We start from the raw sequence: 57671 nt of genomic DNA on the forward strand, positions 1-57671 counted from the left end.
GCAGGCTAAGCCCCCCGTAGGTTTTACGGTGAAGCGCGACGGGGCGTTGACTGAATTCGCGGGCGTGAGTTGCGCGACCGCCCCGAAGTTTTGGAAGTGGCGTGAGTTCAACTGGCCCGAGTACGTCGCGCCGGTGGACGCCCACGCCGAGGAATCCGAATGGAAAGAACTCACCGTGTTCGCCTCGGTGTGCGGCGTGGCGGGCTTAGCTGGGTTTGCCACGAAAGAGCTTGGAGTTGGGCCGGACTGGCTGCCAACGGCGTTGTACGCGGTCGGGCTGATTGCGGGCGGTTGGGATGCGGTGGTCGACTCGTGGGAGAATATTAAAAAAGCTAAGGTCGACATTCATTTTCTCATGCTGGCGGTGGCGGTGGGCGCGGTGGCTATCGGGGCTTGGGGCGAGGCCGTGCTGCTCCTGTTTTTGTTTTCCGCTTCTGGGGCGATGGAGGCCTACGCGCTGGACCGCACTCATCGTGAAGTGAGCGCCTTGCTCAAATCGGCCCCCAAGCGGGCGACCCTGCTTGTGCCGGGTGGTGGCGAACGCGAAGTGCCGGTCGAGGAGGTCTGTATCGGTGATCGACTGCTGGTGCGCCCAGGCGAGGCGTTTCCGGCCGACGGCAACGTGCTCAAGGGTAAAAGTGCGAGCGACGAATCGGCGCTCACCGGTGAGGCCGTGCCGGTCGAAAAAGGCGTGGGCGATCCGGTCTTCAGCGGCACGCTCAACTTGTGGGGAGCGGTGGAGATTCAGGTGGTTCGCCTGCCCTCGGAGAGTACGCTGCAAAAAATTATCCGGCTGATCCAGACCGCGCAAAAACTGCGTGCGCCGAGCGAGCGGTTTACCGATAAGTTCGGCGGTGGTTACACGATTGGAGTTTTGGGTGTGTGCGCGGTGATGTTTTTGGTGTGGTGGCTGGGCTTTAACCTGCCGCCCTTTGCCAACGTGGAGGGGACGCGCTCGGCGTTTTATCGGGCGATGACGCTGCTGGTGGTGATGAGCCCGTGCGCCTTGGTGTTGTCGATTCCCTCGGCCATTCTCGCGGCCATTGCGTGGGGCGCGCGGCATGGTGTGCTGTTTCGAGGCGGTGCGGCCATTGAGAGCTTGGCCACCATCAACGTGGTCGCGATGGACAAGACTGGCACGCTCACAACTGGTGAATTGGCCGTGGTGGGTTACGAAAGTTTTCCTGCCGGCCGGGAGGTTGAAATCATGGAGTTGGCCTTCGCTTTGGAGTCCAATTCGCAGCACCCGCTGGCGCGCGCCATTGTGCGTGACGCCAAGGCGCGTGGCGTGCGCGAGCTGGGGCTGGAGGAGTTTCAGTCGATCACGGGACAGGGCGTGCGCGGCAGTTTTGCTGGCAGCCAAGTATTGCTTGGGCGGCGCGAGTTGTTGGAAAAAGGCCCGCTGGCCGATTGGTTGAAAAAACTCCCGGCCGCGCCCGCTGATTTGGCTGAGGTTTGGGTGGTGGGTAAGGACGTGATCGGCCGCGTGCTGTTGCGCGATCAGATTCGTGCCGAGTCGAAGGCGGTTTTAAGCCAACTTAAAGCCGCTGGTATTCACACGGTGATGTTGACCGGCGACCGTCGGCAGGCGGCGGAGGCGGTGGCGCACGAACTCGGTCTTGACGAGGTACGCGCCGGACTCAGTCCTGAGCAAAAAGTGGAAGCAATCCAGGCGCTGCGTGCCGGTGGGCGCAAGGTCGCGATGGTGGGTGACGGGGTGAACGACGCGCCCTCGCTGGCCGCCGCCGATGTGAGTGTTGCGATGGGCGCGCGCGGCAGCGACGCGGCGCTCGAGCAGGCCGAAGTCATCTTGATGCATGACCGCATTGAGAACTTTTTGGCCGCGCTCAAGCTCAGCAAGCGGGCCACGCGGATCATTAAGCAGAATCTGGCCATTTCGCTCGGTGTGGTGGTGATCATGGCGGTCGCCTCGACCCTCGGATTTGTACCGTTGGCGGTGGGTGTTGCCGCACACGAGGGCAGCACGGTGGTGGTGTGCTTGAATTCGCTCCGGCTGCTGTTTGGCGAAAATAAGTAGAAAGCATTAACATTGAATTTATCGGATCGCGTTCTGAGGTAGTGCACGGTGCTTCAGCCCGCAGCTTTGAAATGGAATTACCCCTGCAATCGCCGATGCGAGCTGAAGCACTGCGCTACTTTTGATCCGACAACTCGTTCAGGCAAATGCCGCGCGTTTGACTAAGTCCCGATCCACACCAAATCCCCAGCGCGCACCTCTTCGTAGAGCGCGATGATGTCCAGGTTGTTCATGAGCACGCAGCCTGCGCTTTGCGGGGTGCCGAGGCGGTCTTCGTGGTTGGTCCCATGGATGTAAACGTAGCGATCATAGGTGTCGACCTCGCCGCCTTGGTTCACGCCCGGCTCAAGCCCGCGCAGCCAGAGAATCCGGCTCGTGATCAGGTTGGGGTGGGTCGCGGAATCACTCAGCTCGTTAAAATGGTAGCCGGTGGGCACGCGGCTTTTAAAAACGATGCCGGGTGGTTGGCCTGAGCCGATGCGTTCGGCGATGGCGTGCAGGCCGCACGGGGTGCCGAGTGAGTTTTTGACGTTCGAGGGCGGGCGCTTCGACGTGGAGATAACGTAGCTGCGCGCCAGTTCTCCGTGGCGGAAAAACTGCATCGTCTGGTGTTCGATGCTTACAACAAGGCAGCGGTCTGCGGGCTTGATGCCGAGGCGGGTGCATGTTTCTGTGGCCGATTCCAAAAAGGATTTCATCGTGAATACGAGTAACAACTACGTCATCGGTATCGTCGGCGCCACGGGTGCCGTCGGTCAAGAGCTCGTGCGCTTGCTGCATGAGCGTAACTTCCCCATGAGCTCGCTGCGGCTGTTCGCCTCGGCTCGCTCGGCGGGAAAAGTCGTGGAGCGTTTCGGTAAGAAGTGGACCATCGAAGAGGCCAAACTAGGCGCTTTCGCCGGAGTTGACCTGGCGTTCTTCGCCGCCGGTGGCTCCGTCACCCGCGCGCTCGCGGCCGATGCCGTGAAGTCGGGCTGCGTCGTCATCGACAAGAGCTCGGCCCTGCGCATGGAGCCCGGCGTTCCGTTGGTGATCCCCGAGATCAACCCCGAGAAACTGCGCAACCACGGCGGCATCATCGCCAATCCCAACTGCTCCACCGCCGTCATGCTGATGGGCCTTTGGCCGCTGCACCAGGCCTTCGGCGTTAAGCGCATCATCGTCTCCACCTACCAATCGGTTTCTGGCACCGGTGCAGAAGCCGTGCGTGAGCTCGCCGACCAGATCCAGGCCCACTCGGCCGGCCAGCCGCTCACGCACGCGGTTTACCCGTACCAGATCGCCTTTAATTGTATCCCCCACATCGATTCATTCGGTGCGAACGGTTACACGGGCGAGGAGACCAAGATGGCTGACGAGTCGCGCAAAATCATGGGCCTGCCCAACCTGAAGGTTTCCGCCACCACGGTGCGCGTGCCAGTGGTGCGCGCCCATTCGGTCTCGGTGAGCGCCGAGTTTGAGCGTCCGGTCGATTTAGCCACGGCGCGCGCCGCCATTGCCGCGTTTCCCGGGGCTGAATTGGTCGATGATACGGCCAATAAAAAATATCCCACCCCGCTCGATTTCGCCGAGAAGGTGAAGTGCGGTGTTGGTCGCCTGCGCATCGACACGGCCTGGGACAACGGGCTCTCCTTCTGGGTGAGCGGCGACAACCTATGGAAGGGCGCCGCACTGAACGCGGTGCAGAATGCCGAGTTGATGATCCGCGAGGGTCTGCTCCAACCCAAGGCCGTGCGCGCCTGATTTTGGCCGCTGGCGGAGAGCGCTCGGGACTGTCCCGAACGCTCCCCGCGCACTGTTTTAAGGGGCGCGGTGACAAACCTGTTTGTATCCACGAATAAATCCTTGTCAGCCGCCTATTCCGCCCGCTTATCTCTGAACTTTGGTTCGGACGCTTAGCTCAGTTGGTTAGAGCACCTCGCTTACACCGAGGGTGTCGGGGGTTCAAGTCCCTCAGCGTCCACCAGAAAATTTTCTCCTCACTTCATCACCCGCAATGCGACACACGATCTCTGTCCTCGTTGAGAACAAGTTCGGCGTTCTAGCCCGCGTGTCCGGCATGTTTTCCGGTCGCGGCTTCAACATCGACTCGCTTAACGTTGCCCCTACCCACGACGCCTCGCTGTCGCGAATCACCGCCGTGCTCATGGGCGACGACGCCGCGCTCGATCTTTGCATCAAGCAGCTGCGCAAGTTGGTCAACGTCGTCGAGGTCATTGATTTCACCGAGGGTCAGGCGGTCGTTCGCGAACTCGTGCTGATTAAGGTCAAGGCCGACTCCCGCACGCGCTCGGAGATCATGCAGATCAGTGACATTTTCCGCACCAAGATCGTCAACGTGGCACAAGATTCGGTCATCATCGAAATGACCGGCGATGACGGCAAGGTCAGCGCCTTCCTCAAGTTGGTCGAACCTTTCGGCATCCTTGAACTGGCCCGCACCGGCGTGCTGGCCCAGATGCGTTAAGACCGCTGCGCGGAAATTCCAAAACCCAAGTAGCCAAATCCCAGTAGGATTGCCTCAGCGATTCACCCGGATCCCACTTTCAGTTAAACACCTCAAAATCGTTTTCCCACACCATGCCCGCTAAAGTATACACCGACAAAGACGCCGATCTCGGCCTCTTCAAAGACAAGACCATTGCTGTGCTCGGCTACGGCTCCCAAGGCCACGCGCACGCCCTGAACCTGAAGGACTCCGGCGTTAAGGTCATCATCGGCCTTTACGAGGGTTCCAAGTCCAAGCCCGTTGCTGAAAAGCACGGCTTCACGGTCGTTTCGACCGCCGAGGCTGTTAAGCAGGCCGACATCATCCTGGTCGGTCTTCCCGACATGAAGCAGGCTGACGTCTACACCAAGGACATCGCCCCCAACCTGAAGAAGGGCAAAACCCTGATCTTCTCGCACGGCCTCGCGATCCACTTCGGTTTGATCACCGTTCCCGCCGACATCGACGTGATCCTGGTCGCCCCCAAGGGCCCCGGCCACATGGTCCGCCGCCTCTATGTTGAAGGCAAAGGTATGCCCGCCCTCATTGGCGTGTTCCAAGACAAGTCCAAGAAGGCCAAGAAGAACGCCCTCGCCTGGGCCAAGGGCATCGGCTCGACCCGCGCTGGCGTCCTCGAGACCACCTTCAAAGAAGAGACCGAGACCGACCTCTTCGGTGAACAGGCCGTGCTGTGCGGTGGCGCTTCCGCCCTCGTTCAGGCCGGTTTTGAAACCCTCGTCGAGGCTGGTTACCAGCCCGAGATGGCCTACTTCGAGTGCTTGCACGAGCTGAAGCTCATCTGCGACCTCATGTACGAAAAGGGCATCTCCGGTATGCGCTTCTCCATCTCCGAGACCGCCAAGTATGGCGACATCACCCGTGGTCCCCGCGTGATCAACGCGAACACGAAGAAGGAAATGAAGAAGATCCTCACCGAGATCCAAAACGGTAAGTTCGTTAAGCAGTGGGTCGCCGAGTACAAGGGCGGCCTCAAGAACTACAACGCCCTCCTCAAGGCCGGCGAAAAACACCAAATCGAGAAGACCGGTGAGCGTCTCCGCAGCCTGATGCCTTGGATGCCCAAGCGCGACATCAGCGGCGTTGCCGGTTCCTACGCCAACTAAGCGTTTAACCGTCTGTTTTGCGAAGGCCGAGGGCACTTGTTGTCCCCGGCCTTTTTTCTGATAACCCCGCAGGCATATCCGCTCCTTTCCGTCCTCCGTCCTCCGTTCTCTGCCCGCTGCCCGCTGAACTCTGACTTCTGCTCTCCAATCCCCGTGTCCTCACCCGTCCTCCGACTCGCCACCCGTAAGAGCCCGCTTGCCCTCGCTCAATCCGCGCAGGTTGCCGCGCACCTGCGCGCTACGCTCGGCGTCGAAGTCGAGTTGTTGAAAATCGTCACCACCGGCGACCAACGCATCGAGTGGTCCCTCGAAAAACAGGGCGGCAAGGGGCTTTTCACCAAGGAACTCGAAGAGACCTTGCTGCGCGGTGACGCAGATCTCGCCGTGCATAGCTGCAAAGACTTGCCGGGCGAAATTCCCGCCGGTCTGGCGGTCGCCGGTTACATGCCGCGCGAAGATCCGCGCGACATGCTGGTGCTGCGCGAGGGCATTGAGTCACCGGCGACCATCGCCACCAGCAGTCCGCGCCGCCGACTCCAGTTGGCGATGATGTTTCCCGACGCCACGTTCACGGAAATCCGAGGCAATGTGGATACGCGTCTGCGTAAGATCGCCCAGGACGGCGTGGCCGACGCCACCGTGCTGGCTACGGCCGGGTTACGCCGCCTAGGTATTGGTGGCTGGGTTGGGGCTGAGTTCCATGCGCTGGCCTGTGAGCACATGGTGCCCGCCGTGGGGCAGGCCGCCATCGCGATCCAAACCCGCTCGGCCGATGCGGCGCGTTTCGCCGCCGTACTGGATCACCGCACCTCGCGCGCCGTCACCTTGGAACGCGCTTTTCAGGCCGCCTTGGGCGGTGGTTGCCAAACGGCTTTCGCGGCCCATGTCACCGCCGATACCCTCTGGTTTTATCACCACGAAATCGGGTTGAGGAGTCTTCCGCTCAGCGATGCCGAGATCGACAATCCGGTCGAGACGGCGCGGGTTATTTTAAAACATTTCGGATTTCAGATTTAGTTACACAGAGGGCACAAGAGGAGGCACCGAGAGCACAGAGCTTCAGTCCTGCCTTTCTCCGTGACCTCTGTGATACCTCTCGTGCCCTCTGTGTAATTCCTCTCTCCATGTCCTCCTCCACAGGTATTGTTCATCTCGTCGGTGCCGGTCCCGGCGATCTCGGTTTGGTCACGTTCCGCGCCAAGGAGTTGATCTCCCAGGCCGATGTTTTGGTGTACGACTACCTCGTGCACCCCGAGTTGGTGAAGTGGTGCCGCCCTGAGTGTGAGGTTGTTTATGTGGGCAAAAAAGCGGGTTGCCACACCGTTCCCCAAGAGGAAATCGAGACGCTGCTCGTCACGCACGCTCAAGCCGGCAAGAAGGTCGTGCGGCTCAAGGGCGGCGACCCGTACATCTTTGGCCGCGGTGGCGAGGAAGCCCGCGCCCTGGCCAAAGCCGGAATTCCCTTCGAGGTCGTACCGGGTGTGACCGCTGCCATCGCCGCCGGCGCCTACGCAGGCATTCCTTTAACCTATCGCAACCAAAGCACCGCGCTGGTCCTGCTCACCGGCCACGAGGACCCCACCAAGTCCGAAACCCAGGTGAACTGGCGCAGCTACGGCGCGTTAAAAAACACCACGCTCGCCATCTACATGGGCATGGGGCGACTCGAGTTTATCCTCGCCGAATTGCAGGCCGGCGGGCTCTCCGCTGAAACCCCCGCAGCCGTTGTGCAATGGGCCTCGTTGGGCCGCCAGCGCAGCGTCACCGGCACCGTTGCCACACTGGCTGGCTTGGTGGCGCAATCCGGCCTGAGTGCGCCCTCCATTATTTTTGTCGGCGAAGTCGTGCGCGATCATGAGTCGATCGACTGGTTCGAGCACCTGCCGCTCTTCGGGCGCCGCGTTGCGATCACCCGCACGCGCGACCAGAACAGCGAACTGCGCGACAAACTCGAAACCCTCGGCGCCGAGGTGCTCGAACTTCCGCTCATCCACATCAGCAAGGACGTGGACCGCCAGGGCTTCGTGGAAATTTTAACCGAACTCGGTGGCTACGATTGGATCGTGTTCACCAGCGCCAATGGCGTGCGTTTCTTCTTTGAGGACTTCCTTAAGGGTTTCCGCGACATCCGTGCGCTCGGCATGTTGCGCTTTGCCTGCGTGGGCAAGGCGACCGCCCTCGAAATCGAGCGTTACCACATCAAGGTCGAGTGCATGCCCGACACCTCAACGGGTTCGTCTTTGGCCGATGCGTTAATCGCCACCGAAAGTTTGGACAGCGCCAAGGTGATCGTGGTGACGGGCAACCTGAACCGCGACGTGCTGGTGCGTAAACTCGAGGCCGCCGGAGCCATCGTGGATAGCATGCTGCTTTATAAGACCGAGAAAACCGATCTGACCAGCGACCCGATTGCCGACGATTTCCGTGAAAAGGGGGCCGATGCGATCCTCTTCGCGAGCTCATCGGCCGTGCAGTCCTTCAGTGAGCAATCCGCCGCGCTAGCCTTGTCCCCCGAAGCCAAACTGCCGCTGATCGGCAGCATTGGGCCGCAAACCAGTGAGACGATGAAGAAGGTCGGTATGACAATCGCCTTTGAGTCCAAGAAGCCGAGTCTCGACGCGCTGATCGACGGCCTGATTAAAAACCTGAAGGCGGTAAAGCGGAGCTGAGTCGGTAGCCCGCTAATTCCATTCGCGTTCAATGAGTGCTTAATTAACCGGGTTCCTGGCGGGAGTGGATACCGTTGGGAAAACACCCTGAGCTCACGCTCAAGGCCACGAGGAGTGTGTTCGCGATGCCTGTGGCCTTGAGCGTGGGCTCAAGGATGCCCGGAAATCTCAAATTGAGCGCTAATTTGCAGAAGCGGCTTATCCCGCTGGCAGTGGCCTTAGGCCAGTCCGCAGGCTTTGCGGGCGCGGCCTAACACCTGGCTGGACGTCGCCCTGGCCCGGTCGGCACCGTCTTTCAGCACGGCGTGGACGTGGTCGAGGTTGCCCGCGAGCTCGGCCCGCTTGGTCCGATAGGGCGCAAAAAACGTCCAGTAATGTTCGAAGAGCGCCTTCTTCAGGTCGCCATAACCCAGGCCGCCTTCGCGCAGGTGGCGTTCCGTGTCCGCCGCGACTTCCGCCGGAGCGAGTAACTTGAGCAGTTGGATCGCGATGTTTTTATCGGCGTCGGGCTTGGGCTCGGCCGGGGTGCGGCTGTCCATCACGATGCCCATGATCTTTTTTCGAAGCGCCTTCTCGTCGCCGAAAATAGGCAGGGTGTTGTCGTAGCTTTTGCTCATCTTCTGGCCATCCAGCCCCGGCACCAGCGCCGTCTCGTCGCGAATCTCCGACTCCGGCACGACAAAGGTGTCGCCGTAGGTGTGGTTAAACTTGATGGCGATGTCGCGGGTCATTTCGACGTGTTGCTTTTGGTCGCGGCCCACGGGCACCAGGTTGGAGTCGTAAAGGAGGATGTCGGCCGCCATCAGCACCGGGTAGGCAAACAGGCCGAAGTTTGGGGAAATGCCTTTGGCGGTCTTGTCCTTGTAGCTGTGCGCGCGCTCCAAGAGTCCCATCGGGGTGAGCGTGCCGAGGATCCACATCAGCTCGCAGACCTCGGGTACGTCGCTTTGGCGAAACAGCACGCTTTTCTGCGGATCGAGACCGCAGGCCAGCCAGTCGAGCGCGACATCCAGCGAGTTCTGGCGACGCTGGGCGGCGTCGGTGAGCGAGGTCATCGAGTGGTAATCGGCGATGAAATAGGTGCAGTCCCCGCGCGACTGCAGCTCAACGGCGGGTTTGATCGCGCCAAAATAGTTGCCGATGTGAAGCTGCCCGGAGGGCTGGATGCCGGTGAGAATACGCATGAGTGGTCTGGAAATTAATCGTTGGGGTTCGTCCTTTGCTTACTCGGTCGCGACTGGATCAAGTGCCGAGGGAGCGGGCGATGGCGAAGGCTCGCGGCAATGAGAACGAGTAGTAGTAAGAGAACGAGAATGATTTTTGAGGGGTCAATCCCGGCGCGGGAATTGCGTCACGGCGCCGCGAATGCGGGCGATGGTGGCCTCAGGCAGGTAGCCGCCGAAGGAGGTGGTTGGCATGACCAAGGCGCGTTTGCCGAGGAGGGTTCCGGGGTTGAGGACCGCGTTGCAGCCCACCTCGGCACCATCGCCCAGAATCGCCCCAAACTTCCGCAGTCCGGTTTCGAAGACGCCGGTGGGAAGGCGCACGGAGATGGGTTTTTGGTCGAGGCGAAGGTTGGACAAAATCACGCCGGCACCAAGGTGGGCGCGGTTGCCCAAAATCGAATCGCCTACGTAGCTGAAGTGGGGCACCTGCACGCCGTCGAGCAGCAGGCAGTTCTTAAATTCACAGGAGTTACCGAGCACGCAGCCTTCGCCCACAATCACGTTGCCGCGGATGTAGGCACCGGGGCGGATCTCGGTTTTAGCACCAATCCAAGCCGGCCCGATGATCGTGGCGTAGGCGGGCAGTTTCACCGACGGGTCGATCCACACCGCGCCTTCAATGTGAACCCCTGGCGGCAGCGTACGGGCAGCTGCGGGAGGCGGAAGTTGGCCAAGGGCGGCGGAGATTTGTTTTAACCAGTCCCACGGAGCGGCGTCGGCGCGGAACTGTGCGGCAAAGGGGGCGAGCGACGGCGGTAGGGCGAAGAAGTCGGCGGCGAGCATGATTTGCCCAGTGGAAACAAAAAAAACGCGAGTGTCATCACCCAAGGCGGCGTGGGAGAGGATTCTCGTCACGGGGAGTGCGAACGCGCGATCGTCTTGCGCGAACGCGGCCACCTTGAGCGCAAACAAGTTTTAGCCGGCGAGGGCGTCGTGGATCAGGCCGGCGATCGCGGGCGGCAGGTCAAGGCCGAGCGCGGCTTGCTGGCCGGCCGGGCTGAGTTTTCGCCAGGTTTTTTGCAGGATATCGATGAACTTTTCGCGCGGATAATCCGCGTTTTTGGCGGCAAAATCCGCGATTTCGTTTTCCAAAAACACGAGCACGGCGGCGTCTTCGAGCACTTGCGTGCCGGGGTTGGTTTTCAGGCCGGACTTGGAGATCCAGGTGGCGGCGTCGGCGGCTTCGTCGGCGGGCACGCCTGCGGAGAGCAGTATGGCCCGGGCGCGTTCGGCTTGTTTCGTGTAGAGGGAGCGCCGCCACGACAGGTATCCCACTTTGCCCTCGGGAAACGTGGCGCGTGGGGTGAGCCAGCGTTCGAGGTGTTGGCAGCGAGCGGCGAGTCGAAGTATCAGTGTGGCGGCGACGTCGAGGCGGTTAACCCAGGCTTCTACGCGGTCGGCGTAGATCAGTTCAGCGGCGTGACCCTCGGGCGTGCGGGCCGGGTCGGCGGCGTGCGCGGAATCGATCAAGGAGCGGGCGAGGGCGTAGGGTTGGTCGTTCATGGGGCTTCGGGTTCGCTGGCAAGGATGCGGCTGCGCACGGCGGTTATCCAATCGGTGAGGGCTTTGACTTGTTCGGGGGTGAGCCGAGCGTCGGGGTGGGCGAGTGTGTAGGACGGCAGGGGCATCTCGCCCTCGGCGACGGCATCGGCTGCGGCTTCAAGTTTGGCGTCGGCGCGTTTGGCGGGGTAGTCGAAGAAGGTGGAAAAATTGAGGTTCTGTTTCCCGTTTTTGACGTGGGAGGCCATCCACAAACTGAGCGGTTGGATTTCGGCGTACCAGGGGTAACGGGTGGTGTTGGAATGGCAGTCGTAGCAGGCGTTGCGCAGGATTTTCTGCACTTCGGGCGGGGCCGGGTGAATGGCCAGGATGTCACGCGGGTCGGGCCCTGCGGCGATGTTTTTTTTGGTGCGGATGAACTGAATCGTCACAAAAAAAATGAGGAGGCCGAGCAGGGTTTGGCTAAACGTGCGCATGGTGGGAGTGCGCAGGGTTAAACGCGGATCCAGCGCTGGTCAAAGCCTGTGCGATCGACCGGCCAAGTTTGCCAGTTCGGCGGTGCCAGGCGCAGCTGTGCGGTGGCGGCCAGCAGGTTGTGGGAAACCACCGCGAGGTCGTCGGCGCACCAGAAGTCCTGCGAGGCATCGGTCGCGCTCGCAGGATCGGACTGCGCGGCGGTTTGCGCGGCGAGTGAGAGGACTACGCCGCTCATCGGCGGTATCAAGCCCCCGAGGGTCACCAGCACGCCCTGGAGGCGCGAAAGTACGCCCTTGCCGCCCACGGAGTGTTCGGTGACGAAGCAGGCGACTGGTTTGCCCAGCCAGAGCGCGGTGCCCTCGGCGGGCGTGGCTTCTTCCAAAAAGCGTTGGAGGTGGCTGCTCCACGAATCCCAGTGTGTGCCGGTACCGATCACCACTGCATCGGCGGCAGCAAGCGCCTCGCAACAGGCCGCGAAGCCCGGCTCCGTGGCGAGGGTGTGGCGGGCGACCCTGGCATGGGGTGCGAGCAGGGCGGCCATGTGGTCGAGGGCGGCGGCGGTGTTGCCGAAGTCGCCAGCGAGCGAGGCGTTGAGCAGAAGGATCTGCGGGCGGCGGAGGCTTTCGGGGGCGTTCATGGGGCCCAACATGGAATAAAAACCCATCGGTGGAACAGGTTAAATCGCCACGGCGTCCAGTCTCTGGCGGAAGCACGTTGTGGGGCACTGGCACATGACGTTGGCCTGCACAGGTCGGTTAATAAACCCCCAACCCAAAGTGTCACCTAATGGGTGACACTTTGGGTTGGGGCGGGTAGAGGCGGAAACTCGTTAGGTGCCGGGGGTTGTGTCGTCGCTGATCGCAGTCGCCGATCCTGTGATTGAATGCTGGCGCGGTGAACGGGAAATGCTCACGGTTCTGCGCATGGCGTGGCGTATTGAGGAATCTTTAATTCGAGGCGAACTAGTGCTTACTTGCAATAATAAGTGATATTGTATCCGCTTTGTAGATGGGACGAAAAGCCGTGCGAATCACTTGTAGCGAGGGGGATCAGCAATCCCTAGAAAAACGGGCAACCAGCCGGATTGAGTCGAGGCAGCGAGTTGAGCGCGCCCGGATGATCCTTGGGTGCGTGAGTGGCGAGCAGGTGCAAGAGGTGGCGCGCCGCTGCAACACCAGGCCGAACACCGTAATAAAGTGGAGGGATCGCTTTGTGCTGCTTGGCATGAAGGGGCTGGATGATGCGGCACGGCCGGGCGCGAAGCGCACCTACGGTGAGGACTTTCGAGATCGGGTGCTGGCTTTATTGGAAGGGCCACCCCCTCCGGGGCAGGCGCGCTGGGATGGTCCAGCGGTGGCCCGTGTGCTCGGCGGCTCGGTGCACGCGGTCTGGCGAGTGCTGCGCAAGGAGGGCATTTGCCTGCAGCGCCAGCGCTCGTGGTGCGTGAGCACTGACAAGCAGTTCGCAGCCAAGGCAGCCGATATCGTCGGGCTCTACCTGAGCCCACCGGAAAAGGCATTGGTGATAAGTGTGGATGAAAAGCCTGGCATCCAAGCCCTAGAGCGCGCCACCGGTTACGTGGAGACCGACAATGGTAAAATCGTCCAGGGACTCAAAAGCACCTACAAGCGCCACGGTACACTCAACTTGTTCGCTGCCCTTGATGTGGCCACGGGCTTGATCAAGACGCAGAAAACCACCCTTAAGCGCCGGGAGGAGTTCCTGCTGTTCATGGACCAAGTGGTGGCGGATCACCCGCCCGAGAGAGAACTCCACGTGATTTTGGATAATTATTGCACCCACAAAAAGTGCGACGCTTGGCTCGCTCGGCACCCCAATGTCCACTTCCACTTTACCCCAACCTCGGCGAGTTGGCTCAATCAAGTTGAAATCTGGTTCGGCATACTAACAAGGAAGGCGCTACGGGGCGCGAACTTCAGAAGCGTCGCCGAACTTAGTCAGGCCATTGACGCTTTCGTCGCCGCCTACCTGCCCAATGCCAAGCCGTTCAAGTGGCGCAAGCGCGAGGTCAAGGGAAGCCAACTCAGAAATACTATCATTAATCTACGCAATTAAGCACTAGACAACCGTATCCGCGGCCGTGTGACCGGGCGGCTGTGGTTCACCGGTCGCGAGGAACCCGTTACCCTTGAGCTCATGGGTAATGCCTGGCGAGACCTAGCTGGGCATGTCCTTCGCTTCACCAATCCGGAGCCCAAGGCGGGCGATTTGGGCAACTTTGCCTGCCTTCAGCGCGGCGTCACCGGCGACATCACCGCCTCGCGCAAGGTCAAGGTGCCGGACTGCTCCATGGACGAGCTGATGGTCTATTTTGAGGCGCGGAAGCCCTTTCCGTGGCATTGGGGCAACAGCCTTTACTTGGAATGGCACAGCGCGACTAACGGCCGGGTGGTCATCGAGTCGGCGAGTTATACGTTGGAACTCGACTCGGAGTGCACGTGGTCGATGGACGAATCCAGCGAGCAGGAACAGCGCACGGCCAACGGCCAGGCGATGATCGCGTTTATGGAGAAGTTGACCGGGGCGACAGCGGCCGGGGCGCACGAGGACGACGACGCGCCCACCAGCAAATCCGAGGCGAGCGCCGATGCGAACGCCGCCCGCATGGACCGGCTGCTGGATCGGGTCACGGGCCGCATGCAGCGCGAAGCACTGGCCCCCACCGAGTTTGCCCGGGTGATGGAGGAGGAGCGCAAGCGGATGCGGCGCGAGCGCGGCGAGCCCGAGCCCACGCCGCTCACCCCCGACGAGAAGGCCATTCAGAGCCGCTGGATCGACACAATGAATACAGCGGCCCAAGAGGTGATCGCCGCAGCGCAGGCCGACGAAGCCAATCAGCCGGACGGCGATGATGCCAATGGGCGGCCCCCCCACTGGCATCCGCTCGTTGAACGGTGTTATGCTCTTGTCCACCGGCTCATCGACGAACCCGAGCAGCGCGGCTGGTTAACCGATGCGGATGGGCGCGAGCACCCGTTGCGGGAGTTAATCGAGGGCGTGATTAGTTCCGCCGGCAAGTTGGCCGGGGCCTTGGGCTCAACGTTGGACGAATTACCCTGGCCGCCGGAATCACTTTTGGCCGGCGCGGTTTTAGTGCGGCTGAAGAAGGCCCGCGGGCATCTGCGCGATGCTCTTGGCGGTCTGGAGGCGACAGCAGCGCAGAAGCTGGCCGATTCCGCCTGGTGCGTCGAAGTGGGGACGGAAACGGCTGCGATTTTATCCGAGGTGGAACGGCTAATTACCGAAGTGCGGGCGGTCTTGGAAGAAGGCGAAGGCGATTGATCTGGCACGGGACGGGCGGCCCAAGAAGGTCGTTCTCCCGTCGCAAGGAAAGCATTAGGCGCGGAGTTGCTGGCCGCGCACCAAGTCCTGAAACAGCCCTTCGGTGGCCACCAGTTCGTCGTAGGTGCCGGATTGGATAAGTGCTCCGCCAGAGAGTACGAAAATGCGGTCGCAGTGTTTCACGGTTGAGAGCCGGTGGGCGATGAACACCGCCGTGCGGTCGCCCAGATTGTGTTCCAGCGCCTGCGAGATGAGCTGCTCGCTCAACGTGTCGAGCGCGCTGGTGGCCTCGTCGAAAATGAAGCACTCAGGCTCGGCGAGCAGCGCGCGGGCGATGGCCAGGCGCTGGCGTTGCCCACCCGAAAGCATCGAGCCGCCTTCGCCGACGCGGGCGTCGAGTCCGCCGGGCAACGCGGCGATGAACTCCCACGCGTTGGACTTTTCGCAGGCCAGGCGGATGGCCTCGTCGGTCGCATCGGGGCGGGCCACGCGGAGGTTGTCGCGCAGCGTGGTGTTGAAGATGAACGGGTCTTGCGGGACGACGCCGAAGTGGCGGCGCAGCGCCGAACCGGCCACGGTTTTGAGGTCGATCTCGCCGATGCGAATGGCGCCGGCTTGCGGATCGTAGAGACGCAGGAGGAGCTGGGTGATGGTGGTTTTACCCGCGCCGGAGGGACCGACAAAAGCTACACGCTCGCCCGGGCGCAGGGTCAGCGAAAGGTCGCGCAGGATCGGCTGTGCCGGATCGTAGCCGAAGGTGACGTGATCAAGAACGATGTCGGCGCGGGCGGGCAGGCTTCGGGTGGCGTGGTCGGGGTCGGGCGTGGTGCTGGCGGTGTCGAGCACGTTGCCGATACGCGTCAGGGCGGCGGCGGCTCCCGCCCACAGTGTGAAGGCAGTGAACAATTGCTGCAGCGGTCCCATCAGGCCGAGGTAGGCGGCCAGGCATGCCGCGACGATCCCTAGGTCGATGTGGCCGGATAGGTAGCGCCAGGTGCAGGCGGCCATGAGGCCGGCGTAGCAAACGTAGGAAAGCGCCTCCTGCTTCATCCATTCCTGGTGGGAGAGGATGTCGCGCTCGTAGGTTTTGCGCCCGATGACGTCGGCCTGCTGCTCGAAGTTGTGCACCACCTGGGTCTCCATCGCGTAGAGTTTCACCGCCTTGTTGCCGCGCAACAGATCGGCGACTTGCCCGCTGATGTTACCTTCCAGCGCCTGAAACTCCTTTTGGATCAGCTCTACGCTTCGGCGGGAGCGGAGCATCATGTACACGCTCAACGAGGCGGCGGTCATCAGCACGGCGGCGAGGGCGCCGTCCCATTGCCAGAACAAGGCGATGGTGAGCAGCACGAAGACGATGGCACTGGGCAGCGCCATGGTGGCGTGCTGCGCAAACTGCATGATCGCATTTAGCGGCGAGCCGAACAGGTAGCTAAACAGTTCGCCCGAGGAGTGGGTGCCATGGAAGCGCAGGCAGAGCTGGTTGACGTGGCGGAAAAATTTGGCGCGCAGGGCGAAGATGATGTTTTCCCGGGCGCGGGTGAACAACCGGTAGCCGAAGTGCCAGAACGCCATGCGGGCGATGCCGGTGAGCACGAGGTAACCGGCCGCCAGCCAGGCGAGTCGTTTCCATCGTTCCGCAGTGGCCAGATCTTTGACGTCGAGCACGTAGAAAAACAGCCATTTGGGGAAAATGTTCTGGGTGGCGACCGCGCCCCCGCTCAGGCCGACGAACAGCGAGGCCCAGAGTAACTGCCCGCGGTTTTTTAAAATCAGCGGCCAGAGGTGGCGGCGAAAGGGGGACGAGGTGGATGCGGACTCTGGGAGGCTCATGGCGGCTTGCGGCAGCCAACGTGAAAAACGCCGACTCGTCCATCCTGGATTTGGGCGAGTGACGAAGGGCGCTTAGTTAAGGGGCGTTATCGTCCGTCCTGATGAGATCGCCCCTTCAGGGCTTGTGCACTTCACCCAATGATTCCTAGGGCGTTGCCCTAGGCTGTGGTAGAGAGCCCCGTTGGGGCGGTCGTGCCTAACTAAGTGCCATTCTGGCCTCGGCCCAGGATTCGCCTCAGCCCAGGATCCGCCGCAGGCTGTCCAGGTCCATCACCGTCGCCAGGCTCTCCTCCTGCACCACCGCGGCCGCCAACTCGGACTTTTCCCGCTGCAGCGCGCGGATTTTTTCCTCCACGGTGTTTTTGGCGATCAGGCGGTACGCCATCACCGTGCTCTTTTGGCCAATACGGTGCGTGCGGTCGATCGCCTGCGCTTCCACCGCCGGATTCCACCACGGATCGTAGAGGATAACGTAGCTGGCCGCCGTGAGGTTCAGGCCGGAACCGGCCGCTTTCAGCGACAAGAGGAATACCGGAGGGCCGTCGGCTGCTTGGAATTTGTCCACCAAGGCCTGGCGGTTTTCGGTTTGGCCGGTGAGCAACAGGTGGCCGATGCCGCGCTCGGCCAACTCGGCACGGATGAGCTCCAGCATGCTCACGAACTGGGAGAAAACCAGAACCCGGTGGCCCTCGGCCACCAGCGGCTCAACGGTGTCGAGCAGCGCGTCCAATTTGGCGCTGCTCGGCCGGGCGGGCGCATCCTCGTCGGTCGTGTCGATCACCGCGTTGGCGTCTTCCGAACCGGCGGTGGTTGCGGCGGAATTGGCGTCGAGCGCTCTGGCGGCCGCAGCCGCTTTTTTGGAGGGGCGACCACGTTTTTTGGCGGCGACTTGTTCGACCGGATCGACCGCGTTGTGGCCGATGAGGCGAGGGTCGCAGCAGATCTGGCGCAGGCGCAGGAGCGACTGGAGGATGTTGAAGCGCTGGGCGTCGAACTGGCGGTTGTCGCCGACTTTGAGCAGGAGTTGGCGGGCGCGTTTGAGTTCCGCCTCGTAGAGCGCGCGTTGGGCTCCTTCGAGTTCGCAGCCGATTTCCTCCTCGATGCGTGCAGGCAGGTCGCGGGCCACCTGGCCTTTGGTGCGGCGCAGCAGGAAGGGGCGCACGCGCGTGGCCAGGCGGGAGCGCGCGCCTTCGGGGTCTTCCTTGTCGTTGTAGAGGCGCTGGAAACTGGCCTGCGAGCCGAGCAAACCGGGTTGGGCAAAGGCCACCAAGCTCCACAGGTCGAGCAGGCGGTTTTCGATCGGCGTGCCGGTGAGCACCAGGCGGTGGCGGGCTGGCAAATCACGCGCGGCACGGGCGGTGGCGCTGCCGGGATTTTTGATGTTTTGGCCCTCGTCGAGCACGACGGCATCCCACGACATGGCGGACAACTCGGGCGCGCGCAGGCGCAGTTGCACGTAGTTAATCACCAGGATTTGCGCGGTATCCGGTAAATCGATGCCGGGCACCGAGCGCGCGGTGGTGAGCGTGGGGGCGAAGCGGCCGGCCTCGACCGCCCAGTTGGGCACCACGGATTTGGGCGCGACCACGAGGGCGCGGAACGGGCGCCCTTCGGCGGCGGCGCGGTCAGCCAGCCAGAGCAGCCAGGCCAGGGTTTGCAGGGTTTTGCCCAAACCCATGTCGTCGGCCAAAACCCCTCCCAGCCCTTGCGAGGCGAGGTGGGCGAGGAAGTGGTAACCTTCTAATTGATACGGGCGCAGCTCGGCGCGTAGTCCGGCGGGCAGCGCGGGTGGCGGTAGGGCGCGCAGGGCGGCCGAGCGGTCGCGCAGGCGGGCGGCCAATTCCTCGTCGTCCACCGGGGCGTCGGCCAATTGCAGGGCGTGGTAGCGGTGGGTGGTGCGGCGGCCGGAGAGCACTTCGGCGTCGGCGGTCAGGCCGAGGCGATCGAGCGCGGCGCGTTCTTCCGGGCTGATGACTTCCTCGACCGAGAGGCGTTGCCAGCCGCGTTGGGGAAGTTTGACCCAGCCACCGCGGGCTTTGACCAGCAGTTCAATCTCGGCGGGGGTTAGCGTGGTGTCTTCGGGCTGAAGTTGGACGGCGAGGTCGAACCAGTCCTGACCGGAGTCTTCGGCAGGCGTGAGGTTGACCGACAGGCGGGCACGCATGGGTTTACCGAGCAGGCCTTGAAGGTCGTGGGAAACTTCGATGGCGGTGCCGGGGGGCAAGGTTGCGTGCCAGGCGACAAAATCATCGGGGAAGCTGCGGGTGGCGTTGCGACTCCACGCCGAATTCCAGTCGGAGTACTGCAGACCGAAAGCGCCGAAGCGGGCGCCGACGGCATTGGCGGCTGATAGCTCAAAGGTGTAATGCGGATCGTTGGGACCGGACGCGGGAGGAGCGCCGTTTTTGGCCCAATGCCAGCCGCCGTAGCCGCTCCATTCCTGCGTGCACAGGGGATCGGTCGAGTTGGCGAATAGTTGGGCGTTAAAAATGGCAGTATGAGCCGAGCCTTGGCCGGCGGAAGCGTCGGTGAGCCAGCAGCGCAGTAGGGGGCGCAGGGCGATGGTGCGGAACTTGGCGGCGATTTCGCTCGGCAGGGTCATGCCGGTGCTGCGAAGTGCGCTGGCCAGACCGGGGTCGGAGAGCGCCGCAACCGGCAGGCGATTGGGTAGTCGGGGCGGGCCGCGCCAGACGCGGCGGTCGAGCAGGTAGAGGGGTTCGCGCTCGGCAAGGAACGGACGCAGGTCGGCTGGCACCGGAGTGCCATCGGGTTTGACTAAAGTCACTTGGAGGCGGGCGGGATCGGCGGGATCGGTGACCGCATTGTGGCGTAGCGGTTCGTCTTCGATTCGGAATGGAGAACCATCAGCCATCACCACAGTCGGCAGCGCGGGTGGGTGGGCGAGGATGCGGGCGAACAGGTCGCAGGCCAAAACACGTTGATAACGCAGATCGTGGGAACGGTTTTCAAGCCTCAGGAGCAGGCCTAGCGCACGGGCGGGAGGGGGGAGCGCTTCGAAAGCGGCCAGCCCGGCATCCGTGAGTTGGCCGAGCCATTTTTGGGTGGGGGCTTTCCAGCCTTTACCGATTTGGGCCTGTAGCTCTAGCCGTGCTTTGCCGTCGGGTTGCAGCAACACCCGCAGGTCGGCCGGCATTTCAAAGGCGGACTCGTCGCCTGCTTGATTCTGGGTGTAACGCTCGATGGCCGCCGGTGCGAGGAGTGCGTTGCGCCAATGAGCGAGCTCTTGTTGCACCAAGCGGGACTCGGCCGCGGCGCGCACCGCCGAGGTGTCGGTCATGACCTGGAGTACCTCAGGGATGGCTTGGTTGGAGCGCTGGTAGTCGTAGGCTAGGTATTGCCAAAGTTCCCACGGATCGGAGGGCGGCTGAGAGGGCGGCCACCAGCCATTAAAAGCGGGTTCCCATTCGCTCGGGGCGGCCTCGCGGCTGACCACGAATTCGCGCGCGCGAATGTTCGCCGGCATGATGCGCCCGTGGGCCTGCAGATCGCTAAACAGTGCTGCGAGCCGGCCCAGCAACCGGCCTTCATCGGAGTTGATCTCCCGGTCGAGTTTTTCGGCCAGCTTAGCCGACCATTCTTGGCGGAAGGACGGTTTGTCGGCCAAGGCCGAGGCCTCGGCTTTGGTTTTTCCGGTGATGCGCGTGATGGTGACTTGGCCGGTGGTGGGGCGCACGATTTGGCGGTTCAGCCAGGTGCGGCCCAGCGCGTAGGCGTGTTTGCAGTCCACCTCCATGGAGCAGGTGCATTCGGAGAACCAGCGTTGTCCGTCCCAACTCAGGGTCGAGGTGTAGGGCTCACGTTCGGTTCCCTGCACCGAACCGGTGACGACGCAGTCGTCTTCCCACAGATCGGTGACGCGCCGCCCACGGGCATAGGATTCACCGCGTTTGGTCGTGGTGATGTCGAGGCCGGCAAGGTAGCGGGTGAGCGCGCCAAGGGCGGCCGGTGATTTGGGATCGAGCGAGGGAGCGGACAAGGCGGGCGGGAGTCAGGAGTCAGGTGCGGAGCGAGAGGACGGCGGAGCGAGCTGCGGTTTTTAGTAAACCTGCTCTTCCAACAAGGCGAACAGCTCGGCCTCGGTGATGCGTTTTTGCTGCATCGAATCGCGCTCGCGCAGGGTGAAGGTGTCGCCTTCTTTTTCGATCGTGTCGAAGTCGATGGTCACGCACCAGGGCGTGCCGATCTCGTCCTGGCGGCGGTAGCGCCGGCCGACCGCGCCGGCCTCGTCGTAGAAGCACGGATACTTGCGCTTGAGCTTGGTGTAGAGGGCCTGGGCGCGGGCGACCAGAGCCTCCTTGTTTTTGAGCAAGGGCAGCACGGCGACCTTGACCGGGGCCAGGCGCGGGCTGAGGCGCAGCACGGTGCGCGTCTCGGTGTTGCCCTTCTCATCGGTGACCTGCTCCTCGGCGTAGCCGGAGGCGAGCACGGCCAGGAAGATGCGGTCGAGGCCGACCGCCGGCTCGATCACGTGGGGGACAAACTTTTTCTTGGTGGCCTCGTCGAAGATCTCCTGCGGTTTGCCGGAGGCGGTGGCGTGTTGGGTGAGGTCGTAGTTACCGCGCGCGGCGATGCCCCACAGCTCCTGCACGCCGAAGGGAAACTTGAACATGATGTCCGTCGTGCCCTTGGAGTAGAACGCCAGCTTCTCCTTGAGGTGGTCGAACTCGGAAATGTGCGAGTCGGGCAGGCCGATGCTCTTCAGCCAGTCTTTGCACCAGTTGATCCAGTAACGGTGCCACTTCGCCCAATCGTCGTCCTCGTGGATGAAGAATTCCATCTCCATCTGTTCGAACTCGCGCGAGCGGAAGATGAAGTTGCGCGGGGTGATCTCGTTGCGGAACGACTTGCCGGTTTGGGCGATGCCGAAGGGCAACTTGACGCGGCCGGTGTCCACCACGTTTTTGAAATCGACGAACATGCCCTGGGCGGTTTCGGGGCGCAGGTAGGCGACCGACGAGGCATCGGTCATCGCGCCGACGTTCGTCTGGAACATCATGTTAAAGGCGCGCGGCGGGGTCAGGTCGGGGTTGCCGGTGGCGGGCGAGGGGATTTGCGTGATCTCCTCGGGTTTGGCCTCGGTGAAGTCGCGCGGCTGGACGGCGGCGAGGGTGCCCTGGACGGCCTTCTTGCGCTTCATGAGCTCGGCGGCGGCTTGCAGCTCGCCGGTCGTGTCGGCGCTCTCAAGCGCAGAGACGTAGCCGATGGTTTGGGCGACGCCGTCGGCACCGGTGATGACCACCGGGGCGAAGAAAAGTTGGTCGGCGCGGTAGCGGTTTTTGGAGACCTTGCAGTCAACCAGCGGGTCGCTGAAGCCGGCGACGTGGCCCGAGGCTTCCCAGACTTTGGGATGCATGATGATGGAGGTCTCGATGCCGACGACGTCGTCGCGGCGGCGAACCATGTCATTCCACCAGCAGTCGCGGATGTTTTTCTTCAATTCGACGCCGAGAGGGCCGTAGTCGAAGAAGCCGTTAAGCCCGCCGTAGATTTCGGAGGAGGGGAAGACGAAGCCGCGGCGTTTCGCGAGTGAAACGATGGCTTCCATGAGATTTGCAGGCTCGGTGGTGGACGGCGTGGACATAGGAGTCGGCGGATATAGCGCAGGCGCACTCCAGCGGTCAATGGTGGTGTGCGTTGTCAGTAAAGATAGCGGCAAGTTAGGCGTCCGCCCCCAACTCTCCCAGCGGGTGTGCCGATCCCATAGTGTCACCTATTAGGTGACACTTGCGCTGGACACTTAAGGCATCGCGACTACCTGTGATCTTCCTTCCTATGAAAAAATTACTCCTTCCCCTGTTTGCTTGTTTTGCCCTGGTTTCCGCTGTGTTCGCTGCTGACGCGGCTGCTCCGGCCAAGATCGCCGATATCTCGCTGGCTGACCTCAAAACCGCTATCGCTGCGGGCAAGGTCTCCGTCATCGATGTCAACGGCTCTGCCTCCTACGCCGCCGGGCACATCCCCGGCGCCATCGATTTCGCGGTTAATAAGGATAAGCTCGCCTCCGTGTTGCCCGAGGACAAATCCGCCTTGGTCGTCGCGTACTGCGGCAGCTCAAAATGCGGTGCTTACAAGAAAGCTGCCAACGCGGCCGTTAAGTTGGGTTACACCAACGTGAAGCACTTCTCGGGCGGCATCTCGGGTTGGAAAAGCGCTGGCGAGCCCACCGAGGCCGCTAAGTAATAGCCGCTCGTCTTTAAGATAGCGCAGACTTCCAGTCTGCTTTCGTTCTGACCAACGGACCGGAGCAGGCAGGGAAGTCTGCGCTACGTTCGGCAGGCTCCAGCCCCCGCCTCAGGCCGCATTACGTTGGGGGCTTTGTTCTGCGGCGGGAACTGACTCCACCACCGGATCATCGCCCCACAACTCAACGTCCATAGCCGCAGCTGCCGTGGCCACAGCCGCTGGTTTAGCATTCCCCGGTGTGGGCACGCTCGTGGGCACCGGTGCAGTCTCCAACGGCACCGGATCGTCTCCCCAAAGATCGATTTCGCCCACCGTCGTCGCCGCAGCGACCGGCCCAGCCCCGGCACTGCCTGCCACAGGCGGCAGATCGTCAAAGCCAAATAGGTCAACGTCGCCGCTCGCCCCGTCGATTGCACCCGAAGCACCTCCCGCAGCAACGCCACTCGCTGCACCCGCTGTCGCCACTGTGGCCGCTGCAGCGCCCAGAACCGCCGCCCCCGTGCCCAGGGCGCGATTATGCACGTCCACTTGGGATTGCATGGTGTAACCCTTTAAAAAGCGGTCCATCAGCCCCGTGGTGTCGGTGGTCACACCTTCGGCGTCAGCCGTGGTGGCTGCCCTGGTTTGGAGCGCGACTACCCGCGCATGCAGCGCTTCGATTTGTTTCACCGTCGAACTCGAGAAGTCCGAATGCCCCACAGCCGTGTTGATTTGGGCGTCCAGCAGGGGCAGTTGTTCACCAATTTGCAGCAGGATATCGATAGTGCGGTCCCGGTAACTGTGCAGCCGGTCCTCATCCGCAGTCGTTTCGAGGATCAACTGGGCAAAAAAGCTTTCGGTTTGCGCGCGGACTTGGCCGAAGGAGTCGATCAGATCGCCCAGTCCGTTGGTGATTTTATCGATCTCGGTGGCGAGCTGTTCGCTGAGCCGGCAGGTGGTGATGGAAACCTCGGTGGCGCGGGCTGAAACCACTTCGAGTCCGGTGCCTTGGGCGACGTGGGCGGATTGCACCTCGGCGTTCAGGCCGATGAGGTGAATGTCCAGCGTGAGGTCGCGCATAAAAACGGTGAACTGCGTGCTCATCCCGCGGATCGGTTCGATCGCGCGGTGGGTTTCCGTCACCAGGTCATTGCTGGCGCGAATGAGTTTCCCGACGTTTTCGAGCGCCTCGATCAGGTTTTGAATTCCCCCGTCGATGGAGATGTCATCGGCTTGCGCTTCCTGCTTCATGCCGAAGTCCTGGTTAAGCGAGGTCATGAACTGGACGATACGGCCTAAGCCGCCACCGACTTGTCTGCCGGCTTCAGACAGCTCGCGAGTCATGACTTCGAGTTGGGCAGTGACCAAGCCGCTGGCTTGTTCAATGAAGCGCAGGGTGCGGCCGCCGCCCGTGCGATCGGAAGGCATGGTGTCGTGGGCAACGCCTATCTCGTGCAGGATGGTGTGCAGGTGTTGCAGCTTTTGGTTAAGCATGTCCTGGGCTTGCAGGGACATCACCACGATGCCGGTCTCGCGTTTAACCTGAGGCACGATCGATTCGACGTGGAGGTCGCGAGCTTGGTTTTTGGCGTAGTCGGCTTTGACGGAGCCGATCGATTGTTCGAGTTGGGTGCGTAGCGAGGTGAGTTGCTGGCGCGTGGCTACCTGGCGCTGGAGTAAGCGGGCACTGGCGTCTTCCAGCCGTAGTCCGATGCTGGCAATGATGGTGAACTTTTCCTGAAAGCCCGTCTCAACGCGTTCGCAGATGCGGCTGATCTCGGTGTTGAGCGCAAGGAAGATGCTTTGTTGTTCGGGTGGCAGCGTGGCGGACTCCACACGGAATAGCACCTGCACGTATTTGAGCGGCGTGAGCGCTTCAGTGAGGTTTTGCTGGGCCGGGAGACTGGCACGGATTTGCTGGCCGGTCGCGGTCAGGCGTTCGATCAAGTCCACGACTTGGCGGTCGCTGGCTTCGGCAAACTCAATGCCGGACCAGATGTGCGCGGCGGCTTGTTCGATGATCGCGGTGCCACCGTCAGGACCCTCCGAGAGAGCGACCAGGCGGTGACTTTGGTCGACGAGTTTACGCTCGATATCCATGGTGGTCTCAAGGATTGAGCCGATCTCCAAAAAGCCCGTTTCCACGGCCTTCATCGCTTGATTCAGCTCGGCAGTGGCGGCGGTGACTTCGGCGAACGGGCCGACCAATTGGGTGCGGCGACGGGTGCCGGGGTGGAGATTGCGCAAACGGGTGGCCAAACGCGGCCAAAAAGCGGGAATTCTCATTGGGCGCCGAAAGGTTGATAAACGGTTGCCCGGCCCAGGCCGACGGATTGCCAGCCGGCGTCGAGGTTGAGGGTGGTCTCGGCCGAGCCCAGCAGCAGCGAGCCTTGCGGCTGAAGGGTGGCGCGGATGTTGCGCAGAATCCCTTGTTTGGTCGGGACGTCGAAATAGATCATGACGTTGCGCATCAGCACCACGTCGAACAGCGGCAGGCGCGGCCAGGGCTCGATCAGGTTCATGGGGCGGAAATCCACCATGCGGCGCAGCTCGGCGTTGGCGGTCCAGACCTTACCGGCCTGGGTGAAGTATTTTTTGATCAACGCAGGGCTGAGGCCGCGGTTGATTTCGAACTCGTTGTAAGCACCGGCGCGGGCTTGGACGAGTACGGTGGAGCACAGGTCGGTGCCGATGATCTGGATCGTCCAGTCGGCGAGTTGAGGGAAACTCTCCCGGATCATCATGGCGAGGCTGTAGGCCTCTTGGCCGGTGGAACTGGCGGCGGACCAGAAAGAGAGGCTGCGCTGGGCGGCACGCTGGGCGATGAGCTTGGGGATGATGGATTCGCGCAGGGCGTCAAAGGGCGCGATGTCGCGGAAAAAGAACGTCTCGTTGGTGGTGAGCGCATCGAGGACTTTATTGTGGAGCGGATTACTCGGCGGAGTTTTACGCAGCAGGTTAATGAACTCCGGGACGCTGCTGCAGGCGTTGCTGGAGGCCAGCGAGCTCAGGCGCGACTCGACGAAATAGTCCTTGCCCGGCTCGATGATGATCGCGGCGGAGCGTCGGGCAAAGTTGGTTACAAATTCGAAATCGGCGGTGAGGAGGGCCACGGGAAGTTGGGGTGAGGTGGGGTGGACGGGCGTGCGGAGGCGGGCGGAGGCGTGCGGGCGTTAAGGACGCGAGGCGGGCAGGAGGCGCAGGAGGGCGCCGGCGATTTCTTGCAACGGCAGGATTTGGTGGGCGAGGCCGGCTTCGGCGACATAACCGGGCATGCCCCAGACCACGCTGGTGGCCTCGTCTTGGTCGAGAATAGTGGCGCCGCGTTCACGCAGCACTGTGCAGCCATGCAGCCCGTCTTGACCCATGCCGGTCATGATCAAGGCAAGCGTGGCCCCGCCATAGACGTTTGACACGCTGCGGAACAGGACGTCGACGGCGGGTCGGCAGGAGTTTTCCGGCGGGCCGTCGTGCAGGTGCAGGCGCACCAGGGTCCCTTCGCGGCGGACCTCCATATGGCGACCGCCGGGGGCGATGTACACATGCCCGGCCTCGACCAACTGGCCCTCTTGGCCCTCGTGAAACTTGAGCGGTGAACCCTTGCCGAGCCGTTCGGCTAGCATTTGGGTGAAAAGGGGCGGCATGTGCTGGACGATCACCACCGGCACGGGCAGCGGCCGGGTGATGTCCTTGAACACGGCGGCCAAGGCGTTGGGCCCGCCCGTCGAGCAACCGATGCAAAGGACGGCCGGCGGAGTGGACTTGGCGGGTGCGGGGCTGGTTTTCAGTGCCGGACGAGCGACTGAAGAAGCCGGTAAAAATCCGGTGGATCCAGTGGAGTTGCTCGCAGGTGCGCCGACTGCGGGATGAGGCGGCGGGATGTGGCGGCAGTGCGTTTTGATCTTGGGGATGAGCTCGTTTTTGAGCCGCTCCAAGCCCTCGGCGATGTTGCCTACGTTGGACGGTTTGGTGACGTAGTCGGTGGCGCCTGCGTCGAGTGCCTCAAAGGTGGATTCGGCCCCCTTAAGCGTCAGCGTGCTGAACATGATGACCGGCAGCTTGGGGTAGGTTTTGCGCAGCTCGCGCACGGTTTGCAGGCCGTCCATCTCGGGCATCTCGATATCGAGGGTGATGATGTCGGGGTTAACCTGGGGGATTTTTTGTAGCGCAATTTTGCCGTTGGCGGCGGTGCCTACGACCTCCAGTTGGGCGTCACTGCCCAGCGCTTCCGAGATCATTTTACGCATGACAACGGCATCATCGACAACCAGAACACGGATTCGGGGCATGGGTGAAATAGGGTATGCGCAACGGCGCGGTTACAGAGAGAAATAGAGCAGGCTCACCAGGGGTTAATCGGTCGTGTTGAACAAAACTTAAATGCGCTAAGCAAAATCCCTAGTTTGGGGGGGGCTTTGGCACCCGAGGTGGTGAACCTTATTGCGGCGCTGACTGGTAGGAGAAAGGCGTTCCGCCGGGCGCCTGCTGGTGCCGCTGGGTGGGCGGAGGGCGGAACGGCGTCGGGCGAGAGAACGAGTAGGAGTAAGAGAGCGAGAACGATTGGCGGAGGGACGACCTCCGTGTCGTCCGTGTCGAAAATGTCCATCCGCAGCGACCCCTGCGCACGTGGGCCAGCGCGTCGGAAAGCGGGGGCGCAGGGGCGGTCGGGTGCCGATTATTTGGCTTGGCGACGGTGCGTGGCAACGGGGTGCCCGCTGAACGGCGCGACAACTGGCGCAATTACGGGGGCAGGCAGGTTCGGCGCGCGAAACAGCGGCTTGCCCCAAAGTACGTCAAAGGCGGCAGTCGATTCAATCGATACTGCGGGACGGGCGGGGAGGGTGTGGGCTTGCTGGATCATGGTCGTTTTGGGGTTGGGTTAACCCTTATATCGGAACCGTCCGCCTGAAAATTGAGCGCAAAATGGAAGTTTGCTCAAAAAATAACGAAAAAAGCCCGTCCGCAGGGCGGACGGGTAATCAGGTGAATCATGAACTGGGTTTGGGGGCGGGGTAGCCGCACCCCTCCTGGCTGGGGCGAACTCACGCTACCCGAACTAATTCCGCCCCGGAGGCGAAACTCAGGGGCTGTTTCTTGGGAATGGTCAGGGTTAGGATTCCCTGGTGGAATTCGGCCTGGAGCGCCGCGTAGTCCAGTCCGCGGCCCAGCCGCAGGCTGAGCTGGTAGTCGTGCTGCACGCCTTCGAGGTTGAGCGAGCCAAAGTTGACCCGAACGAAGTGGTGCTTGCGGGCGTTGATCAGCAGGTCGACGCCGTTGGAGGTGATTTCGATCCCAGCAGACTCCACCCCCGGCACGTACACGACGATCCCGAAGTCGGACTCACGCTCTTGGCAGTCGTAGTGCGGCTTGCGGACCGTCACGGTGGAACCCGAGGCGGTGGAGGTGCGGCGACTGACGGTGGAGAGCGGTAGAGTTAACGTATTCATGGCGGCGCGGGCGAGTGAGGTGAGGAGTGGTGTGGATTATTTTAGGTGTGACCGGACGGGAGGGCATAGTGCCCAGAAAAATCGGGTCATTCGCGACGTAGTTTAGCGGATGCCTCCTAGGTTGGTATGGGGTCCTTGCCCACCTGACGCTGGGCTCGATGGCGCGGGCAGGGCGGTGAGGTGGGTGCGGGTGGTTGGTTTCATGGGTGAAGTTTTTTTTCTGGCGTTAACCGATAATGCACATGGCGTGCCAACCCGGGCGCGCCGTGCGCGAGAGAGATTGTCTCGCCCCGCAGGCCTTGGGCGGCGAAGCAATGGGGGACAAAATGAAGGGACTCATTCATGTGCTCACGGGGCCGACAGCCGTAGGGAAAACCGAGTTGGCGTTGCGCTGGGCCGAGGCCAACGACGCCGAGATCGTGTCGTGCGATGCCCTGTTGTTTTACCACGGCATGGACATCGGCACGGCAAAGCCCACGGCGAGCGAGCGCGCTCGCGTGCCTCATCACCTCATCGACCTGTGTCCGGTGCACCAAGGCATGGATATCACCCATTATGTGGCGCAGGCGCAGGCGGCGGTGGCGGCGATCGCCGGGCGCGGGCGGCGGGTTTTGGTGGCGGGCGGCAGCGGGTTTTATTTGAAAAGCTTTTTTTGCCCGGTCGCCGATAATGTGGCGGTGCCGGCGGCGTTGCGCGCTGAGATCGCAGCCGAGTTGGCAACGGCGGGGCTGGCCGCGCTGGTCGCAGAGTTGCGCCGCTTGAATCCGGGGGGCCTGGGTGCGCTGGATGTGGACAACTCGCGCCGGGTGACGCGGGCGTTGGAGCGGTGCAGGGCTTCGGGGAAAAACCTCGCCGTGCTGGCGGCGGAGTTTGCGCAGATGCCGGGGCCTTTCGCCGACTGGGAGGTGCGTTGCACCCGGCTGGAACGGGCTCCGGCCGAGCTTGAGGAACGGATCGCGCGGCGAGTGGATATGATGCTGGCCGAGGGTTTAATCGATGAGGTGCAACGGCTGCGCGCGGCGGGGCTGGAGCAGAACCTGAGCGCGTCGCGTGCGATTGGTTATCGGGAGACGCTTGCCTGGCTTGCGGCGGATAACTCCAGCAAGGCGGCTGGCTGTTTAGCCGGGCTGGCGGCGGAAATTTGCCAAAACACGCGAGCCTTGGTGAAAAAGCAGCGCACGTGGTTCCGCAACCAGTTGCCTGCTCATCGCGAGCTGGCCGCGGATGCGGCGACGGTGGAGGAGTTGTTCTGATTGTAAGTCGGCGGCGGGTTATGCCTATTCGCATTCAAGGTGAGCTTAACGAAATCGGTTCGTGGGGGAGCGGATACCTTTGGGCAAACACCTTGAGCTCACGCTCAAGGCCTGGAGTTTGGCCCCTGACTAGTCGAACGCAGATCAGCCGAATCCTTGAGCTCACGCTCAAGGCCACACTCTTCGCGAACACACTCCTTGTGGCCTTGAGTGTGAGCTCAAGGATTCGGCGCACCGCAGCCAGAAAAAACACCTCGTGCTCACGCACGAAGCCACACCGAGCCAAAGCCACCCAGGCAAAGGCACACTCCAGGCCGCACCCGCCCGAACGTGGCCTTGAGCGTGAGCTCAAGGTCTGGAGTTTGGCCGTTTAACTCGTGCCAAGAACCACACAGGTGCGGCGCATCATGTATGGCGATCTGAGCTGATCACTCCGGAGAGTTTCGCAGACTTCGCAACAGCCACCCGCACGTCAACGAACGCATCGAAACCCATGCCGTTGCTACCTGCGGTACGCTTCTACCTTAGCTGGGGGGACGGATCTCAACTCGTTTTGGGGCCAAACTCCAGACCTTGAGCTCACGCTCAAGGCCACGAGGAGTGTGTTCGCGAGGAGTGATACCATTTCGCGTTCAAAGATATACAAACAAACCGTTTTAACCACTAATGGACGCTAATAGCCGCTAATAAAAACACAACGGTGTCCAAGTTTTAGATCTATGGGTTGGCATAGAGCAGTTTAAGTTGCGGCAGCAGAGCTGAAATAGGGCAAGAAGAGAACCAATGTGAGCGCAACCAGCGGAGAAGTTTCACACTGCGCTGAAGCGGTCGCAATACGGTTGTGAGTAAGGAGCAAAGAAGCCGGTCATTTTTTTTGGCGGTCGCGATTTGGTCGTCTAATCGTTTTTGTTGCCGACGGAGGCCCGCCTCATTTTTGATTTGATAATCTCGTTCTAATTTTTGCTCAAACAGGACCAGTAGGTTATGGGTTAGGCAAAGAAAATGGGCCTGTATTTGCTTGGCGGTTGAGCTCGACGCCCACGCCTTGGATTCCTCCAGCTTGTTTTTAAATTGATCGAAAACCTTTTCAATCTCCCAGCGTTTTTTATAAAGCCAGGCGAGAAGCCCTGGCGGTAAGTCAAAAACGCTGGTGATGAACTCATACACCTCACCACTGACTGGATCGCGGTATCGTATTAAGCGCACACGCACCTGATGGGCGGCGATGACTATTTCATCCGCTATGACGCCATGATTAATGGGATCAGCACGATCAAACAACTTCGAAGCGAAGGGCTCAAACAGGAGATTTTCTTTGGTGCGTGAAAGAAAATAGACGCCGGCAGTTTGCTTCCAGTTATGCCAGAGAGGAAAATCAAGGCCTGCGCGATCCCAGATCCAAAGAACTTTCTTGCCGGTCGGCTCCCCCATACGCAAAGCATTAGAGCCGAGTCGCTTGATCACGCTCATATCGTGTTCTTTTTTGCCCTCAGTGAGTGCAAGATGTTGCATGGCATGAGTTCGAATATTAAGGGCATATAAATGTCCTACCGGCCAACGGCGTTCATCAATTTTCTGATCGTGCGAAGCCGCCCCATGCCAATGACCGTCGCCGGCATAGAGGGCATAATTATCAACGGCAGCGGGCAGTTCGGTAAAGTTTTCGAGCAGGGCGGTGGCCTGCACCGAAACATCCATTAATAAAGCCAACCTGCGTTCGCTTTTCAGTACTTCAAAGAAGTGCCCCGTAGCGGGACAAGACTCGAACAAGGAACCGACTTGTTGAAGAAAACCGCGACCGCTTCGAGGATCCGATAGAGCTCTGGTAATACCAAGCCGAAGGAATGCATCGTCAGTCAATTCCGGGCATTGACGCGCGTACCTAGAAGCGGACGCGAGTCCGGTAAGCGGCCCGAAAAATACTTCGTTTAAAGCGAGGGGATGAAGTGTAGCCATGAGGCCCAAAAAAATTTTTACATGTGCCTCGTAAAGCCTTATATTGAAGTATTTTAAGGCCAATTAACACCCGCCGCAACACACGTAATTGGCATGGCTCGACCCCCAGTCCGTGCTGGTTCGCGACGGCCCCAAAGGGGCGCTTCCGAGCGCTGTGTGACGCCCCCCTGCACAGAAAATACTTCAAAACTTGGACACCGTTGTAAAAACAATGATTTTTCCGCTTCTGTATTAGTGTATCTTATTGGTAATTAGAGCCTGTCCCAAATTTCCGGATTTTTAAAAAGTGCGCAGAGGTCCATTGGGATTGCGGGCGAACGAGGTGGCACGAATCACCCCAGCGACGTTAAACGGCGGCCCGAATCGATTTTTCCCGCCCCCAAGCGCGGTAGTAAGGTACGGCAAAGCCGGGGCGAGCCCCAGGGTTATTCACATTTTTGCCGGAAAATTGAATTAAGCGGCCAGCGGAAGTGTTATTTCCTCGGCAAGGATTCGTGACACCAGCCAGAGGTTGTGACCGAGTACACTCCAACCCACCGAACGGTAGCGGTTGGCAAACCCTTTACAGCGCAAGCGTCCGCCGAGGCGTTGTTTGAGGATCGCAATGCGCGCTTCGGTCGCCGAACGGCGCCGCTGCAATTGGGCGAAGCGTTTTTCGCTCAAACGCTCCTTGAGCGCGTGCGGATCACGCGGGCATACCGCATCGTAAACGTCTTGTTGCTTGAGCATTGCGGAAGTTTTTTTGGTGGCGAAGCCGCGGTCGGTGCCGACCGCGCTAATCGGCGCACTCAGGTCAAAGCGGTTCTGCCGCGCCAGGCTTTCCTCGAGTTGGCACCATTCTGCCGGAGCCGCGCCCTGGTAGAGTTGCCAGTCGGTGATTAAACCGGAGAGCGCCTCGCTCAACAGCAACGAGTTGCCAAACTCGACTTGGCTCCCTGCTTTGCCGCGAACCAGTACGTTCACATCAAGTTCATGCACGCTGAGGATCTTTTGGTCGTTGGGCACCGGGCGTCCGCCGATGATGCGCTCGTGGGCCTGCTTGATGACGGCGGGCAGTTGGCCGAGCATAGCGTCGATGCGGGTGGTTATCCGCTTGGTTTGGCGTTGGCTGTAATGGGTTTGGCTATACTTCTGCGCCAACAGGTCGCGGTGGCGGCGGGCATGTTCTCCGATCGTGCGTAACAGCGTCTTCATCTTGCGCAGGATCTGTTTACGCGCGCGCTTGGCGTCGTTGCGGCGGCCTGCGTGGGTCATTGACATGCACAACTTGTTCATCTGCTTGGCAAAGCACTCCGGCTCTTCAGGCATACGGTGGAGCAGTCCAGCGCGGCGGATTAAAATCATGGCCTTGAGCAAAGTCTTGGACACATCACGCAACAGCACCCAGTCCACCGGGAAGTGGATGTTGGTCTCCAAGCACGTGCCGTCGATGAGGCAAACATCCATGTCCAGCGGCGCGCTCAACCCGAGTTCAGTGGCGCGATCCTTCTCGCCGCACATCTCCACCAACACTTGCCCCATCCAGCGCACCTGTTCGGCGGTGAAAAACTTCGAGGCCCGCTCCAGCACACTTTTGGACGCCCCCTTGATTCCCTCAAGCGTGCGAACACCGCAAAAATCCGCCAGTAAATCACTTGAGGCAATGCTACGGGAAAGCTCGCGAAAGGATATGTTGCCCAAATGCACCCGCAACACTTCAAAGCGTAACGCTTTGAGCGCAAACTCCATACGCTGGCGTAGTTGTGCGACACTGGCTTGGCCTGCCCCCGCCTTGGCAAAGTCCATCGCCATCGTCTCCAAGTGGCTGCCACGCAACAACGCGTCGAGTCCTTCCAATTGCTGGCGAAACTCGGCGTAATCTTTATTGGCACCGACTGGCGTTAGCGCCGGACGCAACCAGCGTTGCAGGGCAATGGCCGAGGTGGCGGATACGGGTTTTGACTTCATGGCCGATTATAGCGGCTTTTTTTTGACCAAAACCAGGGAATTACCCCTCTTTAGGCATCATTAAACTTATGCTAATAGTTCACTGCTAGGTTTTTATGCTTTCGGGACAGGCTCTAATTATTGGTTAAGAACTTGGAGTGTTTTAAGGTTAGATGGTGGATCGCTACTGACGTGATCACGGTGGTGGTCGGGTTTTAATGCGTTTGAATGCAAAATGGTATGAGTTCGCGAGGAGTGTGTTCGAGAAGCGTGTGGCCTTGAGCGTGAGCTCAAGGATGCCGTAACGCTAACATTGACCGCGAATGGGTATTACGAATCTCGGTGCAGGCCGTGTTACCGCGTTCCCTGCGGCCAACGCAGGGATTCAACCGCTCTGTTTTGAAAATAAAAAAGCCCCGGCTTTTGGCCGGGGCTTTTTTTGGGCTGATGGCCTACTGGCAGGCTTCGCATTCGCCGCCGTTACGCATCGCTTCGATGCTGCAGGCGTTCTTTTGCTCGGCGGTGAAGACCGGCTTCTGAGCTGAGAGCTGTGAGCTATTAGCTTTAAGCTCCGCACCCGAGTGGCTGCCGCCGATGTCGCCGCTGTTTTGGCCGCCCAGCGAGCCTTCGCTCACTGCGCCGCGCATTTCCTTTTTCACGCCCACGGTGGCTTTCTCGATGTTCGAGGCACCGAGCGTGCGCAGGTAATACGTCGTCTTCAGGCCCACGTGCCAGGCTTGTCGATACATGTGGCTCAAGGTCTTTAGGTCGGGCGTCTTCAGCCAGAGGTTAACCGACTGAGCTTGGTCGATCCACTTCTGGCGGCGGGCTGCGGCCTCCAGCACCCACTTGAAGTCGATGTCGAAGGCGGTCAGGTACTTGGTTTTCAGGTCGGCTGGGATAGCCTCGATGTCCTTCAGGTCGCCGTCGAAATACTTCAGGTTATCGATCATCTCCTGGTTCCAGAGTCCGCGGGACTTTAGGTCCTTTACGAGGAACGGATTGAGGACGATGAATTCGCCGGAGAGGTTCGATTTAACAAAAAGGTTTTTGTAAGTCGGCTCGATGCACGGGCTGGTCGCGGTGATGTTGGAGATCGTCGCGGTGGGGGCGATGGCCAGCACGTTGCTGTTACGCATGCCGTGTTTGGCGATCTTGGCGCGCAGGGGCGCCCAATCCATCCGGCCGCCACGGGGAACCTCGACGGTGACGCCGCGCTCTTTTTCCAGCAGATCGATCGTGTCTTGGGGCAACAGGCCGCGGTCCCACTTAGATCCCTTGTAACTGCTATAAGTACCGCGTTCGGCTGCGAGGTCGGAGCTGGCTTCGTAGGCGTAGTAGGCGATGGCCTCCATGGCCTCGTCGTTGAACTCGACGGCCTCGGGCGAGGCGAAGGCATGGCCGCGCAGGTATAGCGCGTGGGCCAGGCCCATCACGCCGAGACCGATCGGGCGGTGGCGACGATTGGAAACCTCGGCCGCCTTGGTCGGGTAGAAGTTGATGTCGATGACGTTGTCCAGGGCGCGCACCGCGGTCTGGATCGTCTCTCGCAGCTTCTTGTGGTCGATCTGGCCGTCGGGCAGCAGGTGGTTTTCGAGGATGACCGAGCCGAGATTGCACACGGCGGTCTCGTCGTTGCTGGTGTTGAGCGTGATCTCGGTGCAGAGATTCGACGAGTGGATGACGCCGACGTGGTCTTGGGGCGAACGGATGTTGCAAGCGTCTTTGAAGGTGATCCACGGGTGGCCGGTTTCGAAGAGCATCGAGAGCATCTTTTTCCAGAGATCGAGGGCTTCGATCTTCTGGCTGTAGATTTTGCCCTCGTCGGCGAGCTGCTCGTAACGCACGTAGGCGTCCTCGAACTTCTTGCCGTAGAGCTCGTGCAGGTCGGGAACCTCGTTGGCGCGGAACAGCGTCCAGTGCGAGCGGGCCTCCATGCGCTTCATGAACAGGTCGGGAATCCAGTTCGCCGTGTTCATGTCGTGGGTACGGCGGCGGTCGTCGCCGGTGTTCTTGCGCAACTCGAGGAACTCAAAGATGTCGTTGTGCCAGGATTCCAAATACGCGCAGCCGGAGCCCTTGCGTTTGCCGCCCTGGTTGACGGCGACGAGCTGGTCGTTGTGGAGCTTCAGGAATGGGATCACGCCCTGGGATTCGCCGTTGGTGCCGCCGATGTGGGCGCCGGTGCCGCGCACCGCAGTCCAGGAGCCGCCAAGGCCGCCGGCCCACTTGGAGAGCTGGGCGTTTTCGGCGATGCCGCGGTACATGATGCCCTCCAGGCTGTCGTCCACGTAGTAGAGGTAGCAGGACGAGAGCTGCGAGTGCAGCGTGCCGGAGTTGAACAACGTGGGCGTGCTGCTGCAGAAGCGGCGGTTTTTGTAGAGCTCGTAAAGGCCTACAACCTTGGCTTCGCGGTCGCCGGGCTCGTCGATGAACAGGCCCATGGCCACGCGCAGCCAGAAGAACTGGGGCGTCTCGATGCGGCGGGAGGTTTTGCCCGTTTTGTCGATGATCAGGTAACGGTCGTAGATGGTCTGGATGCCGAGGAAGTCGAATTCGAGGTCGGCGGTGGGATCGAGAGCGGCACCGAGTTTGTCCAAGTTGAAGGCGAGCAGCTTGGGGTTGAGGCGTTTGATGCTGATGCCGTATTCGAGGTATTTTTTAAACGCAGCGACATGGAAGGCGCGCAGTTTAACAATGCCGTCTTTAAGAATGTCCCAGCCGAGGACCTCTTCGTAAATGTAGGTGAGCTGGATGCGGCCGGAGAACTTGGCAAAATCGGCGTCCTTTTCGATCAGCGTTTTGGAGTTCAGGACGATGGTCTGGTCTAGGTCCTTTTTGCTGATCTGGTCGAAGACCGAGCGCAGCAGCTCCTGTTCGATTGCCTCGTTAGACAGGCAGAGATCGAGGCCGATGGAGGCGAAGGCGATGCGGGCCTTCAGTTCAGAGCGGTTCCAGACGGAGGTCTCGCCGTTGGCGAGTTTGATGACGATCTGGGCGGGTTGCGCGGGAACGCTCGCAGCGGTCGCACCTGCGGCTACGGCGGAGTCGTCGGCGGTGGCGCGCTCCTCGTTGCGATGGGCGCGGTAGAGAATGTAGGCCTCAGCGACCTTGAAGTGGCCGGCTTTCATCAGCTCCTCCTGGACCATGTCTTGGATTTCCTCGATGTGGATAAAGGATTGTTTGGAGGCGGTCACGCGGGCGGAGACCGCTTTAGTGATGGCCATGGCCGAGGTGCTGTCGGAGTGCAGAGAGAGGAAGGACTTGCGCACTGCGATCTCGATTTTTTGGGCGATGAACGGGACGACCTGCTTGTTGCGGCGGATCACGCGGATGGTGCCCAGCGCGTGCGGGGCGGGCGTGAGCAGCTTGCGGCTACGGTTGAGCAGGAGGCTCTTGGCGACGTCGTAGGCGTTATTATCAACGAGGGTCTTTTCAATGAGCTCGTAAAGGTCGTTGAGGGAGACGCGCAGGGGCGAAGTGAGCAGGGCCTGGGCGAGCAGATTGGCGGCGATTTCCTTCACGATCCGGCCGACGAAGGTGCGGGATTCGGGGGTGAAGATGGCGGCACTCTCGCCGCGGGCGAGGTGGACGTTGGTGACTGCGCGGCCGAGGGTGTCGGCGATTTCCGCCAAGTCGAAGCGCGTCTCCCCCTGGGGCGCGAGCAGTACGATGGACGGCAGCAGCGGGGTGTCGGTGGGGATGCAATCGCGCCAGGCGAATGCCGGCGGGTTTTCGAGGGAGGAGCGGTTAAGCGCGAGATCGTGGGAGAGGGACGAATTCATCTAATGGAGACCTGTGTTGAATGAAGAGACGGAACGGATGACTGAGGGGGGCGCGATGGCGGCGGAAGAACGGGGCGAGTGCTAGAAGCGGAACGTGGACCAAAGTCGCTGCGGCAGTGAATTTGGTCGAAAAAAGGAGACCGGCTCGGGATTCGTGAAGGCGAAACCGGAGCCGGTGAATCCCTGTGGACTGACGGGGGGGGGCAGGGGACTGCCAACGAGCGATCAGAGATCGTCGTCCGAGGCGTTGGTGAGGGCTGAGGATTTTTGGTATTCGGTGACGCGGCCCTCGAAGAAGTTTTGCTCCTTTTTGATGTCCATCATCTCGGCCAGCCAGGGAAGCGGGTTTTTGGCTCCGGGAGTAAGCGGGGCCAGGCCCACGCCCTCAAGACGGCGGTCGGCGATGTAGTCGATGTAGGTGAGGAATTCGTCGATAGCCAAACCCACGGCGTTCACCGGCAGGCAGTCGCGAATGAATTCTTTTTCCAGTTGCACGCCCTCGGCCATGGTGGCGCGGAGCTCTTCCTTGAATTCGGTGGTCCAGATTTCGCGGTTCTCCTCGACCAGGTCCATGAAAAGGTTGCGGAACACCTCGATGTGGTTGGACTCGTCGCGCAGGGTGTAGCGGAACATCTGGCCGATGCCAGGGAACTTGTTCTGGCGGTAAAGCGAGAGGATCATGCCGAAGAGGCCGTAGAATTGGGTGCCCTCCATGCACTGGCCGAACAGGAAGATGTTCTTGGCGAGCGCCTGCTTGTTTTCGACAGTTGTCAGGTCGACGTCGCGACGCAGGTTGCGCGAGTTGTTCACCACGAACTCGTTCTTTTTAACGATTGTGGGGATGTCCTCGAACATGGCCTCGCACTCGTGGGGGTTGATGCCCAGCGAGGAGATCATGTAGAGCAACGAATCGGCGTGGATGTTTTCCTCGTGGGCGTGGCGGCCGAGCACGAGCTTGATCTCGGGGGCGGTCACCAGCTCGCGCACCACGTGCTGGATGTTGTCGCCGACGATGCCCTCGGCGGCCGAGAAGTAGCCGATGCCCATGCGAATGATCCAGCGCTCGATGTCGGAGACCAAGGTGGTGTCGCGCCACTGCTCGATGTCCTTACCCATGGGCACATCCTCGGGCTCCCAGTGGTTGGCCTTCATGGTGCGGTAAAGGTCGTACGCCCACTGGTATTTAAGCGGAAGGAGGTTAAAGGTCATCGTGATACGACCGTTGATGACCTTCTTGGCCGCAAACGCGGCCTCAGCTTTGTCTTGATCGAGGACGAACGTTTTGGTGCCGACTTGAAATGATTTCTGCATGGGGATGGGACGGTGGAGGATGAAGCGAGTGAGGTGGGTGCGAAGGCGGAGCGGCGGGATGAAAAAAGTGTGTGATGGAACGGTTAAATCGACGGGCAAGTCTGGTCGGGAGGGAGCTTTTTTCGGCGTCCGCAAGGCGCTGGCGAACTAAATCGCCTAAACTTGCTGACGCGTTATTCACCACCACCCGTAGTGGTCGCTGCGTGAAATCGGCACAACCTATGGTAATCCGTAAAAACTGCGTCAAATGGTTTGTGGCGCGATAAGGCTTAATTTTTTGCCATATTAGTCTTGCGCGCTTCGGCGTAAGTCGTCCCCGAGCGAAAATTGATTTCGGCGGCCCGATTCAGGGCTTTGGGGCAGGGCTTAGGGCGGATCGTTGGGGTAACGGCGGCGACTGAGAGAACGAGTAGGAGTAAGAGAACGAGAACGATTTTTTTTTGGGGGGGGAGGGGGACGATCTCCGTGTTGTCCTGGGGACGCTCCTGTCCGCACGAAGGAGGACCTTCCCCACAGAGCGAACGCCCTGCTGAAAAAGTAGCGCAGACTTCCAGTCTGCTCCGCCATTAAAAAAAAGGCCGGTCCCCGCCGTTACGGAACCAGCCGGATCGTCTGGTAACGGTGGATGCCGAGTAGTGCCGGTTCCCAACCTTGGACGTCCGGATGAATCAGGTAGGTGCGGGCGCCAAAAAATACCGGAGTGGCGGGGGTTTCCTCGACGAGGATCGACTCAGCTTGGCGTAGCAGGTCGAAGCGGCGCGTGGTCTCCAGCTCGAGCGCGGCGGCGGCTACCAAGCGGTCGTAGGCGGGGTTTTTCCATCCCGTGTTGTTGTTGCCGCTCGTCGAGGTGAACAGGTCGGTGAAGGTGGCCGGGTCGTTGAAATCACCCACCCAGCGCGAACGCAGCACGTCAAAGGCGAGCGTTTGCATGGTGTCGATGTAGACGCGGAAATCCATCGAGGAGAGGCTACTTTCTATGCCGAGTTCCTTGCGCCACATTTGCTGGATCGCCTCGAAGACCTTGGTGTTAACCGGGTCGGCGTTCATCTTGATTTCGATTTTTGGAAAACCCTTGCAGCCCGGGAATCCTGCCTCGGCGAGCAACTGGCGGGCTGCCGGGTAATCGGTCGGCACCGCTGCCGTGGAGGTGTAGCCAGCGGTGTTGGGCGGCACGAAGGAGTGGGCGGCCGCGCGGCTGCCGCGCATCACCGGGCCGGCGATCGCGTCGCGGTCGATCGCCAGCGACAGGGCACGGCGTACGCGCACGTCGTCGAAGGGCGCCCGCGTGGTGTTGAAGCGCACGTAGAAGACTTCAAGAAACGGGTCGACGCGCAGCTGGCTCGGGGCCTCGCGCCGCCACGCATCGAGGCGGTCGGGTAACACGTCGTAGGTGACGTGGAGCTGCCCGGCGCGGAATGCCCGTTCGTCGACCCCGGGGTCGGCCACAGGGAAGAATTTAACCGCTTCGAGGTGGTTTTGCGCCGCGCCGTAGTAGCGCGGGTTTTTCTTCACGAGAATGTGTTGATCGGGTCGCCACTCGGCCAATACGAAGGGGCCGTTGCCCACCAGTGCACCGGGGCGGGTCCAACCGGTGCCACGAGCGTGGATGTCCCCGTGGTTACGGACCGAGGCGGGGTGAACGGGGTACCAGGCCTGATGCGCGGTCAGGGAGAGCAGGTAGGGGGTCGGACGGGCGAGGGTGAGCTGGAGCGTGCGGGCATCGAGCGCCTTCACGCCGACCTTTTCGAAGTCAGTGAGTTTCCCAGCCGTGTAATCGGAGGCCCCGGCCAGCACGTCGAGCATGTAGGCGTAGTCGGAGGCGAGTTTGGGCGAGAGGATGCGCTCGATCGAGAACACGAAGTCCTGTGCGTTGACCGGATCCCCGTTGGACCAAACGCCCTCCGGCCGAAGGTGAAAGGTATAGGTGCGCCCGTCGGCGGAAACGTCCCAGCTGGCGGCGGCGCCCGGCAGCGGTTTAGAGGTGGCCTCGTCGATCACGGTGAGGCCTTCAAAAAGGGCGACGAGCAGAGTGGCGTCGGTGAAAGCGACCGCGACATGGGGGTCGAGGTCGGAGGGTTCGGCGCCGTTGCCCACGAGCAACGTGCGCGAGAGGCGGGCGGCCTCGACGGCGGTTTCGCGCGGGCGGCAGCCGGCGAGCGGCAAGGCGAGCAGGAGGGTTAACGCGGCGAGGAAACGAAGCGGCATGGTCAACCACCCCAACTTCATCGTCACTCCAGTGCAAGTGCCCGAGGAAAAGCCTGCCCCATTGTACTAGGTTTTTCCGGAAGGCGGTGGAGCGGAGCGCGGGGAATTTCCGTTGCCAGTGGCGCAGGGCGCGGGTTTGTACCTTGTGATGCAATGGTATTACGCGATCGGCGGGGAGCGCTTTGGACCCGTCACTCACTCGGAATTGGAACGCCTAGTTCAGGCCGGAACCATCGTGGCCGACACCCTGGTCTGGCGTCAGGGCATGAACGAGTGGCAAACCCTCGCCGCCGTGCGCGCCGTCAATCCGGCGTGGATCGCCGAGCGTCGCCAGGCCACCCCGCCCGCGGTGGAAACGCCTGAGACGGACATCGCCCCGCTTTTGTCAGCTCCTGAGATTTTAACGGACCACACGCCCGAGCTGGAGGCGTTGGTTTATGCGGGATTCTGGCCGCGTTTTGGGGCGTATCTGGTGGATTTTTTCCTCTGGTGGATGGTCTGGCAGATTTTTGTCGGAATCGTGGGCACCGCATATTTCCCCGCAGCCATGGCAATCGCCGAGCACGGTCCGGGCTACCAGCCGAAGCCGGAAGAGCTGATGGTGCTGGTTCGTTTTCTCGGTGCGGCCTGCGTGATCGGTCTTGTCTGGTCGATCATCTACGACGCGATTTTCCTGCTCCGTTTCGGTGCCACGCCCGGCAAGTTGATCTTCGGCTTGCGCGTGGTGCAGGCCGATGGAAGTCCGCTGAGTTTGATGCGGATCGTGGCGCGCTGCATGGCCAAGGCGCTCACCGGGCTCACCCTCGGCATCGGCTTCCTGGTGATGGCCTTCGACGAGCACAAACGCGGGCTGCACGATTTCATCTGCAACACGCGCGTGGTTAAAAAGCGCTGAGCGGCTGCGATGCCGCAGCCAACGGGCGGCGGGTTTGCGGTTACGGGTTTTACGCGCGCGCCCATTGGGTGCACCCGCCGATTGCGCGCACGGTGTACGCGCGATGGTGAGCCCTCAATGCGGTGGGAGGGGAGGGTGGTGCGGCTCGTTTTCGCCCTTGCCTGTGGGCGGGGTGGGGTCGTGATTGGGCTTTTAACCATGAGCCGAAACATTGTCACTTTTCACTACACGTTACGCGATCCGCAGGGGCGCTTGCTCGACACGTCTGCGGGTGGGCAACCGATTAGTTATCTGGAGGGCGCGGGGCAAATTATCGACGGGCTCGACGAGGCGCTGCGGGGCTTGTCGGCAGGCACCAAGCAGTTCGTGCAGGTGCCGGCGGCCAAGGCCTACGGCGAGCACGATCCCGCTCAGGTTCAGCGCGTTCTCAAGTCGCTTTTGCCCGTCGAGGGTGAGCTCAATCCGGGTGACCAGTTCCGCGCGGGTGCCGATCAGTTTGCCCCGATTGTGCGCGTGGTGGAGGTCGATGGCGACGAGGTGCTGCTGGATGCCAATCACCCGCTGGCGGGCGTCGATTTGAACTTCGAAGTGGAGCTGACGGCGGTGCGTGAGGCCAGCGCAGAGGAACTGGCGCACGGGCACGCGCACCAGGGCGAAGGCGGCTGCTGTGGTGGAGGGGAAGGCGGCGAACACGACCACGGTCACGCGCACGGCGAGGCAGGCGGGTGCTGTGGAGGCAAAGGTGGCGGCGAAGGATGCAAGGGTGGCGGCGGCCACGGTCACGGCGAGGGTGCCGGTGGTTGCGGCTGCTCGGATAAAGCGTAAGCGTTTTTGGGGGGGGGCCCCCCCCCCATCCAAAACCATTGGCCACGAAAACCACAAAATGACACAAAAACTCAGGCATCGAGTCATTAGGCGGAGGGATGCCGCAAAGAGGCAAAAAACAGGGTAAAGTCGGAGCGCTTTTCAGCTGGATTTCTTTTTACGACTCCTGCGCTTTTTACCCTAAACCATGCCGTTATTATTCAATAAAGTGCCGGAGTAGTAAGTTTTTTTGTGTCATTTGGTGTTTTTTGTGGCCAATGGATTGAGGGAGATACCTATCGATAAAGTCGAAGAACTCTTCCGATTTACCGCTGTAGTTTCAGAATGATCAGCGCTCGCTCCAATACCGCCTCTGGGGTAATGGCCTGTAAACACGGTTGGTTATTCTGGCACTCGCGCCAATGGCCGCTGCACACGCATTCAGCCCCTTGCATCGCCACTTGATTGGCCCCGAGCGGAGCCCAACACGACGAGCTCGTCGCTCCAAAGAGCCCAATTGTCGGCACTCCCAATCCTGCTGCCAAATGCAGCGGGGCGGTGTCGCCGCATATAAACAATTTAGGCCGGGCCAGAATAGCTATAAACAAGTCCAGCCCCGGTGTTGGCGGCAGGCAGGTGAACCCGGCGGCGCGCAACGGCTCTAGGAGCGCCTGTTCACGCGCACTGGCCCCACTTGAGAAAACAACGGTCTGCTTCGCCTTGAGCAACTGTTGCCCGAGTTCGATCCAGCTGGCGCTCGCCCATTCCTTTTTTACCTGGCTGGTCGACACATGCAGCAACAGGGAATTGCCCGGCAGCCACTCGGCGGCGGTTTTTGCCAGAGTTGGATCGGGCTTAACCTCGGCCTCCCAGCTTGAGGGTTTCGGGATATCCCACGCCTGTAATATATAATAATCGCGCACCGATTGATGCCGCGTGGTATCAGGATCATCAATCAGTTCGTTATACATCAGCTTGGCCAGCCACGGTGACCCGGCGTCAGTCACCACGACGCCCAGACGCCGAGGGGCACCGATGAACCGGCTGAGGTAGGCGCCGCGGTCATTACCCACCAAGTCGACTGAAGCGTCAAAGCGTTCACGGCGCATGGCCCGCAGCATCGGCAGGGTTTCCTTGAGCCGCATTTTCCCCCGGGTACGGGGAAGGGCCCAGACTTTATTAATCCATGGAAGATGGCGGAGGCCGTGGGCGGCGTCCTCGGCGGTGAGCACATGAATCTCGGCCTGCGGGTGACGAGCGCGTAACGCCCGCAGCGCGGGCACCGCCAGCACGACGTCACCGATGTACTTGATCTTGATGACGAGGATCTTTTTGACGTCGTTCGCAAGCGGAACGCGTTGCCAGGCAATAGGGCGACTCATAACAGGATTAAAACTTAGGCGTTCGGCTTAAAGTGCCAGTAAATCCTTTAATGCCATCTTTACAGCATTCATGTCTACGGTCGAGAGGGTGCCTAGTTTACGCTGAAGGGCGTGGTGGTCGATACTGGCAAGGCCTTGAATGTTGACCGCTGACTGTTTGGGCAACCAGCGTGGTTTACCTATATCCACTTCCCCGCGGTAGCCACGAATTTGGGAGGTGAGCGGTGCGACAACGACTAAGCTACGGGCATCATCGGGTAGCGGAAAGGCCAGAACGAGAACAGGGCGCTCTTTGGCCGCCATGCCTAAATCAACGATCCAGACCTCACCTGGATGAGCTTTAATAGGCACCCAGTTTTTCCTCCCACTCTTTGCCCTGCTGCTCGGTGGTCAGCAATCGTTCGGCTGAGGTGGAAACAGTCAGGGGGAAATCCTTACGGATTTCGATTTGCGCCAAAAATATATTAAATGCATCGCTGGGCTTCATTCCCAGGCGTGCGAGGATTTTCTCCGCATTACGCAGGCGTGCCGTGGGAACTCGGGACCGAAATAGGGTGGTTGCTGCCATGGCTCGAAAGTGCTCAAAAGTGATCGATGGTCAAGACTGCTGCGTGATTTTGGGTTGATTCAGACTCGGTGCCGATCGAGTCCTTGGTCACAACGAACGGCCCGCGTGGTCAGCACATGGGCCAGACGCGCTTGGTTGGTTTGCACTTGGGCCCGCGACGCCACCGGGTGGTTTAGATGATAAACCAACGCACGGCCATGGACCAATTTGCGCTGGCGACCGAGGTGATAAAGCCGACTGCATAAATCGGAGTCCTCCATTCCCCAGCCCGCGTAAGCCTCGTCGAAGCCATTGATCGCGACTAAATCATCACGCCACACGGCTAAATTACAGCCGATGAGGCCGCGTTGCCCCTGGTTTTTACGGACGATGGGGCAGGGGAGTCGGACTGCTTTAAATAAACCGCTCAGCCGACCGGTTAAAGCCAACTGGGTCAGCGAAACTCTGCCTGACAAGTAATCGCCGACCGAAGACTCGGCAATAAAGGCCCGGCGCCCCTGGACAAAATAACCGCTTTCGGCCAAGCCGAGATGATCGGCGAGAAATTGTCGGGAGGGAACGCAATCCCCGTCCAGAAAAATAACATAAGAGGATGCGGCCTGGGCGATGGCCTTGTTTAAGATGATGGTTTTACGGAACCCCTGGTCCTCGTGCCAGACGTGTTTTACCTGAACGCTGTGCTGCGCTTGGTGGCGATGGACAACCGCGGCGGTATCCGAATTGGAGCCATCGTCGGCGATGATGATTTCAGCCGGACGGGTTGATTGGTCTAGCAAGGCCGCAATAATGCTGTCCAGCGCGGCCGGCTGGTTATAGGTACTGACGATGATGCTGATCGGGGCCGAAGGCATGAATCAGGTCGGATCAAGCCAAGTCAGTTTAGTCGCAAAAGAGCGCAAAGCACAAACCGGGTATTTCTATGCGAACTCTGTGTTCTTTCGCGGCAAAATGAATAGGTGCTTGCTGGGTATAAAATCAGTGCCAATGAGTGAAGATTAGTGGTTAACGCCTGGGGAGGTGCCAGCGTCTCTCCCATTGAGGTGTTCATAGAGTCGGCTATAACGGACGAACGTGGAGAAGGCGGTGAAAACCGCGATCAGTAGTCCTGGATAGCCATCGAGAAAACCGCGGCGTAGTACATAGGCTCGGAAAAAACGCCAAAACGAGCGGAATAAAGTCGATGGAATTGAAAATGTGCGGCCCTTTTCGATCTGCTGCTTGAGCGCCAAGTCAGTAAAGTAGGGGATTTTATTAATATACTGATAAATCGACGGCATGGTGTAGTGGTGCAGATCTCCCTTGAGCGTGGTCAACGGACCGGTGATCTCGATTTTTTCATGCACATGGGCGTCCCCACCCCATTTGGCGGCGTCGCGGCGAAACAGGCGCAGGCTCAAGTCGGGGTACCAGTCGCCGTGGGTAATCCAGCGATTGATCAGCCACACTTTTCGGGGGAATTTCACACCGGCAAAACGAGTGGGTCCATCGCCTGCAAAAAACGAAAGAATGTCCTGTTTCAGTGCCGGGGAGACTTCTTCGTCGGCGTCGAGCGTGAGAACCCAAGGTAGGGTGCACAAGGCGAGGGCTGCATTTTTGGTATCGCGGAATCCCTGCCAGGGGAGGCGGTGGACGTTTGCCCCAAATGAGCGGGCAATAGCCTCGCTGTCATCGGTCGTGTTATTGAGTACGACAATAATTTCGCCAACCCACGACTTTACGCTGGCGAGTAGGCGCGGCAGGTTTTTGCCTTCATTTTTTGCAACGATGCATACGCTTATGGGAATTGATGCTGACATGTACGACGCGACGAAGGAGACGTGGTGCAATTTAAGACAAGTGATTAAGGCTGGGCCGTGGAACTGTCGTTACTTCAATCCAAACCAGCGGGGGATCTTACTAATTTCTTTGAATCCACGAGCAATTCGTCCGCGCAGGTAGTGGTTCCATATTTCGCGTTGAGTGGGACGGATAATGGTTTGAGGCGGAATATTGATTTCAGGGCAAATGAGACGTAATTCTTCAATTGTGACGGGCATAGCGCGCTGGGAGAGATGCACGGCATCCATTAAAAATAGGGAGATTAGTTTCACGTTTCGATCTGCGACATGATGCGCGTCCATCAGGGGAATTTATAGAGAAATTAGGGGTTGAGCTTGGCTCCGAGGCTAACCCCGGACGATTTAAAGGTTATAGACTAGATTAAAAGTGGTGGATTAAACCCCTGATTCACCAAGTTTATGTAATCTATCCATGCTGCTCCTTATTTTATCAAGAGGGAAGGTCCAATCACTTTCATCTTGCTGGTAATCCTCATCGGCGCTAAGCGGGAGGTATCGATTGCCATGAGTCAGGGCAAGGTGTGTTGTGGTAGAAATCCACTCATGGTAAATATTTCCTGAGGTGCGATGTCCCGGCACGAGTTCTACACATAATGCGCCCTCGCAAAAAAGAACATTACGGAACGCCTGCCCAGCTGGTCCAATAATAAAACAAGCCTCCGTAAAAAGTGTGATTTGCTCGTGAAGTGAAATACGGCTAAGTGCAATACGCTCTAAATTAGGGTGTGTTTGTTGGAGCAGGGAGAAGATTTCATCTTCATTTTTTAGGCGTCGACGAGAAGCGTCTTTTCGCGTTATGAAGATGCTTCTATTTCTTCGTTTTGGGTTTACCCCAATCTTCAAGAGACGTACTATTTCTTGATATACTTTTGACTCAAATGGTAGTGATCGTTCAGTTAGCGGATGATTCGGTATAACCCAGGCATCCTCGCATTGAAGTGTTCCGTAGGACAATTCTATGATTTTCTTCGGTTGCTCACCTAGTTTGGCCAGGTACTCCGTTTGCCAGCATGATTGTCCAGGGGTTATCAGGATGTTTAATTCGCTAGCTGTTCCGATAAACTCACGGGCAAGAAGAATGAGTGGCAAATGCTCGAAAAGGAAATGGTAGTGGTTGTCGGTATAGCGGCTTCCCAATGATACGACAGGACCCTCTATGCGTCGAGAAATAAACCCTATAGGTCGGCGTATTTTTTTAATAGGAGAATTGTCCATACTGCTATCGAGCCGGAGCAACTCATGGGGGGCGGTGAATAAGAAAGACTCGCGGCCGATAATGGATACTTCCTTAAGGTTACAGATTGAGACTTCTGGATGTCTTACTATAATATGGTTTTTAGTATCGCAATAAAAAGCCGATTCAAGGGTTTCAACCCATTTTGTTTGGGATGCAGCACGGATTACGTTGCGATTACAAGCAGGCGGCGGATTTGTGGTGATTTTAAGCTTTGGGCCAAATTTGCCACACCAAGCGGCCCAAGCTTCATGAATTAAGCGTTCAATTTTCCTGACGACGCGGAGGTGTAGGCTAACCGGTGACATGTTGCTGGATTATAGGCGGGCAATGCATGAATTCAGTTGATTACGCGTGAACCGAAATAGGCCACACCCGTAATTCAGGTTCTGCGCATCTTCAATTTTTGAAAAAGGGTCCCACTTTACTGCCGAGTCGTCCTTTATGATTGAAAACTCTACTAGTTTGAGTTCGGGCAACGCGTCGATGATTTGAGCGGGTGAAAACACTCGGTGTGCGTGAAAAACAGTCCGAGATTTACCGCAGGGCGTTCCAATCAAAAGCTGGCCACCGGGAGCAAGTACGCGGGCTAGTTCAGAAAGGGCCAATTTCCAGCTTTTGGGGTCAATAGGATCTCCATATCGACCCAAGCCAATGTGTTCTATTACATGGAGGCAGCTTAAGCTGCTTACGGATTGATCAGGATATGGCAGCTCGCATATGGTTCCACTTACCCATGAAAGTCCCGGTACTTGCGCATCCAGCGGGCGAATATCAACATATTCGACCGGACAAAAACTAACTACGTGCCCGACGAAACCATCAAGGCGACTGGCTATATCAACATGGCACGTAGATTGATATTTGTAGACATGCTGGGCCGCCCATATGTCTTGCAGGAAATAGTGTCCGCGTGCTGAGCCAGCAGACGACTTTCGATCACCTAATATGGGCCGGAGTTCATTCACATCGGCCTTCCATTCATCGGGTGCTGAGCGCTGCCATGTGCGATAACAACGAATAAACCAAAGAGCTTCGGCTGGATCATGTGATAAGTGGCGGATTAATTTCCGTAAATTGCGTAGGGTAATCATTAAGTTGTTTTCTTGAAATTGAGTGATCTTTATTCACTAATTAGTGAGTTAACATTGCGCCAAATATGCTCCTCTACGTAGACATAGCGTTTTGCGCGTTCAAAGTTGTCTTTGATTGCACTAAGGCGCTGGTCGTAATCGAGAGCGCTTAGTCCAGCTAGTATTTTTTCGAGTTGGTATGGGTGCTCGAATGTAATTAATCCATCTAAATTAAAGAATAAACCGATTCCTGGGCATCCCCAATAAATCGGAATAGTGCCCGTTAGGAAGCAATCGATTAGTTTCTCGCTGAAATAGAAGTTTTGTCGGCAATTTTCGATGCAAATAGAATAGCGGAAATCGCGAAGTGCTTCTATCTTCAGACTTATAGGCTTATAACCATTTCCAGCAATGAAATCTATCTGGGGTTTGTGATTATTGATAACGGTGTGCCGAAGTTTGTGGCCTGGTAGGCTCTTTTTGGCTGATGCGATAATAGATAAAGTCCGTTTTTTTTCTGGCAGCGTCCAGTCTTTTTCATGCAGCCAACAACCTCCTATTGGGGTGAACCGTGCGTGAGGGAATTTTTCTAAAATCGGTTGGTTGAACGTTAGAATTCGATTAAATTTACCGGGGTTGCTTGTAATGTACTTATATGCCTTGCGTGTTACTTCTGGTGACTCATATAACCACGCCACTTTTGTTTGTGATTCCAGCGCCACCGCGTCGGCCACATTTTCGTCGGTGTAAACGGTAAGAGGAGATACTGCAGAAGAACGATCCCACTCAAACGGAAGATTTGGGAAATCTAAAACGCCACTCCCCGCCGTTTTAGCGTGTGCAAACATCTTATCCCTAAGGCCAATTTTAATCCGTTTCATTGGTTTAATTTGGAATGACAGTCCAGTTCATTGCCGGTGCGGCTCGGTAACCCCAATGAGCAGGAGCTACCACCTTTTGCTTGTTGTGTGCCGCTAGCCACGCGCCCCACCAACTGAACGTGCTGTTGGCGATGATGTGATGGCGGCAACAGCTCATGAGATGTAGATCTGTTACCGCTCCTGAGGGAGTGGTGTTGCTGTCAACGTGGATTACGTCTGCAGCTGATGGTATATGGGTTTTCGCCCAAGCTGGGTTATCGGAGAAAATGAAAAACACTGGTTTTTTTACTATTGATCGCATGTGCTTAATCGCTCGTTCGTAATAACCAATGCCCAGTACGTGCGCATAATCATTACGGCGAATGTGTAGGCTGACACTTTCAGATTGTTCAATTTGGGTAGCTAGAAATTGGTCAACCGCCGACAGCATAACTTGAGGGCGTAACTCTTCACGAATTTGAAATGAGTGGAATGTGAAGTAGGACTCTCGTTGCCAATAACCTTCCAAATATACTTGGGCTCGACGAGGCTTAAACGTAGTCAGACTAAGGTCAAATAGGCTGCGTTCTTCGTAATAGTTCTTCCAAGCGCAGGGAAGGTAACGGTTGAGTTTCCTTTGTCGGCGTAAGCTTTTGCTGTTTAAATAGTAAAGATTTACTTCGTCTGCGGTTGCCATGGTTGCTTGGATCGGAAATCGGTCCAATAGGTAGGATCTACCGAAGGTGTCCTCGGCAAACCCGTTAATGAGGTCGAGCTTGAGTTCACGGCCGGTGCGGAGGGCGAGGGAGCGGGCCGCGGCATAGATAAAGAGCTGGTTGCCCAGCCCGCCCATGACTCGTGCAATAATCATTACAAGGCGTGCTTAGTGGCACCGGCAAGTAGCTCGGGCAATTCGACGGTGAAGCGCTGGGCTGGGTATTCGTTGTCAGCGGCGCCAGCATGCGAATCTTCCGAATAAAGTGAGACCGGGTGGTTATTATTGAGGGTGCCAATCAGGCTGTAGTTGTCGGCCCAGAATCGGTATTCGTTGTCGTGGGAACGGTGTCCAGGGACGAGTTGGATGATAATTGCGTCGCGAGCATAGAGAGTTCCACGGAATGCCTGGCTGTGAGGCCCGATCACAATCTTAGCCTCATTAAAAAGATTTACTTGTTTTTCCACACTTAGGCCTGAGAGCGATACGCGTCGAATTTCAGGCAGGAATCGCTGCGCTATAGAATAGATTTCATCTTCATTTGCTAAGCGGCGGCCGGGAGCGTCTTTACGTGTAATGAAGATCGAGGATCGTTGCGAAGCTGGTTTTGCCGAGGGTAGTCCGAGTCGCCTGACCATTTCGATGTAAAGTTCCGGAGGGCATAATTCTGCGATGCCGGTGCGACTGAGATTGGGAACGGTCCACGCTTGGCGGCACCAAGTCGTGCCAGGGCTGGCCTCTATGACTTCGTTACCAGTGAATCCAAACGCATTGAGGTATTCCCGTTGCCATCCGCCGTGGCCGGGAGTGACCAGAACCTTACGAGGGAATTCTTTGCCCATACGTTGGTGCGCCAATAGGATACGCGGTAGGTGTTCGACTAAAAAGTGCCCGCGGTTACCGGGCGCTCGTCCGCCTAGCAGAAACACAGGTTCGTCGATGCGGAGGGCTAACGGACGGACGGGACGGCGAATTTTGCTGATAGGGTGCTTATCCAAACTGGCACAAAGTCGCAGGACTGTATGCGAGTCGGAAAAAATAAACGCTTCGCTTCCTGTGACGTAAATGTTTTGTAGCTCCAATAGGCGAGTTGGTGCATGGGAGGAGACGCGAAGGGTCTGGTTTGAGTAATAATTATCCTCGAATGAGTTGGCCCATTTGGTTTCTTCTGCGGGGTTGAAAAGACGCTCGCAGTTAATCTTCATCGATTGGTCAGTAAATTTGATCTGTGGTGCACAGCAGCGACTGAAGCCGGAGAAGGCGTCATGCAGAAAGCGGTCAAGTTTACGTGGTAGGCGGATGGGCACTGTTTTCAGCGTTTGGCCAACCAGAGGGTTTTCCAAGTGCGTTTTTTGCGTTTTACGCGGTCGGCGGCGTGGTCCCAGTTGGACTGGCTCACGATTCCAAAAAAATTATCCGCCAGCACCGCTTCGGTTTCACCGAGTCGGGCACTTTCGGCCTGGTCTGCGGCATAATGGAAACATTTAAACAGGGGTTCGACCGGTCGCAGTGGAATCACGGGGTGAGTCAGCAGGTATTCGCCATACCACTGGGTTTCGCAGGGGAATTCGAGGATCAGGTCTTGGAAGTTCAAACTGCGCGGCTCGGCGTAATCACGAAACAGGCCCTCCCATACGGTCGCCGACCAGACGCAGGGCGTGGGGGCGAAATCGTAGAGGCGTCCCGGTCGGTTAAACAGCGCCTTGGCGCGTTGGCGCAACTCGCGGTATTGGTGGATGCGCTTGGTTTCGCCGGTGCGCGCCGCATGCTGGAGCATGTGCGAGCCCTCGTTGATGACCGTGTAGGGCTGGTCGCCTTCGTATAAAAAGTCGTCCCGGCCGAAGGGGCGGATGAACCACGAGTCGGAGTCGATCACCAGGTAGTTTTGGCAGAGCCCCAGCCGCCAAAACTCTGATTTGACCACCTGCTGCAACTGGCGTGGCTCCAAAGCCGGCGTGCGGGTTTTGCCGGTGGCAAAGGTGAGCGTGAGGATCGTTTCGTCGGCGATGAGGGTAAAACCGTGTTCACGGGCGAGTGGTTCGAAGAGCGCGATATCTGCCTGCGGTACGCTGACGAAAAAGGGCAGTTTTTCCCGGTTGTGACGGGTGATGCTGGCCGCCAGACGCGCGACCCGGTTGAGGTCGTTGTGGTAGGATTTACAGTAAAGGACGATGGGCGGCATGGCGGGGCTGTGAGCTGTGAGCTAGGAGCTGTGAGCTAGGAGCTAGGAGCTGTGAGCTAGGAGCTGTAAGCTAGGAGCTACGAGCTAAAAGCTGGGTGCGGGCTGGAACACGCCAAACACCTCAAAATCACTCATGTTGAGCGTGAGCAGGCGGGTGATGCCGGCGGCGTAGTAGGTGGCGGCTAATTGTGTATCGAGTAAGCGATTACGACCCAGCCGATGTTGGCGCAGCCAAAGTAACCCGAGGCGAGTCGAATCCAGCGTGGGGTAAACGGGTTTCACTTCACAGGCTTCCCACCACCCTTGGGCCTTGGCGAGCGCTTCGTCCATAGTCAACGGGGTCGTAAACCGGCGCGGGTCCGTCACGACATGGATAAATTCAGTGAGCACCTGCGGCGCCAGTGCCAGGGGTTGCGCGTGTTTGGCCAAGGCTTGGTCCAACCAGAGTCGGGCCGCCTCGTGTCCGGGGACTTCACGTAACTCGATCTGGACCAAAAAAGTGGTATCGACCCCGTAAATCATGGTTTTTCGAGAAAATCGTCCAAAAGCTCACTGCGGCTGGACCACGGTTGCAGCAGGGCCCCACCGGAGGAGGGCTTAATGTCCCGCAAGCTCTTTACGGGCCGTATCTTGGATTGACGATACAGCTCCATGGCTTCGCGCAAGAGTTCGGAGGTGGGTCGATCCTGCTCCTGCGCATAGCGCTGAAAATCGGCATACACCGGCTCACTTACATTAAGTGTGATGGTTTTCATGTGGTTCAGGATATATTGATCGACTATGGCGTCAAGCGGGTGGAGGTGGGATTAAATCTTTCGGCTAAAGCGAGGATTTGGCATACAGCCGTTTGATTTGTGTAGGGCGACGGGCGGCCATTGTCGGGCAATCCGGGGGTGCGCCAGCGCTGCCAGTGAGCGATGAGCGCCGTGGCGACGGCGGCGGCATCCGTGGCGATGACGTGAGTGTGGCCTTCGGTTTCTAGAATCCGGTCGAGCATCGGGTTGCGCCAGGTCAGGGCCAGCACCGGGCGTTGGGTCCAGAGGTATTCGTAGAGTTTGGAGGGGATGTACTCTTCGCAGAAGGCGTCGGTGCCGTGCAGCAGAAGCAGCAGGTCGACTTGGCGCATGGCTTCCAGCACCCGCCGACGGCCGCTTTTGCCGGTGAGCGGGTCCTGTTCGAGGCGGCCAAGGACGGTGATGCGGGCTTCGGGGGGCAGGCGGTCGCGGGCGGCTTGGGAGACGCTATCGAGTTGGCTGCCGTAGATTTCCAGCACCACCTCGGCGGCCATCGCCGGTTCGCGGCGAAGGGCTTCGGCCCAGCCGGCGAAAAACACTTCGAGGTTGCGCGAGTCATTGAGCGAGCCGAAGTGGCCGATTCGCAGGACGGGGCCTGGGGCGTAGGTGGTGGCGCTGAAATCGGGTGACTCGGCGCCCGGAATGATCACGTGTCCGCGCGATCCCAACTCGGGGTGGCGGGCGCGAGCGCGAGCGAGGGCCTCGTCGGTGAACCAAAAGGCGGCGTGCGCGTGGCGGCAAATCAGGCCCTCCAGCCAGGCGGCCCAGCGGGTGGATTGGCGCTTGGGGTTCATCGCGGTGTGGATCATCGGATCGTGGACTTCGGCGATCCACGGCAGGCCGGTTTTACGCGCCAGCATGTAGCCGGCGAGGTGGGCACTGTTGGCCCCACCGGTGGAGTAAATGACCGCGGGGCGGCGGGCGCGGATAACTTTTAAGCCGCGACGATAGGCGGGGTAAAACCATGACCACTGGCTTTCGAGGTGAATACAGAGGCGTTCCAGCGCGTAAAAGGGGAGCAGGAGCAGCGAGTAAAAGGCCTTGGAGAACTTATAGGTGAAACCGGAGCCGTAGCGGCGGCGCAGGCTGTGGCGCAGGTCGAACTTGAGGGCGGAGGGGGCGCAACCGTTGAGTTGGTGGTGCTCCAAAACCGGATCGGGCGTGCCGGTGGTCGCACTGATGATCACCGGTTCAATCGAGCGGGAGAGAAAGGGGATTTTGTCGGTGATGGTCTGGCTGGCGGCGCGGCCATCCATGTTAAATCCATGGGAGAGAATGAGCCACACGGGACGTTGGCCAGAGGGCTGGGTGTCTGAGGGGGACATGGTGGATGAGCTGGGAGCTAAAAGCTAGAAGCTAGAAGCTCTCAGCTAGTTTCAGTAGTGCATGCGCTTGGCGAGGCGCCAGCGGCCAAAATGCCAGAAGCGGCGGTGCTGGCTGATGGGTTTACTGCGGTCGTCCATGATGCGGTGAAAGAATTCCAGGAGGTACTCTTCGCTGTAAAACCGGTTGGGCGTGTTGCCGTGGAAATACGGTTGCTCGAGCAGCGCCCGGTATTGGGCTTCGTCACGGTCCACTTCGAGAATCTTTTCGATAAAGGTCTCGTCGTCGGGGTAGTCGTAGCGGCAGAGCATGCTGTTGGTGTTAAACTCTTCGCCAACACGCGGGTTGCCCCAATAAATCGGCACGCAGCGCGCCCACATGGCGTCGACCAGCTTTTCGGTGGTGTAGCCGGGGATTTCTTTGTTTTCGTAGCAAAGGTGGAACTTGCAGGGCTGATTAAAGGCAAGCTTGGGCCGGCCGCCCATGGGCAGCGGGCCGCCGATCGTGTTCATGAAACGCCCGCCTGATTCAAGGGGTTTGCGGGCGTGGAGTTTTTTGAAGAACTCGACGCGCTGGGTGGTGCGGCGCTTGTTGGCGTTGGATACGACCGCAGAACAAAATTTGGTTTTGCGCGCGATGATGGCGTCGACCTCTCCGGGTTGTTTAATGAGTTCGGCGGCGGTGGCTTCGCTGCCCCAGACGTAGTAAGGGAAACGCAGGTTGCGTGGGTCGTCGAGGTAGTGGCAGGTGAGCGCGTAGTCCGTGCGTTTCCAGTCGGGCAGGATGGATTCGCCGGTCCAGAACAGTTTACGGCAGGTGTAGAGCCGGTTGAGGTGGCCGCCTTCCTGGAAGATGAGCAGGTCGGGTTTGTCGCTGATCACGACCGTGAAATCTCGCCGCAGGACGCGGGTGAACCAGTTGTCCACTTTGTCAATGCACCCGAAGTCGGTGAAATCGAGTTTGATGACGGGTTTAATCTTGGCGGTGGCGGGCATGGGAAAGGGGCGTGGCTCGGTGCTTAATGCGGATGGGGCATGAGGCAAGGGGCGGAGGAGGGTGACCAGCCCAAAGTAAACCGAAGCCGGGCCTAAGTTGTGAGCGGCGAGCGGGAAAGCGTCTATTTCTGGCGGTTAGGAATGCACTTCTTCTTCGGTGGATCTTCTTCCCCTTAAAAAGAGTAATACTCTTCTTCCGTGGGTGGGTTTTCTTCCCTGTCCGGCTGGGGATATGAGGGGTGCGAATGGGTGGAGATTGAACCGGCGGGACGCTTGGCGGATGCACAGCGATGCATCCAACCGGTTCACGCAAGTGTTTGCACTGTGTCGATTTCTTTCTGCCCGACGCGCATAACCGCGAGCGTCAGCGCTACTGCGGGAAGCCGGGATGCCGACGGGCGAGCCGGGCGGCCAGTCAGGCCAAATGGTTGGCGAAGCCGGAGAACCTCGACCACTGGAAAGGCCCAGAAAATGTCCAACGGGTGCAGGAGTGGCGGAAGGCCAATCCGGGGTACTCAAGGCGGAGGGGGCCGCGACGGCGGGTGGCGTTACAAGACATCCCAACTACGCAATCCGTTGTGCACCAGCCTAAAGCCGAGCCGGTCGCCGAGGTGGCGTTACCGAATCCCTGCGTGCCGTTACAAGACAGATGGGAGTCGCAAAACCCTGTGCTCGTGGGGCTTATCGCGCAGTTCGCCGGAGTGACGTTACAAGAGGACCTCGAACCCATGCTGCGACACCTGCAATCCCGGGGGCGGGTGATCCTGGGCATCGACGTCCAGCCGCCCGATTATGCAAAAACAACCGATCGATCGCGAACAACTCCGGCGCACGCCGGCCCAGTTTAGCTGGCTGGACCACCGGCTGGTGCGGGGCAATTACCTGGGGCGGGCCAGTGCCCCCGCCTGGGGCCTCTATCTGGTCCTGGTCACCGTGGGCGACGCCGACGGGCTGAGTTACTACGCCACGCGCACCCTGGCCCGGCTGCTCACGCTCAGCGAGGACGGCCTGGTCGAGGCGCGCCGGCAGTTAATCGAGGCCGGGGTGATCGCCTACGCCGCGCCACTTTACCAGGTGCTCTCCTTGGACCGGGGCAGGCCAACGCACACGCTGGCGGCAACGCCGCCGCCGAGCCGGGAGGTGGGCGCGTGATCGATTACGAACTGTATTGCCGGATAAAACAGGCGGAGGCGGCCGGTCACAGTGCGCCGCAAATCGCCCGCTCGCTCCAGTTGCACGTGCAGACGGTGAGGCGCTGGCAGGCGCAGGAAAAGTACGTGCGCAGCCAGGCCGCGCAGGTGCCTAGGCCAAGCAAGCTCGACGTGCACAAGCCGGCGATCGCGCGCTGGCTGGAGGCCCATCCGTTCACCGCCATGCAGCTCTGGCAAAAGGTGCGCGAGCGGGGGTACACGGGCGGGTATTCAATTTTGAAAGACTACGTGCGGCGGGTGCGGCCGAGGAACCTGGAGGCGTTTCTTACCCTCAAGTTTGCCCCCGGCCAGACCGCGCAGGTGGACTGGGGCAGTTTTGGCGCGGTGGAGGTGGACGGCACCCGGCGGGCTTTAAGTTTTTTCGTCATGGTTTTGGGGTACAGCCGGTTCCTGCATGTGGAATTTACCCTCGGGCAGGGCCAGGAGTGGTGGCTGGGCTGTCACCGGCGCGCCTTTGAAAAACTCGGCGGGGTGCCGCGCGAGGTGATGGTGGACAACTGCAAGACGGCCGTCCTCTCGCATGTGCCCGGGACCGACCCGGTGTACAACGCCCAGTACCTGGACTTTGCCCGGCACTACGGGTTTACGATAAAAGCGTGCGGGCCGGGGCATCCGCAGTCCAAGGGCATGGTGGAAAACGCGGTGGGTTACGTGAAAAAAAGCTTCCTTGGCGGGCGGCAGATGAACGGGTTTACCGAGCTGGGGCCGGCCGCCAGCTTGTGGCTGGAAACGGTGGCCAACGTGCGCGTTCACGCTGAAACCCAGGGCCGGCCGGTGGACCGGCTGCCCGAGGAGCGCGCTGCGCTCCTGCCGCTTAACCCGGTGGCCAGTCCGGCGGTGCGCACCTTAAGCGTGCGGGCGTCGCGGCGGTGCCGGGTGAGTATCGAAACGAACCGCTACTCGGTGCCCACGAAGTTTGCCGGGGCGCTACTCACCGCGCAGATCGAGGGGGCGCAGGTGAGGTTTTATGCGGACCGCACCCTGGTGGCCGAGCATGCCCGCAGTTTTGCCCGCCGCGCCGATGTGGAAAACCCCGAGCATGTGCGCGAACTCGAGGAGCGCAAACGGCAGGG

Annotated in this window: 49 protein-coding genes, 1 tRNA gene and 1 pseudogene (2 of these 51 running past the window's edge); 15 read left to right on the forward strand and 36 right to left on the reverse strand. The window is 59.7% G+C overall.

Annotation, left to right across the window (positions count from 1 at the left end):
- Positions 1-2038 carry the 3' portion of a heavy metal translocating P-type ATPase gene (locus H2170_01920; GenBank protein ID MCS6298850.1) on the forward strand. 182 nt of this gene lie to the left of the window's left edge, so the window shows 2038 of its 2220 coding nt (coding positions 183-2220); its start codon lies beyond the left edge, outside the window; it ends in the stop codon at positions 2036-2038.
- Positions 2039-2199: 161 nt separating this feature from the next.
- On the opposite strand, the gene H2170_01925 is transcribed toward H2170_01920, so the two are convergent.
- Complete coding sequence (locus H2170_01925) at positions 2200-2736, reverse strand: L,D-transpeptidase (GenBank protein MCS6298851.1); 537 nt, start codon at positions 2734-2736, stop codon at positions 2200-2202.
- Between H2170_01925 and H2170_01930 the strand changes: the two genes are divergently transcribed.
- The 6 genes from H2170_01930 (at position 2687) to cobA (ending at position 8319) form a co-directional block, all read left to right on the forward strand.
- Positions 2687-3781, forward strand: a complete 1095-nt coding sequence (locus H2170_01930) for an aspartate-semialdehyde dehydrogenase (protein MCS6298852.1) — start codon at positions 2687-2689, stop codon at positions 3779-3781. The two genes, H2170_01925 and H2170_01930, sit on opposite strands and share 50 nt — an antisense overlap.
- A gap of 146 nt (positions 3782-3927) precedes the next feature.
- A tRNA-Val gene (locus tag H2170_01935) sits at positions 3928-4004 on the forward strand.
- A 30-nt stretch (positions 4005-4034) separates the two neighbouring features.
- A complete protein-coding gene (gene ilvN, locus H2170_01940) occupies positions 4035-4505 on the forward strand; it encodes an acetolactate synthase small subunit (protein ID MCS6298853.1) in 471 nt (156 codons plus the stop codon).
- A 113-nt stretch (positions 4506-4618) separates the two neighbouring features.
- On the forward strand, positions 4619-5650 hold the full coding sequence (gene ilvC / locus H2170_01945; protein ID MCS6298854.1) for a ketol-acid reductoisomerase: 1032 nt from the start codon (positions 4619-4621) through the stop codon (positions 5648-5650).
- 153 nt (positions 5651-5803) lie between these two features.
- Entirely contained in the window at positions 5804-6667 is an 864-nt protein-coding gene (hemC, locus tag H2170_01950) for a hydroxymethylbilane synthase (GenBank protein ID MCS6298855.1), read from the forward strand.
- 107 nt (positions 6668-6774) lie between these two features.
- Entirely contained in the window at positions 6775-8319 is a 1545-nt protein-coding gene (cobA, locus tag H2170_01955) for a uroporphyrinogen-III C-methyltransferase (GenBank protein MCS6298856.1), read from the forward strand.
- A 218-nt stretch (positions 8320-8537) separates the two neighbouring features.
- On the opposite strand, the gene trpS is transcribed toward cobA, so the two are convergent.
- The 5 genes from trpS to H2170_01980 form a co-directional block, all read right to left on the reverse strand.
- Positions 8538-9503, reverse strand: a complete 966-nt coding sequence (gene trpS / locus H2170_01960; GenBank protein MCS6298857.1) for a tryptophan--tRNA ligase — start codon at positions 9501-9503, stop codon at positions 8538-8540.
- A gap of 144 nt (positions 9504-9647) precedes the next feature.
- Positions 9648-10328, reverse strand: a complete 681-nt coding sequence (locus H2170_01965; protein MCS6298858.1) for a UDP-N-acetylglucosamine diphosphorylase — start codon at positions 10326-10328, stop codon at positions 9648-9650.
- Positions 10329-10460: 132 nt separating this feature from the next.
- Positions 10461-11048, reverse strand: coding sequence for a DUF4202 domain-containing protein (locus tag H2170_01970; GenBank protein MCS6298859.1), 588 nt, complete (start codon positions 11046-11048; stop codon positions 10461-10463).
- Positions 11045-11521, reverse strand: a complete 477-nt coding sequence (locus tag H2170_01975; GenBank protein MCS6298860.1) for a heme-binding domain-containing protein — start codon at positions 11519-11521, stop codon at positions 11045-11047. Before H2170_01975 ends, H2170_01970 begins: the two co-directional genes overlap by 4 nt.
- 17 nt (positions 11522-11538) lie before the next feature.
- Positions 11539-12159: an NAD(P)H-dependent oxidoreductase gene (locus tag H2170_01980; protein MCS6298861.1), complete on the reverse strand. Its 621-nt coding sequence runs from the start codon at positions 12157-12159 to the stop codon at positions 11539-11541.
- 371 nt (positions 12160-12530) lie between these two features.
- On the opposite strand from H2170_01980, the gene H2170_01985 reads away from it, so the two are divergent.
- Both H2170_01985 and H2170_01990 read left to right on the forward strand, forming a co-directional pair.
- Positions 12531-13598: an IS630 family transposase gene (locus tag H2170_01985; GenBank protein ID MCS6298862.1), complete on the forward strand. Its 1068-nt coding sequence runs from the start codon at positions 12531-12533 to the stop codon at positions 13596-13598.
- A 27-nt stretch (positions 13599-13625) separates the two neighbouring features.
- Entirely contained in the window at positions 13626-14825 is a 1200-nt protein-coding gene (locus tag H2170_01990) for a hypothetical protein (protein ID MCS6298863.1), read from the forward strand.
- 54 nt (positions 14826-14879) lie between these two features.
- Here H2170_01990 and H2170_01995 read toward each other — a convergent pair whose 3' ends face one another.
- From H2170_01995 to H2170_02010, 4 genes and pseudogenes are all read right to left on the reverse strand, one after another.
- Complete coding sequence (locus H2170_01995) at positions 14880-16658, reverse strand: ABC transporter ATP-binding protein (GenBank protein ID MCS6298864.1); 1779 nt, start codon at positions 16656-16658, stop codon at positions 14880-14882.
- A gap of 235 nt (positions 16659-16893) precedes the next feature.
- Positions 16894-17679, reverse strand: a complete 786-nt coding sequence (locus tag H2170_02000) for an SWF/SNF helicase family protein (GenBank protein ID MCS6298865.1) — start codon at positions 17677-17679, stop codon at positions 16894-16896.
- A pseudogene (locus H2170_02005) lies at positions 17578-20412 on the reverse strand (hypothetical protein). Before H2170_02005 ends, H2170_02000 begins: the two are co-directional and overlap by 102 nt.
- A 303-nt stretch (positions 20413-20715) precedes the next feature.
- A complete protein-coding gene (locus H2170_02010) occupies positions 20716-22260 on the reverse strand; it encodes a glycine--tRNA ligase (GenBank protein MCS6298866.1) in 1545 nt (514 codons plus the stop codon).
- Between the two features lie 191 nt (positions 22261-22451).
- Between H2170_02010 and H2170_02015 the strand changes: the two genes are divergently transcribed.
- Positions 22452-22859: a rhodanese-like domain-containing protein gene (locus H2170_02015; GenBank protein MCS6298867.1), complete on the forward strand. Its 408-nt coding sequence runs from the start codon at positions 22452-22454 to the stop codon at positions 22857-22859.
- Positions 22860-22970: 111 nt separating this feature from the next.
- Here the strand turns inward: H2170_02015 and H2170_02020 are convergent, their stop codons facing one another.
- From H2170_02020 to H2170_02040, 5 genes are all read right to left on the reverse strand, one after another.
- Positions 22971-25127: a hypothetical protein gene (locus H2170_02020; protein MCS6298868.1), complete on the reverse strand. Its 2157-nt coding sequence runs from the start codon at positions 25125-25127 to the stop codon at positions 22971-22973.
- A complete protein-coding gene (locus H2170_02025; GenBank protein MCS6298869.1) occupies positions 25124-25954 on the reverse strand; it encodes a protein-glutamate O-methyltransferase CheR in 831 nt (276 codons plus the stop codon). Before H2170_02025 ends, H2170_02020 begins: the two co-directional genes overlap by 4 nt.
- Positions 25955-26014: 60 nt before the next feature.
- Positions 26015-27130 (reverse strand): chemotaxis response regulator protein-glutamate methylesterase, encoded by a 1116-nt coding sequence (locus H2170_02030; protein MCS6298870.1) that lies wholly within the window; start codon positions 27128-27130, stop codon positions 26015-26017.
- Between the two features lie 386 nt (positions 27131-27516).
- A complete protein-coding gene (locus tag H2170_02035; GenBank protein ID MCS6298871.1) occupies positions 27517-27702 on the reverse strand; it encodes a hypothetical protein in 186 nt (61 codons plus the stop codon).
- 181 nt (positions 27703-27883) lie between these two features.
- The gene (locus H2170_02040) at positions 27884-28288 is read right to left on the reverse strand and encodes an Hsp20/alpha crystallin family protein (protein ID MCS6298872.1); all 405 of its coding nucleotides are present in this window, start codon (positions 28286-28288) and stop codon (positions 27884-27886) included.
- 326 nt (positions 28289-28614) lie between these two features.
- Here H2170_02040 and miaA point away from each other — a divergent pair, with 326 nt between their 5' ends.
- Complete coding sequence (miaA, locus tag H2170_02045) at positions 28615-29541, forward strand: tRNA (adenosine(37)-N6)-dimethylallyltransferase MiaA (GenBank protein MCS6298873.1); 927 nt, start codon at positions 28615-28617, stop codon at positions 29539-29541.
- A gap of 717 nt (positions 29542-30258) precedes the next feature.
- On the opposite strand, the gene H2170_02050 is transcribed toward miaA, so the two are convergent.
- From H2170_02050 to H2170_02070, 5 genes are all read right to left on the reverse strand, one after another.
- Positions 30259-31497: a transposase gene (locus H2170_02050; protein MCS6298874.1), complete on the reverse strand. Its 1239-nt coding sequence runs from the start codon at positions 31495-31497 to the stop codon at positions 30259-30261.
- A gap of 453 nt (positions 31498-31950) precedes the next feature.
- Positions 31951-33444, reverse strand: a complete 1494-nt coding sequence (locus H2170_02055) for a hypothetical protein (protein ID MCS6298875.1) — start codon at positions 33442-33444, stop codon at positions 31951-31953.
- 431 nt (positions 33445-33875) lie between these two features.
- Positions 33876-37208: a ribonucleoside-diphosphate reductase subunit alpha gene (locus H2170_02060; protein MCS6298876.1), complete on the reverse strand. Its 3333-nt coding sequence runs from the start codon at positions 37206-37208 to the stop codon at positions 33876-33878.
- A 225-nt stretch (positions 37209-37433) separates the two neighbouring features.
- Entirely contained in the window at positions 37434-38519 is a 1086-nt protein-coding gene (locus H2170_02065) for a ribonucleotide-diphosphate reductase subunit beta (protein ID MCS6298877.1), read from the reverse strand.
- A 591-nt stretch (positions 38520-39110) separates the two neighbouring features.
- Positions 39111-40724 carry a peptide ABC transporter substrate-binding protein gene (locus H2170_02070; GenBank protein ID MCS6298878.1) on the reverse strand — a complete coding sequence of 538 codons (1614 nt, stop codon included), beginning with the start codon at positions 40722-40724 and terminating at the stop codon, positions 39111-39113.
- A gap of 148 nt (positions 40725-40872) precedes the next feature.
- Between H2170_02070 and H2170_02075 the strand changes: the two genes are divergently transcribed.
- A complete protein-coding gene (locus H2170_02075) occupies positions 40873-41619 on the forward strand; it encodes an RDD family protein (GenBank protein MCS6298879.1) in 747 nt (248 codons plus the stop codon).
- 198 nt (positions 41620-41817) lie between these two features.
- Entirely contained in the window at positions 41818-42444 is a 627-nt protein-coding gene (locus H2170_02080; protein MCS6298880.1) for a peptidylprolyl isomerase, read from the forward strand.
- 305 nt (positions 42445-42749) lie between these two features.
- Here the strand turns inward: H2170_02080 and H2170_02085 are convergent, their stop codons facing one another.
- The 16 genes from H2170_02085 to H2170_02160 form a co-directional block, all read right to left on the reverse strand.
- Positions 42750-43805 carry a glycosyltransferase family 9 protein gene (locus H2170_02085; GenBank protein MCS6298881.1) on the reverse strand — a complete coding sequence of 352 codons (1056 nt, stop codon included), beginning with the start codon at positions 43803-43805 and terminating at the stop codon, positions 42750-42752.
- A 27-nt stretch (positions 43806-43832) separates the two neighbouring features.
- Positions 43833-44156 (reverse strand): type II toxin-antitoxin system PemK/MazF family toxin, encoded by a 324-nt coding sequence (locus H2170_02090; protein ID MCS6298882.1) that lies wholly within the window; start codon positions 44154-44156, stop codon positions 43833-43835.
- A complete protein-coding gene (locus H2170_02095) occupies positions 44146-44373 on the reverse strand; it encodes a type II toxin-antitoxin system RelB/DinJ family antitoxin (protein ID MCS6298883.1) in 228 nt (75 codons plus the stop codon). Before H2170_02095 ends, H2170_02090 begins: the two co-directional genes overlap by 11 nt.
- Positions 44374-44432: 59 nt before the next feature.
- Positions 44433-45224 carry a glycosyltransferase family 2 protein gene (locus H2170_02100; protein MCS6298884.1) on the reverse strand — a complete coding sequence of 264 codons (792 nt, stop codon included), beginning with the start codon at positions 45222-45224 and terminating at the stop codon, positions 44433-44435.
- Positions 45225-45368: 144 nt separating this feature from the next.
- Positions 45369-46169, reverse strand: coding sequence for a glycosyltransferase family 2 protein (locus H2170_02105; GenBank protein ID MCS6298885.1), 801 nt, complete (start codon positions 46167-46169; stop codon positions 45369-45371).
- Between the two features lie 69 nt (positions 46170-46238).
- Positions 46239-46463: a hypothetical protein gene (locus H2170_02110; protein ID MCS6298886.1), complete on the reverse strand. Its 225-nt coding sequence runs from the start codon at positions 46461-46463 to the stop codon at positions 46239-46241.
- Positions 46464-46586: 123 nt separating this feature from the next.
- Positions 46587-47753: a glycosyltransferase family 61 protein gene (locus H2170_02115; protein ID MCS6298887.1), complete on the reverse strand. Its 1167-nt coding sequence runs from the start codon at positions 47751-47753 to the stop codon at positions 46587-46589.
- 9 nt (positions 47754-47762) lie between these two features.
- Entirely contained in the window at positions 47763-48539 is a 777-nt protein-coding gene (locus tag H2170_02120; GenBank protein MCS6298888.1) for a DUF268 domain-containing protein, read from the reverse strand.
- A 29-nt stretch (positions 48540-48568) separates the two neighbouring features.
- Positions 48569-49399 carry a hypothetical protein gene (locus H2170_02125; GenBank protein ID MCS6298889.1) on the reverse strand — a complete coding sequence of 277 codons (831 nt, stop codon included), beginning with the start codon at positions 49397-49399 and terminating at the stop codon, positions 48569-48571.
- A gap of 4 nt (positions 49400-49403) precedes the next feature.
- The gene (locus H2170_02130; protein MCS6298890.1) at positions 49404-50231 is read right to left on the reverse strand and encodes an alpha-1,2-fucosyltransferase; all 828 of its coding nucleotides are present in this window, start codon (positions 50229-50231) and stop codon (positions 49404-49406) included.
- Between the two features lie 17 nt (positions 50232-50248).
- The gene (locus H2170_02135) at positions 50249-51436 is read right to left on the reverse strand and encodes a glycosyltransferase family 61 protein (protein ID MCS6298891.1); all 1188 of its coding nucleotides are present in this window, start codon (positions 51434-51436) and stop codon (positions 50249-50251) included.
- Positions 51406-52275, reverse strand: coding sequence for a hypothetical protein (locus tag H2170_02140; GenBank protein MCS6298892.1), 870 nt, complete (start codon positions 52273-52275; stop codon positions 51406-51408). Before H2170_02140 ends, H2170_02135 begins: the two co-directional genes overlap by 31 nt.
- An 84-nt stretch (positions 52276-52359) precedes the next feature.
- A complete protein-coding gene (locus H2170_02145) occupies positions 52360-52797 on the reverse strand; it encodes a hypothetical protein (GenBank protein ID MCS6298893.1) in 438 nt (145 codons plus the stop codon).
- Positions 52794-53030, reverse strand: coding sequence for a hypothetical protein (locus tag H2170_02150; protein ID MCS6298894.1), 237 nt, complete (start codon positions 53028-53030; stop codon positions 52794-52796). Before H2170_02150 ends, H2170_02145 begins: the two co-directional genes overlap by 4 nt.
- Positions 53031-53053: 23 nt before the next feature.
- Complete coding sequence (locus H2170_02155) at positions 53054-54394, reverse strand: hypothetical protein (protein MCS6298895.1); 1341 nt, start codon at positions 54392-54394, stop codon at positions 53054-53056.
- A 51-nt stretch (positions 54395-54445) separates the two neighbouring features.
- Positions 54446-55387 carry a hypothetical protein gene (locus H2170_02160; GenBank protein ID MCS6298896.1) on the reverse strand — a complete coding sequence of 314 codons (942 nt, stop codon included), beginning with the start codon at positions 55385-55387 and terminating at the stop codon, positions 54446-54448.
- A 792-nt stretch (positions 55388-56179) separates the two neighbouring features.
- On the opposite strand from H2170_02160, the gene H2170_02165 reads away from it, so the two are divergent.
- Together H2170_02165 and H2170_02170 are read left to right on the forward strand one after the other, a co-directional pair.
- On the forward strand, positions 56180-56539 hold the full coding sequence (locus H2170_02165) for a hypothetical protein (GenBank protein MCS6298897.1): 360 nt from the start codon (positions 56180-56182) through the stop codon (positions 56537-56539).
- On the forward strand, positions 56536-57671 hold the 5' portion of the coding sequence (locus tag H2170_02170) for an IS21 family transposase (GenBank protein ID MCS6298898.1). The gene runs 331 nt beyond the window's last position; 1136 of the gene's 1467 nt are visible here — the first part of the coding sequence; its start codon is at positions 56536-56538; the stop codon falls past the right edge of the window. Before H2170_02165 ends, H2170_02170 begins: the two co-directional genes overlap by 4 nt.

Origin of the sequence: Opitutus sp. (assembly GCA_024998815.1) — a bacterium.
Classification (GTDB): domain Bacteria; phylum Verrucomicrobiota; class Verrucomicrobiia; order Opitutales; family Opitutaceae; genus Rariglobus.

What these genes read in the sequence shown, in the direction of transcription:
- H2170_02075 (MCS6298879.1), top strand. Translation starts at nt 40,873, where the DNA reads ATGCAATGGTATTACGCGATCGGCGGGGAGCGCTTTGGACCCGTCACT.
- H2170_02070 (MCS6298878.1), bottom strand. Translation starts at nt 40,724, where the DNA reads ATGCCGCTTCGTTTCCTCGCCGCGTTAACCCTCCTGCTCGCCTTGCCG.
- cobA (MCS6298856.1), top strand. Translation starts at nt 6,775, where the DNA reads ATGTCCTCCTCCACAGGTATTGTTCATCTCGTCGGTGCCGGTCCCGGC.
- H2170_02165 (MCS6298897.1), top strand. Translation starts at nt 56,180, where the DNA reads ATGCAAAAACAACCGATCGATCGCGAACAACTCCGGCGCACGCCGGCC.
- H2170_02105 (MCS6298885.1), bottom strand. Translation starts at nt 46,169, where the DNA reads ATGTCAGCATCAATTCCCATAAGCGTATGCATCGTTGCAAAAAATGAA.
- H2170_02160 (MCS6298896.1), bottom strand. Translation starts at nt 55,387, where the DNA reads ATGCCCGCCACCGCCAAGATTAAACCCGTCATCAAACTCGATTTCACC.
- H2170_02095 (MCS6298883.1), bottom strand. Translation starts at nt 44,373, where the DNA reads ATGGCAGCAACCACCCTATTTCGGTCCCGAGTTCCCACGGCACGCCTG.
- H2170_02085 (MCS6298881.1), bottom strand. Translation starts at nt 43,805, where the DNA reads ATGAGTCGCCCTATTGCCTGGCAACGCGTTCCGCTTGCGAACGACGTC.
- H2170_01970 (MCS6298859.1), bottom strand. Translation starts at nt 11,048, where the DNA reads ATGAACGACCAACCCTACGCCCTCGCCCGCTCCTTGATCGATTCCGCG.
- H2170_01965 (MCS6298858.1), bottom strand. Translation starts at nt 10,328, where the DNA reads ATGCTCGCCGCCGACTTCTTCGCCCTACCGCCGTCGCTCGCCCCCTTT.
- H2170_02140 (MCS6298892.1), bottom strand. Translation starts at nt 52,275, where the DNA reads ATGCCGCCCATCGTCCTTTACTGTAAATCCTACCACAACGACCTCAAC.
- H2170_02055 (MCS6298875.1), bottom strand. Translation starts at nt 33,444, where the DNA reads ATGAAGTCAAAACCCGTATCCGCCACCTCGGCCATTGCCCTGCAACGC.
- H2170_01930 (MCS6298852.1), top strand. Translation starts at nt 2,687, where the DNA reads ATGCCGAGGCGGGTGCATGTTTCTGTGGCCGATTCCAAAAAGGATTTC.
- H2170_01980 (MCS6298861.1), bottom strand. Translation starts at nt 12,159, where the DNA reads ATGAACGCCCCCGAAAGCCTCCGCCGCCCGCAGATCCTTCTGCTCAAC.
- H2170_02035 (MCS6298871.1), bottom strand. Translation starts at nt 27,702, where the DNA reads ATGATCCAGCAAGCCCACACCCTCCCCGCCCGTCCCGCAGTATCGATT.
- H2170_01925 (MCS6298851.1), bottom strand. Translation starts at nt 2,736, where the DNA reads ATGAAATCCTTTTTGGAATCGGCCACAGAAACATGCACCCGCCTCGGC.
- miaA (MCS6298873.1), top strand. Translation starts at nt 28,615, where the DNA reads ATGAAGGGACTCATTCATGTGCTCACGGGGCCGACAGCCGTAGGGAAA.
- H2170_02100 (MCS6298884.1), bottom strand. Translation starts at nt 45,224, where the DNA reads ATGCCTTCGGCCCCGATCAGCATCATCGTCAGTACCTATAACCAGCCG.
- H2170_02030 (MCS6298870.1), bottom strand. Translation starts at nt 27,130, where the DNA reads ATGCCCCGAATCCGTGTTCTGGTTGTCGATGATGCCGTTGTCATGCGT.
- H2170_01975 (MCS6298860.1), bottom strand. Translation starts at nt 11,521, where the DNA reads ATGCGCACGTTTAGCCAAACCCTGCTCGGCCTCCTCATTTTTTTTGTG.
- H2170_01985 (MCS6298862.1), top strand. Translation starts at nt 12,531, where the DNA reads ATGGGACGAAAAGCCGTGCGAATCACTTGTAGCGAGGGGGATCAGCAA.
- H2170_02060 (MCS6298876.1), bottom strand. Translation starts at nt 37,208, where the DNA reads ATGAATTCGTCCCTCTCCCACGATCTCGCGCTTAACCGCTCCTCCCTC.
- H2170_02010 (MCS6298866.1), bottom strand. Translation starts at nt 22,260, where the DNA reads ATGTCCACGCCGTCCACCACCGAGCCTGCAAATCTCATGGAAGCCATC.
- H2170_02040 (MCS6298872.1), bottom strand. Translation starts at nt 28,288, where the DNA reads ATGAATACGTTAACTCTACCGCTCTCCACCGTCAGTCGCCGCACCTCC.
- H2170_02080 (MCS6298880.1), top strand. Translation starts at nt 41,818, where the DNA reads ATGAGCCGAAACATTGTCACTTTTCACTACACGTTACGCGATCCGCAG.
- ilvC (MCS6298854.1), top strand. Translation starts at nt 4,619, where the DNA reads ATGCCCGCTAAAGTATACACCGACAAAGACGCCGATCTCGGCCTCTTC.
- H2170_02065 (MCS6298877.1), bottom strand. Translation starts at nt 38,519, where the DNA reads ATGCAGAAATCATTTCAAGTCGGCACCAAAACGTTCGTCCTCGATCAA.
- H2170_02125 (MCS6298889.1), bottom strand. Translation starts at nt 49,399, where the DNA reads ATGAAACGGATTAAAATTGGCCTTAGGGATAAGATGTTTGCACACGCT.
- H2170_02050 (MCS6298874.1), bottom strand. Translation starts at nt 31,497, where the DNA reads ATGGCTACACTTCATCCCCTCGCTTTAAACGAAGTATTTTTCGGGCCG.
- H2170_01995 (MCS6298864.1), bottom strand. Translation starts at nt 16,658, where the DNA reads ATGAGCCTCCCAGAGTCCGCATCCACCTCGTCCCCCTTTCGCCGCCAC.
- H2170_02115 (MCS6298887.1), bottom strand. Translation starts at nt 47,753, where the DNA reads ATGTCACCGGTTAGCCTACACCTCCGCGTCGTCAGGAAAATTGAACGC.
- H2170_02130 (MCS6298890.1), bottom strand. Translation starts at nt 50,231, where the DNA reads ATGGGCGGGCTGGGCAACCAGCTCTTTATCTATGCCGCGGCCCGCTCC.
- H2170_02155 (MCS6298895.1), bottom strand. Translation starts at nt 54,394, where the DNA reads ATGTCCCCCTCAGACACCCAGCCCTCTGGCCAACGTCCCGTGTGGCTC.
- ilvN (MCS6298853.1), top strand. Translation starts at nt 4,035, where the DNA reads ATGCGACACACGATCTCTGTCCTCGTTGAGAACAAGTTCGGCGTTCTA.
- H2170_02145 (MCS6298893.1), bottom strand. Translation starts at nt 52,797, where the DNA reads ATGATTTACGGGGTCGATACCACTTTTTTGGTCCAGATCGAGTTACGT.
- H2170_02015 (MCS6298867.1), top strand. Translation starts at nt 22,452, where the DNA reads ATGAAAAAATTACTCCTTCCCCTGTTTGCTTGTTTTGCCCTGGTTTCC.
- H2170_02020 (MCS6298868.1), bottom strand. Translation starts at nt 25,127, where the DNA reads ATGAGAATTCCCGCTTTTTGGCCGCGTTTGGCCACCCGTTTGCGCAAT.
- H2170_02120 (MCS6298888.1), bottom strand. Translation starts at nt 48,539, where the DNA reads ATGATTACCCTACGCAATTTACGGAAATTAATCCGCCACTTATCACAT.
- trpS (MCS6298857.1), bottom strand. Translation starts at nt 9,503, where the DNA reads ATGCGTATTCTCACCGGCATCCAGCCCTCCGGGCAGCTTCACATCGGC.
- H2170_02150 (MCS6298894.1), bottom strand. Translation starts at nt 53,030, where the DNA reads ATGAAAACCATCACACTTAATGTAAGTGAGCCGGTGTATGCCGATTTT.